This is a genomic window from Streptomyces sp. NPDC050145 (assembly GCF_044460245.1).
In the GTDB taxonomy this organism is placed as follows: Bacteria; Actinomycetota; Actinomycetes; order Streptomycetales; family Streptomycetaceae; genus Streptomyces.
This window is the reverse complement of record NZ_JBITJS010000013.1, coordinates 1-56,839: the sequence shown is the minus strand read 5'-3', so window position 1 is coordinate 56,839 and position 56,839 is coordinate 1. Positions and strand designations below refer to the sequence as shown.

The window sequence follows — 56,839 nt, the reverse complement described above, 5'->3', positions numbered from 1 at the left end:
AGCCGTGCCACGCCAGATTGACCAGGTGAGCGGCAACTTCCGCCTTCTTCGGCTTGCGGGCGTCCAGCCACCACTGCCCCGTCAGCGCGACCATCCCGACCAGCGCCTGCGCGTACAGCGGCGCGAGCTTCGGATCGAAGCCGCGGGTCTTGAACTCGCGGCCCAGAATGTCCTCGACCTGCGTGGCGATGTCGGAGATCAGCGACGCGAACGAGCCCGTGGACTGCGGGATGGGGGAGTCGCGGACCAGGATGCGGAAACCGTCCGTGTACTCCTCGATGTAGTCGAGGAGGGCGAAGGCGGCCTGCTCGCACAGCTCACGCGGGTGCCCGGCCGTCAGCGAGCTCGTCACCATGTCGAGGAGCTGCCGCATCTCGCGGTCCACGACCACCGCGTACAGCCCCTCCTTGCCGCCGAAGTGCTCGTACACCACCGGCTTGGAGACCCCGGCCTTCGCCGCGATCTCCTCGACCGACGTGCCCTCGAACCCCTTGGCCGCGAAGACCGTCCGCCCGATCTCGAGCAGCTGCTGACGCCGCTCGGCCCCCGTCATCCGCGTCCGGCGCGCCCGCCGCGGCTTCTCGGGCCGGTCGCTGCTCGCATTGCTCGGGGTGCTGGAGTCGGTCGCCACCACCCCATCATGCCTGTCTCCGGTCACGCCGCGTCGGCCGCCTGCGGCTTGCGACGGGCGGCGATCCGCTCCTTCGACGGCCAGCGCACGTCGCTCGCCCAGCCCAGCTGCTCGAACCAGCGGATCAGCCGCGCGGACGAGTCGATCTGCCCGCGCATCACCCCGTGCCGGGCCGAGGTCGGGTCCGCGTGGTGCAGGTTGTGCCAGGACTCGCCGCAGGACAGCACGGCCAGCCACCACACGTTGCCCGAGCGGTCACGGGACTTGAAGGGACGCTTGCCGACCGCGTGGCAGATCGAGTTGATCGACCAGGTCACGTGGTGCAGCAGCGCCACCCGGACCAGCGAACCCCAGAAGAACCCGGTGAAAGCGCCCCACCACGACATCGTCACCAGACCGCCGATCAGCGCCGGCAGGCTCAGCGACAGCAGCGTCCACGCCACGAACTGCCGGGAGATCGCCCGGATGGCCGGATCCTTGATCAGATCGGGCGCGTACTTCTCCTGCGAGGTCTGCTCCTCGTCGAACATCCAGCCGATGTGCGCCCACCACAGGCCCTTCATCAGGGCCGGGACCGTGTCCCCGTAGCGCCACGGCGAATGCGGGTCGCCGTCCGCGTCGGAGAACTTGTGGTGCTTGCGGTGATCGGCCACCCAGCGGACCAGCGGGCCCTCCACGGCCATCGAACCCGCGACGGCCAGCGCGATGCGCAGCGGGCGCTTCGCCTTGAAGGAGCCGTGCGTGAAGTAGCGGTGGAAGCCGATCGTGATGCCGTGGCAGCCCAGGTAGTAGAAGAAGACGAGCAGGCTCAGATCGAGCCAGCTCACGCCCCAGCCCCAGGCCAGCGGCACGGCCGCGAGGACGGCGAGGAAGGGCACGATGATGAAGAGGAGCAAAGTGATCTGTTCGAGCGAGCGTTTCTGCTCGCCGCCCAGCGTCGCCGAGGGTGTCGTGGCGGACGACGCGCCGGACGGTCCCCGCGGTGCGTCTTCCATCACATCGGAGCGTGTGGCCATGGGAGTCCCCTGTGGGTCGAGGGTAGGGAGGGTTGAACGGGCCTGAGACGGGTCAGGAGATCCACGGAGATCCGCGGACATGCTTGCCTACGGTTCCGTAACCTACGGCGTCGTAAGTATGGCAGCGCGGTGTCCGGCGGCAAGGCCGTGTCGCGAGGCGCGACCCGCAGGCCCCGGGCCGTGCCGCCCAGGCAGGCACATATCCTTGGAAACGGTCGGACAGCGCGGTCCGCTCTGAATCTCCACCCGGGACTCATACCCGGTTCCGGGACTCTCCCCTCCAGATGAGCTTCACCACTGCAAGGAGCCGCACCTGTGAGCAGTGCCGATCAGACCGCTTCGACGAGCACCAGCCCCGAACTGCGTGCCGACATCCGCCGCCTGGGTGACCTGCTGGGCGAGACGCTCGTCCGCCAGGAAGGGCCCGAGCTCCTCGAGCTGGTCGAGAAGGTCCGCCGCCTGACGCGCGAGGACGGCGAGGCCGCTGCCGAGCTGCTGCGCGGCACCGAGCTGGAGACCGCCGCCAAGCTCGTCCGCGCCTTCTCCACCTACTTCCACCTGGCCAACGTGACCGAGCAGGTCCACCGCGGCCGCGAGCTGCGCGCCAAGCGCGCCGCCGAGGGCGGACTCCTCGCCCGCACCGCCGACCGGCTCAAGGACGCCGACCCGGACCACCTGCGTGACACCGTCCGCAACCTGAACGTCCGGCCCGTCTTCACGGCCCACCCCACCGAGGCCGCCCGCCGCTCCGTCCTCGGCAAGCTCCGCCGCATCGCCGAGCTCCTCGAGACGCCGGTCCTGGAGACCGACCGCCGCCGCTACGACACCCGCCTCGCCGAGAACATCGACCTGGTGTGGCAGACCGACGAGCTGCGCGTCGTACGCCCCGAGGTGACCGACGAGTCGCGCAACGCGATCTACTACCTCGACGAACTCCACGCCGGAGCCGTCGGCGACGTCCTCGAGGACCTCACCGCCGAGCTCGAGCGCGTCGGCCTCACCCTCCCCGAGGACACCCGGCCGCTCACCTTCGGCACCTGGATCGGCGGCGACCGCGACGGCAACCCGAACGTGACCCCGCAGGTCACCTGGGACGTCCTGATCCTCCAGCACGAGCACGGCATCAACGACGCCCTCGACATGATCGACGAGCTGCGCGGCTTCCTGTCGAACTCCATCCGCTACACGGGCGCCACCGAGGAACTGCTCACCTCGCTCCACACCGACCTCGAACTGCTGCCCGAGATCAGCCCCCGCTACAAGCGGCTCAACGCCGAGGAGCCCTACCGGCTCAAGGCCACCGCGATCCGCCAGAAGCTCGAGAACACCAAGACGCGCCTCGCCAGGAACACCCCGCACGAGGAAGGCCGCGACTACCTCGGCACCACCGAGCTCCTCGCCGACCTCACCCTCATCCAGACCTCCCTGCGCGAGCACCGCGGCGGCCTCTTCGCCGAAGGCCGCATGAACCGCACGATCCGCACCCTCGCCGCCTTCGGTCTGCAGCTCGCCACCATGGACGTCCGCGAGCACGCCGACGCCCACCACCACGCCCTCGGTCAGCTCTTCGACCGCCTCGGCGAGGAGTCCTGGCGCTACGCCGACATGCCCCGTGACTACCGCGGCAAGCTGCTCGCCAAGGAACTCAGGTCGCGCAGGCCGCTGGCCCCCACCCCGGCGCCCCTCGACGCCGCCGGCGAGAAGACCCTCGGCGTCTTCCACACCGTGAAGAAGGCCCTGGAGGTCTTCGGACCCGAGGTCATCGAGTCCTACATCATCTCGATGTGCCAGGGCGCCGACGACGTGTTCGCCGCCGCCGTCCTCGCCCGCGAGGCCGGACTCATCGACCTCCACGCCGGCTGGGCCAAGATCGGCATCGTGCCCCTCCTCGAGACGACGGACGAGCTCAAGGCCGCCGACACGATCCTCGAGGACATGCTCGCCGACCCGTCCTACCGCCGCCTCGTCGCGCTCAACGGCGACGTCCAGGAGGTCATGCTCGGGTACTCCGACTCCTCCAAGTTCGGCGGCATCACCACCTCGCAGTGGGAGATCCACCGAGCCCAGCGCCGCCTGCGCGACGTAGCCCACCGCTACGGGGTGCGCCTGCGCCTCTTCCACGGCCGCGGCGGCACCGTCGGCCGCGGCGGCGGCCCCTCGCACGACGCGATCCTCGCCCAGCCCTGGGGCACCCTCGAGGGCGAGATCAAGGTCACCGAACAGGGCGAGGTCATCTCCGACAAGTACCTCGTGCCGTCCCTGGCCCGAGAGAACCTCGAACTGACCGTCGCCGCCACCCTCCAGGCCTCCGCCCTGCACACCGCCCCGCGCCAGTCCGACGAGGCCCTCGCCCGCTGGGACGCCGCGATGGACCTCGTCTCCGACGCCGCCCACGCCGCGTACCGCAAGCTCGTCGAGGACCCGGACCTGCCGACGTACTTCGTCGCCTCCACCCCCGTCGACCAGCTCGCCGACCTGCACCTCGGCTCGCGGCCCTCCCGCCGCCCCGGCTCCGGCGTCTCCCTCGACGGCCTGCGCGCCATCCCGTGGGTCTTCGGCTGGACCCAGTCCCGGCAGATCGTCCCCGGCTGGTACGGCGTCGGCTCCGGCCTCAAGGCCCTGCGCGAGGCCGGACTGGACACGGTCCTCGAAGAGATGCACCAGAAGTGGCACTTCTTCCGCAACTTCGTCTCCAACGTCGAGATGACGCTCGCCAAGACCGACCTGCGGATCGCCCGCCACTACGTCGAGACGCTCGTCCCCGAGAACCTGCGGCACGTCTTCACCGAGATCGAGGCCGAGCACGCCCTCACCGTCCAGGAGATCCTCCGCGTCACCGGCGAGAAGGAACTCCTCGACGCCGAGCCCGTCCTCAAGCAGACCTTCGACATCCGCGACGCCTACCTGGACCCGATCTCCTACCTCCAGGTCGCCCTGCTCAAGCGCCAGCGCGACGACGCCGCCGCCGGCCAGGAACCGGACCCGACACTGGCCCGCGCCCTCCTGCTCACCGTCAACGGAGTCGCCGCCGGCCTGCGCAACACCGGCTGACCCCGAAGGACCTCACACAACCGCACAGCACCTCACAGGCCGACCGCGACGAAAGCCGCCGTCAGCAGTGCGAACCCGGCGCCTCCCGTGACCCACGCGAGGCGCCGGCGCCGCATTCCACCCGCCACCACCACCGACGCCAGCACCAACGCCCCGCCCAACGGCACCCACGCACGCAGAAAACCGGGCCCGCCCGCCCGCACCGCGGACGTCGAACCCGGCTTGAGCACCACCGGAATGCGGGCCCCCTTCACCACGCCCACCGACCGGTCGAGCGTCACCCGCGCATGCCGCACCGCGACCGGCGACGCCGGCGCGAACGGACCGGAACACACCCCGCCCGCACACCGCGCCACGGTCATCTCGCCCCGCTCACGGCCCGACGGGAACACGACGTGCTGGGCCGAACCCCAGGACGCCCACACACCGGTGATCAGCAACAACGCGGCGAGCACGCCCGCCGCGACCTGCCGGGTGACAGCCAACATGGCGGGGATCCTCGGCCACCCACCCCGGCCCGGTCAACTCCTGCCGGGGAAAGTCCGCACAGGTCGCCAGTTGTCCGCCGTAACCCGTGAACTCACGAGTTGTACGTCGACTGCGCGCGCTCCAGACCCTCGATGACCAGGGCCTCCACGGCATCCGCCGCACGGTCCACGAAGTAGTCGAGCTCCTTGCGCTCCGCCGACGAGAAGTCCTTCAGCACGAAGTCCGCCACCTGCATCCGGCCCGGCGGACGGCCGATCCCGAAACGCACCCGGTGATAGTCACTGCCCAGCGCCTTCGTGATCGACTTCAGACCGTTGTGCCCGTTGTCGCCACCGCCCAGCTTCAGCCGCAGCACCCCGTAGTCGATGTCCAGCTCGTCGTGCACCGCGACGATGTGCGCCGTCGGCACCTTGTAGAAATCGCACAGCGCCGTCACCGGGCCACCCGACACGTTCATGAACGACATCGGCTTCGCGAGAATCACCCGCCGGTTCGCCGGCCCGGGCGGACCGATCCGCCCCTCGACGACCTGGGCCTGACCCTTGGTCGCCCGCTTGAACTTCGCCCCCATCCGCTGCGCCAGCAGATCCGCCACCATGAAACCGACGTTGTGCCGGTTCATCGCGTACTCGGGACCGGGGTTGCCCAGGCCGGCGATCAGCCAGGGAGCGTTCTCGTCGGACATGCACGTTCCTCGCGTAGAGACGGGTGGGAGACGGGTGAGAACAGCGGTACGGGGTGGCAGGCCGCGCCCACCACCCCGTACCCAGGTCAGACGACCTCGAAGGCTCAGGCCTCCGCGGCGGCCTCGTCGCCCGCGGCCTCGGCCGGGGCCTCCTCCGCCTGCGCGGACACGACCTGCAGCACGACGGCGTCACCGTCGACGGCCAGCGTGGTGCCCGACGGCAGCGCGATGTCCTTGGCGTGGACGGAGGCACCGGACTCCAGGCCCGCCACGGAGACCGTGACCGACTCGGGGATGTGCGTGGCCTCGGTCTCCACCGCCAGCGTGTTCAGCACGTGCTCGAGCAGGTTGCCACCCGGGGCCAGCTCGCCCTCGGTGACGATGGGGAGCTCGACGGTGACCTTCTCGCCGCGCTTCACGAGCAGCAGGTCGACGTGCTCGAGCGAGCCCTTGATCGCGTCACGCTGGACGGACTTCGGGATCGCCAGCTCGTTGGCCTTGCCGTCGATGTCCAGGGAGATCAGGACGTTCGGCGTACGCAGGGCGAGCTGCAGCTCGTGACCCGGCAGCGTGATGTGGACCGGCTCGGAACCGTGCCCGTACAGAACCGCGGGAACCTTGGCCTCGCGGCGGATACGGCGGGCCGCACCCTTGCCGAACTCGGAACGGGTCTCGGCGGCGAGCTTGACCTCGGACATGCTCTTCAACTCCTCGTAGATCTGGGGAAAGAGTCACCCGGCCACGAACGGCCTGCTACGAAGAGCGCGTCGATAACGGACCGCCGACACCTCCGAGAACAGAAGTGCGGCCTCCCTCGCCGAGCAACTTTGACAGGTTACCCGGCGCGGAAGGCCGCACCAAATGGATCTACGAGCTAAGCCGCTCAGGCCTCGCCCTCGAACAGGCTCGTCACCGAACCGTCCTCGAAGACCTCACGCACCGCCGAGGCGATCGTCGGCGCGATCGACAGCACCGTGATCTTGTCGAGCTCCAGCTCACCCGGCGTCGGCAGCGTGTCAGTGAACACGAACTCGCTCACCTTCGAGTTCTTCAGCCGGTCCGCGGCCGGACCCGACAGCACACCGTGCGTCGCCGTCACGATGACGTCCTCCGCACCGTGCGCGAACAGCGCGTCCGCGGCCGCACAGATCGTGCCGCCCGTGTCGATCATGTCGTCGACGAGCACGCACACGCGGCCCTTCACGTCACCCACGACCTCGTGGACCGTGACCTGGTTGGCCACGTCCTTGTCACGCCGCTTGTGGACGATCGCCAGCGGCGCGCCCAGACGGTCGCACCAGCGGTCCGCCACCCGCACGCGGCCCGCGTCCGGCGACACCACGGTGAGCTTGTTCCGGTCGACCTTCGCGCCCACGTAGTCCGCCAGGATCGGCAGCGCGAACAGATGGTCCACCGGGCCGTCGAAGAAGCCCTGGATCTGGTCCGTGTGCAGGTCGACCGTGAGAATCCGGTCGGCACCCGCGGTCTTCATCAGATCCGCGATCAGACGCGCCGAGATCGGTTCACGTCCACGGTGCTTCTTGTCCTGCCGCGCGTAACCGTAGAACGGCACGATCACCGTGATGGAGCGAGCCGACGCGCGCTTCAGCGCGTCGATCATGATCAGCTGCTCCATGATCCACTTGTTGATCGGAGCCGTGTGGCTCTGGATCAGGAAGCAGTCGGCGCCGCGAGCGGACTCCTGGTAACGGACGTAGATCTCACCGTTGGCGAAATCGAAAGCCTTGGTCGGGACGATCCCGACACCGAGCTGGTGCGCGACCTCCTCGGCAAGCTCGGGGTGGGCGCGGCCAGAGAAGAGCATCAACTTCTTCTCGCCCTGCGTCTTGATCCCGGTCACAGCACTAGTCTCCTCAGACGAGTTCGTCCGCCTCAGCTGCCCGCGCGTCCTATAGCAGCGAGCCAGGCGAATCGTGTGCACCTATCACGGTACGCCGTGTCGGACGCACCTGATTCCGGTCAGCCTTCACTTCCCGGATTCCGGGAGGCCGCTTCCGCCGCCTTCGCGGCCGCGCTCCCCGGACGCTTACGGGCCACCCAACCCTCGATATTCCTTTGCTGGCCCCGGGCGACGGCCAGCGAACCGGCCGGCACATCCTTCGTGATCACGGAGCCCGCAGCGGTGTAGGCACCGTCCCCGACGGTGACAGGCGCCACAAACATGTTGTCCGAACCGGTCTTGCAGTGCGACCCCACCACCGAGTGGTGCTTCGCCTCACCGTCGTAGTTCACGAACACGCTCGCGGCACCGATGTTCGTGAAGTCACCGATCGTCGCGTCCCCCACGTACGACAGATGCGGCACCTTCGTCGCCTCACCGATCGACGAGTTCTTCGTCTCCACGAACGTACCGATCTTCGACTTCACACCCAGCCGCGACCCCGGACGCAGATACGCGAACGGACCCACCGACGCCTGCGGACCGATCTCCGCACTGTCAGCGACCGTGTTGTCCACCCGGGCCCCCGCACCCACGCGCGTGTCCGTCAGCCGCGTGTTCGGACCCACGACCGCGCCCTCGGCGATGTGCGTCTTCCCGTGCAGCTGCGTCGACGGCAGCACCGTCGCGTCCTGCCCGAAGGTGACCGTCACATCGACCCACGTGCTCGCCGGATCCACGACCGTCACCCCGGCGAGCATCGCCCGCTCCAGCAGCCGGTCGTTGAGAATCCGCCGCGCCTCGGACAGCTGCACCCGGTTGTTGATCCCCGCGATCTCCCGGTGGTCCCGCGCCACGGACGCGCCCACCCGGTGACCCGCCTCACGCAGGATCCCCAGCACGTCCGTCAGGTACTCCTCGCCCTGACTGTTGTCCGTACGCACCTGCCCCAGCGCCTCCACCAGCAGCCGGCCGTCGAACGCGAACACACCCGAGTTGATCTCACGGATCGCGCGCTGCGCCTCGGTGGCGTCCTTGTGCTCGACGATCGCCGTGACGGCGCCCGTGGCCTCCTCGCGCACGATGCGGCCGTAGCCCGTGGCGTCCGGGACCTCGGCGGTCAGCACCGTCACCGCGTTCCCGTCGGCCTCGTGCGTGCCGGCCAGGTCCTTCAGCGTCTCGCCGGTCAGCAGCGGCGTGTCGCCGCACACCACCACGACCGTGCCCTCGACGGCGCCCTCGAGCCCCTCCAGGCCCATCCGCACGGCGTGCCCCGTCCCGTTCTGCTCCGCCTGCACGGCCGTACGGGCGTCGGCGTCGATCTCGCTCACGTGCGCGGCGACCTTCTCGCGCTCGTGCCCGACGACCACGACGAGCTGCTCGGGCGTCAACTCCCGCGCGGCGGCCAGCACATGGCCGACCAGCGACCGGCCACACAGCTCGTGCAGGACTTTCGGGGTGGCCGACTTCATGCGGGTGCCCTCACCCGCGGCGAGAACGACGACGGCGGCCGGGCTTGTGGCGCTCACGGGTGTGCCCCTCAGGATGTCTGTTCGGGTGGACATCCGCAGGATACCGGGGCGTTTTGGGCCTCAAACGGGGACGGGGCCCGACCGGTGACGGTCGAGCCCCGAACTGAAGCTCCCGAGGAAGGAATCGAACCCTCATTCAATGGACCAAAACCATTTGTCCTGCCATTAGACGACTCGGGATAGTTCGCGCGCTATGCCCGATTTGATCGGTCATTCGCGATGGCAGCCCCCACTATGCCGTACCAGGAGCCCTCGATGCGACGGTACAAGTCGGAGCCGCGCAGGACTCGGACCGCGAGGCAGCCCCGGTAGGTGTCACCGACGTTCTTGCGGACCGTCTTGGGTGTGTGCCTCTTCAGCGTCGTCTTGTAGAAGGAACTGCTGTCGGCGCCGACCAGGTCGGCCCAGTAGCTCTCGGCGCCTGCCACATCGGCGGTTTCGTGGATCATCACGCAGAAGCGCAACCGGTCGCGGTCCACCTCGAGCAGATCCAGCCATGCCAGGAACACCTGGATCATCGTCGGGTCACTGTTGACGAAAGTGACGCTCTCCCTGCGGTCGTAAGGCTTGTCCTTGGTGCCCTCGGACCAGTAGAGCGCGACGCCGACAAGGAAAAGCTCCCGGTCGGTGAGGGGGGCGATGGCTTCGCGGGCGGCGCTCTTCGTGCGCTGCCGCTCGGCGTCCCGCATCGCCGACTCATGCTCCCAATGCTTACGGGCGGCCAACTTCGCCTGCGCCGAAGGGTCGCGAGGCCGGGGCTTCGGCAGGTCGCGCACCCATAGGGAGATGGAGCTCTTCGAGCAGTCGAGCTCGGCCTGGATCCGGTCGTAGGTCCAGCCCTGGAGGCGTAAGGCGCGGGCGCGGTCGCGGAGGTCGTCCTTGGCGTTGGGGCGTTTCGTCCACTCTGGGGCGGGTTTGCCGTCAAGGAGGCGGTTAAGGAGGTCGTTGTTGTGGACGCGCAGGGTGTTGCGGATCTGGCGGCGGCTCAAGCCCTCGCGGCGCAAGGTGATCGCCTGTTCGCGGAGGTTCTCGAAATCGACGTACTTGCCGTTGGCATGTGTCATGGGTACATGCTTTGGGCGGAATTCTAGGTTCCGGGATGTAAATCGTTCTGGTTCGCTGGTTTGGGTGCTACCGGGCGGTTTCGGTGCAGGCCCGGTGTGATCATGCTGCGGGGAAACTCGCCGGAAATCGGGCAGGGGGCGCCCGTAGGGTGGGGGTATGACCACGACGGGGGAAGTTCACCGAGACGCGGCCGGGGGGCCGTGGTGGTGGGAGCGGCGGCGGTCTGCCGTGCTCGATGTGGGGCTCGCGGTGGTGTCCGCCGCGGAGTGCGCCGTGGAAGGGGTGCCGTTCGCGCACAAGGCCGGGCTGCCGGCGTGGGTGGGGATCGTCTTCGGGGTGCTGACCGGTTCGGCGCTCGTGCTGCGGCGGCGCTGGCCGATCGCGGTGGTGCTCGTGTCGGTCGCGGTGACGCCCGCGCAGATGGGCATCATGCTCACGGTCGTCGGCCTGTACTCGCTGGCCGCGTCCGAGATGCCGCGGCGGATCATCGCGGCGCTGGCGGGCATGTCGTTCGCCGGGACGTTGATCGTGTCCGTGGTGCGGGCGCAGCAGGACATGGTGCACAGCGAGAAGCTGCTGGAGGTGGGCGGCTGGTTCGTGCCGTTCGTCGCGATCACCACGTCGCTCGGGGTGACGGCGCCGCCGCTGTTGTTCGGCATGTACGTCGGGGCGCGGCGGCGGTTGATGGAGTCGCTGACGGAGCGGAACGAATCATTGGAGCGGGAGTTGCTGCTGCTCGCGGAGCGGGCGGAGGAGCGGGCCGAGTGGGCGCGGGGTGAGGAGCGGACGCGGATCGCTCGGGAGATGCACGACGTGGTGGCGCACCGGGTGTCGTTGATGGTGGTGCACGCGGCGGCGTTGCAGGCGGTGGCGCGGAAGGATCCGGAGAAGGCGGTGAAGAACGCGGCGCTGGTGGGGGACATGGGGCGGCAGGCGCTGACGGAGCTGCGGGAGATGCTCGGGGTGTTGCGGGCGGGGGACGCGGTGCCGGAGCGGGGTGGGGTGCCGTTGCAGGCGGTGGGGGCCGCGGCTGCGGCTGCCGCGGCGGCGTCGCGGGTGGAGGTGGAGGACGCGGAGGGTGGTCCGTGTCTGGCGGAGCTGGAGGAGCTGGTCGATCAGTCGCGGGCCGCGGGGATGGTGGTGGAGCTGACGGTGCTGGGGGAGGTGCGGGCCTATGCGGCGGCGGTCGAGCAGACGGCGTACCGGGTGGTGCAGGAGGCGCTGACGAACGTGCACAAGCATGCGGCCGGGGCGAAGACGTATGTGCGGCTCGCGCATCGGGAGGCGGAGGTGGCGATGCAGGTGGAGAACGAGCCGCCGCCGGTGCCTGCGGCTGCGTCGGCGGGCCTTCCCTCCGGGGGGAACGGGTTGGTGGGGATGAAGGAGAGGGTGGCCGGGCTCGGTGGGGTGTTTGTCTCCGGGCATACGGATGCGGGGGGTTTTCGGGTGTCGGCGGTGCTTCCGGCGGGCTGAGCGTCTTGGGTGGGCCCCTGTGTCGGGCTCGGCGGGGTTGCCTCGGCTCTTCGCCGTAGGGCCTGACGATTGTTGCCGGGTGCCGCCCGGTGGGGCTTCTCGCGCAGTTCCCCGCGCCCCTGAAGGCACACTTCGTGCGCCCCAGGGGCAGATTGTTCGCGCCCCCGCGACGGAGTCGCTGATCGGGTACAGCCCCGCGCCCCTGAAGGCACACTTCGTGCGCCCCAGGGGCCCGGTTGGTCGCGCCCCGCGGCGGAGTCGCTGATCGGGTACAGCCCCGCGCCCCTGAAGGCACACTTCGTGCGCCCCAGGGGCCGCTGGTCGGAGCCGCCCGAGCCCCGCGACCCGCGCCCCGCGATGAAGGCCCCGGGTGTCAGATCGACTGGAGGCGGGGTGGGTGGGTGCCGGTGATGAGGGTTTCGAGGGCCTGGTCGATGTCGGGGCCCAGGTACCAGTCGCCGCTGTGGTCGAGGGCGTAGACGCGGCCCTCGCAGTCGATGGCGAGGAGGGCTTCCGTGCCGGATTCGGCGCCGAGGGGGCAGACCTCGGTGTCGAGGGCGCGGCCGAGGTCGCCGAGGGTGCGGGCCATGTGGAGGCCGTGGAGGGGGTCGAGGTGGGGCTGGGCGGGGGCCACGTGCCGGCCGGGGCCCGTGGGCGTGAGGTGGAGGCCGCCGAACTCGGCCCATGCCTCGACGGCCGCGGGGAAGACGCTGTGCCGGTGGCCGGCGGGGGAGACGTGGGTGCGCAGCGCGTCGGCCCAGAACTCGGCCTGCTTGATGTCCCAGCGTCCGGGCCGCCAGCCGGCGGCCCGCAGCACGGTGTCGGCGCCGGAGGTGAAGCGGGCGGTGGAGGCGCCGTCGGTGGTGGGTGCGGGGTGGGACATCAGGGGGCGGCCTCGGGGTGCGGGGGTGCGGGGTCGGTGGCGTCGCCCGGTGCGGCGGCGGCGTCCTCGGGCACGACGACGTGGACGCCGAAGTGGGCGGTCAGCGCGGTGCAGGCGCGGCAGGGGCGGGCGAAGCCGCCGTGCAGCGGGTCGCCGTCCTCGCGGATGCGCCGGGTGGTGAGCTTGGCGTGCTTGAGCGCTTTGCGGGCCTCGCTCATCGACATGGGCTTGCGGCGGGCGCGCTTGGACTTCTCGGTGCGCTCCGCGTCGGAGGCGGCGAGGTGCCGGGAGATGAGGATGGCCTCGGCGCAGCGCCCGGTGAAGCGGTCGCGCTGGGCGCTGGTGAGGGTGTCGAGGAAGTCCTGGACGAGCGGGTGCAGGGCGGGTGCCTGCTCGCCGCGGGCCGCGGTGGAGGTGAGCGTGGTGCCGCGTACCGACAGTGCGGCGGCGACGGTGGGCAAGATGCCGTCGCGGCGGCCCCGCAGCACGGGTGCGGCGGTGGTGTCGGTGGCGCTCCAGCCGACGCGCGGGTCGGCGTCGGACCGGGTGTCCGTGGCGGTGGCTGGCTCTGCTGTACCGCTGTGCATGTGGTCTGGTTCCCCTCCTGCAATCCCCCAGGTTGCCTGCACAGATTGCCAAATGGGGCGGCTGGTGCGGAAGTCGGTCCCCTGCGACACGCCAGTTCGTCACAGGGTGGTGACAGCGGGGTGACTGCAGGTCATGGAACCGGAGGCCCGGTGACCCGTGTCGTACAACCGCATAGGCTGTCACGACCAGGAACCGTCAACAGTGCCGCAGGGGGCAACCGCCATGACGACAGGTCGGCTGGGGCAGCAGACCGCGCCGCCGAACGCGGCCTACGCCGGGCAGGTAGTGCACTTCCCGGACCCGGTCCGCGCCGCCCGCCACCCCAGAGGTGTGCGGATGGACGGCGAGGGTTATCCCGACTTCTCGGCGTACGCGCGTGCGGCGGCCGAGATCGCCGAGCCCCCGGAGGGCTTCGGCGTCGACGAGCTGCGTCTCACGGACTACGTGTCGGCGAACGCGGCGCTGGCCGCGTCCGGTCATCCGTTGTGGGACACGATCCCGCCGGTGGCGACGCCGCACGGCTGGACCTGGCACCACGTGCGCGGTTCGCGCCGTCTGGAGCTGGTGCCGGTCGAGGTGAAGGCGCTGTTGCGGCATCACGGCGGGCTCGCGACGACGGCCGTGGACCAGGGCAAGCGGGGCACGCGTCCGTTGCAGGACACGCGTCCGGCGCACTTCGGGCTGCCGAAGTCGGGTGTCGCGGTGACCGAGGCGCAGGTGCTCGGTGTGGAGGAGGACCTGGGGTACCGGCTGCCGGGTGCGTACCGGTCGTTCCTGAAGGCGGGCGCCGGCAGCGCGCCCGTGGGGGCGGCGCTCGACGCGGAGCTGGGGCTCCTGGTCGACCAGCCGTTCTTCACGGTCCGCGACGAGGCCGCGGTCAACGACCTGGTGTACGTCAACAAGTGTCTGCGCGATCACCTGACGAAGGACTATCTGGGTGTCGCGTTCGTGCAGGGCGGCATTCTCGCTGTGAAGGTGCGGGGGTCGGCGATCGGCTCGGTGTGGCTGTGCACGTACGACGACGCGCGCGACGGCGGTGACACGGCCGGCTGGTCGGTGGCGGAGCGGGTCGAGCGGCTGCTGCTGCCGTGCGGGGACGACTTCGACGCGTTCCTGTCGCGGCTGGCGGGCAATCCGCCGGAGCTGGAGACGGTGGCGAACCTGATGGTGGACGGCGGCTTCGCGCGCGCGGTCCCGGTCACGGGTGGGGAGTGAGGCTCCGATGGTGACGTTCGCGCAGGCGCAGGAGCGCGCCGAGGAATGGATCAACGGTGATGTGCCCGGTTACCAGCACCGTGAGGTGCGGGTGCGGGAGTTCGAGCTGGGGTTCGTGGTGTGGGCGGAGGACCGGGAGACCGGTCCGGTGTCCGACGGCGGGCGTCAGCGGCTGGTGATCGCCCGGGACAGCGGGGAGGCCACACTGTGGCCGGCGCTGCCGGTGGGTGAGGTGATCCGGCGGTACGAGGAGGAGTACGGGCTGCCGGAGGCGCCCGCGGAGCCGGCGGCCGCGCGGCCGCCCGAGCGGGTGGATCTGAACCAGACGTCGTTCCTGTTGAGCCCGCCCGAGTGGCTCCAGGAGGCGGCGGACAAGCTGGGCATCCCGGACCGCCGTGAGAACCGCGACAGCGGTTCGGGGGCTGCGGCTCCGTCGGCGCCCGCGCCTTCTACCCCGGCCGCTCCTTCTTCTTCTCCGTACGAGCCTCCGGCCCCGGCCGCCCCGGCTGTCGCCGAGACGCAGGGTTTCCCGAGTGCGCCTGCCTCGCCCTCGCCGGTGGAGCCGCAGGGCTTCCCGGGGGCCGGTTCCGATGCCACGCCGTGGGCCGGGACGGACACCAACGGGGTGGGGGACGAGGAGGACCGGTCCGTTCCGCTGCCGGAGACCGTGTTCTCGCCGCCGCTGTCCGAGGACACCCCGCCGCCCGGGGTGACTCCGGAGGCGAAGACCGCGCTGATGTCGGGCGGCAGCCAGTTGCCGCCGACCGCCGTGAGCCCGGCGCTGCGCGAGGAGCGGCCCGCGCCGATGGCGCCGCCCGCTCCGGGCACGGCCGTGCCGGGTACGCCGCCGCCGGGCACCCCCGTGCCGCCGGCCGCGCCGATGCCGCCCGCGCCGCACGCCCCGGGTGCTCCCGAGGCGCCTTCGTACGGTTATCCGCAGGGACCCGGCGCGCGGGACGCGTCCGGGCGGCCGCTGGCGCCCGGCGCCGGTGACATCGCGGACGCCGCGACGAGCAAGGCCCAGCCGCCGGCGCGCGGTGGCGCCGGGAACCCTCCGCCGCCGCCCGGCGCCCCTGGCGTTCCGGGTGCTCCCGGTGGTCAGACGCCGCCGCCTCCGGGTGCCCCGGGCACTCCGGGCGCGCCCGCGGGCGGTTACGTGCCGACGCAGCTCGTGTCCTCGCTCGGCCCCGACGGGCAGCCGCAGATGCCGGGCGCTCCGCAGCCGCCCGCCGCGCCGCAGCCGCCCGGTGCCACGCCTCCGCCGCCCGGTGGCGGTGTGCACCACGCGGCGACGATGCTGGCGGGCCCGCCGGTGAAGGGTCCGGGCGGTCAGACGCCGCCGCCTCCGGGTCCGCCCGGCGCCCCCGGTGTTCCCGGTGGCCAGACCCCGCCGCCGCCCGGCCCGCCCGGTGCTCCCGGCGCGCCGAAGCCGCCCGGTGCCACGCCTCCGCCGCCCGGTGGCGGTGTGCACCACGCGGCGACGATGCTCGCGAGCCCGGGCCCGCAGGGTCCGATGCCGCCCGGCCCGGTTCCGCCGGCTCCGGCCGCCCCGGGTCCGGTGCCGCCTCCGCCGCCCGGCGCGATGCCGCCGCCGATGGCCGGGCAGCAGATCCCGGGTGCCCCGCCGGCCGCGTACGGGTATCCGCAGCCGCCGGCCGGTCAGCCCACCGTGGGCCCCGGCTACCAGGCGGTGCTGCGCTACCGCGCGCCCGACGGTTCCGAGCAGCAGCTGATCCGGCGCTCGGCGCCCGGCATGCCGCACCCGGAGTGGCAGATCTTCCACGAGCTGCGCGGGATGAACATTCCGCCGGACCAGGTGCTCGAGCTCCATACGGAGCTGGAGTCCTGCGCGCTGCCCGGCGCGTACTGCTCCCGCATGATCAAGGAGCAGTGGCCGCAGGCGCGGATCACGTCGATCGCGCCGTACGGCGCCGATCACGCGTCGCGTCAGCAGGGCATGCAGCAGCTGATCGCGCACCAGGGCGAGCTGCACCAGGTGGCCGACGGTCCGGCGCGGCCCGCCCCGGTGCGGGCGCCGCTGCCGCCGGCCCAGCCGATGCCGCCGGTGCCCCCGGAGGGCATCGCGCAGGAGCTGGGCGCGGCGTTCGGTCCGGGTGTGTTCCGGTTCGACCAGCGGGCCGTGTCGCGGCAGGGCGTCCCGGACGTGGTCGCGCACGTCCTGGTCGTGGCGGGTCTTCCGGCGGACTTCGGGCCGTTCTTCTGGGCGCAGGCCCAGCCGGGCCGCCCGGTGCCGACGCTGGCGGAGCTCGCCGCGGAGCGCGGGGTGCAGCCGGCCTCGGACGCGGGCTCGTACCTGGTGATGGGCAGCGACTTCGGCAAGGCGGTCTGTGTCCAGTACGGGACGGCGCACATCGTGGCCGTGCCGGTGGAGGCGGGTCCGGGCGGTGGCCCGGTGCCGCCGCAGTTCGTGAACTCGGGGCTGCCCGAGTTCGCCCGTTCGCTGGCGCTGCTGGGCCGTATGTGGCGGCTGCGCTTCGGGCTGAACCCGGAGCAGGCGGGCCGCTGGACGGTCGACTTCCAGGCGCAGCTGAACGCGATCGACCCGGCGGCGCTCGGTTCGCCCGAGACCTGGTGGTCGGTGCTCCTGGAGCAGATGTGGGACGGCCTGCTGTAGGCGCGTAGGGCACGCATCACGAAGGACATGACGAGGGCGCTCGACCTGCGGGACCGGTCGGGCGCCCTCATCATGCGTGCATGGCGGGGAATCCGGCGCGGGCGCGTCCCGTGCGACGGCGGCGCTGGCCGAGGCGGGTCCTGTGGACCCTGCTCCTGGTGATCGTCGTGGTGGTCGGCTACGGGGCCGGCCTGTACTTCTGGGCCGACGGCCGGTTGCAGACGACGGACGCGCTCGGCGACTACCCGGGGCGCCCCGCGGCGGGGCACGGCAGCGACTGGCTGCTCGTCGGGTCGGACTCGCGCTCCGATCTGACGCCCGAACAGCGCAAGCAGCTGCACGTCGGCAACGACCAGGGCCTGAACACCGACACGATCATGATCCTGCACTACGGGGACAACGGCCCGTATCTGGTGTCGATCCCGCGCGACTCGTACGTGTCGATCCCGGGGCACGGCAAGAACAAGATCAACGCGGCGTACGCGCTGGGCGGGCCGCGGCTGCTGACGCGGACGGTCGAGCAGGCGACGGGGCTGCGGATCGGGCACTACGCGGAGATCGGCTTCCTGGGTCTGGTGGACGTCGTGGACTCGCTCGGCGGGGTGACCCTGTGCGTGCCCGCCGGGGGGCTGCACGATCCGAAGTCGGGCGCGGACTTCGACGCGGGCTGCCAGAAGATGGACGGGGTGCAGGCCCTCCAGTACGCGCGGGCCCGCTACTCCGACCCGCGCGGCGACCTCGGGCGGGTCGAGCGGCAGCGGGAACTGGTGCACGCGATCGCGGACGAGGCGCTCAGCGCGTCGGTACTGGCCCTGCCCTGGAAGGTGATCCCGTTTCTGAGCGCCGTCCTCGACGCGCTCACGGTGGACCGGCGGACCGGGCTGACCGAGCTGACGGAGATGGGCCGCGAGCTGTCCGATCCGAAGGCCACGACGACCGTGCCGGTGGCCTCCGAGCCGGATCTGCCGGGGGTCGGTGACGTCGTCGTGTGGGACGAGGCGAGGGCCGAGCGGCTCTTCGACGCCCTCCGTGATGATCGCGCGATTCCGACTTTCGGCGGCAATTGACGCATCCTTGACCGAGCGGGTCGACCGGTGTGTCACCTGTGGTGCGTTTGTGTCGCGTTTGTGTCGCCTATCTGGGAGAGGGGTCGAGATGGCATCGGGTACGCCGTCCTCGCCGTTCGGGTTCGCCGTCGTACGGGGGTGGCGCGGTTACCGTCCCGAGCAGGTCGAGGAGTACGCGGCCGGTCTGTTCCGGGCGGCCGAGGAGGCGCGGGCGCGGATCGACGGGCTGACCGGGCGGGAGGCCGAGCTGGTCGCGGAGGTGGAGCGGCTGCGCGAGGCCGTCGCCGGGCTCGCCCCGCAGACCTACGAGTCCCTGGGCGAGCGGGCCCGCGGCCTGCTGGACCTCGTCGAGGAGGAGGCCGCGGCGGTACGGCACGCCGCCCGCGCCGAGTCCGAGGCCGCCGCGCGGGCCGCCACCGGCGCGGCCGAGGCGCTGCGCGACGCCGCCCGCGCGCACGCCGACGGGGTGGGCGAGCGGGCCGCCGAGTGGTCCGACGCCCGGGAGACCGCGGCGCGGGCCGAGGCCGACGGGATCCGCACGCTGGCCCGGCACGACGCGAAGCGGGCCCGCGACGAGGCGCTCGCGGACTTCGACGCGACCCGGCGCCGCGCCGAGACCCTCCTCGCCGACCAGGCCGAGGACCAGGCGGGACGTCTCGACACCGCCGAGCGCGAACTGGCCGCCGCCGACCGCGCCGCGACCGAGCGCGAGCTCGCCGCGGAGGCGGCCGCCGAGGCCCGCCTCGCGGAGGCGAAGCAGGCCTTCGCCGAGGCGCAGGAGTCGGCCCGGCGCGGTCAGGAGGAGGCCGACGCGCAGGCCGCCGAACTGCTGGAGCAGGCCCGCGCCCGCGCCGGGCGCATCGCGGAGGAGACCGAGCGCATCCTGGGCGAGCACGACGAGGCCCGCGAGGAGGTCCGCGACCACATGGAGCACGTCCGCAGCTCGCTCGCGGCCCTGACCGGCCGGGCGATGGACCCGGACCCCTCCTCGTAGGGACAGCGCCCGCGCCGGATCAGGGGGCGGGCCGGAAGGACGCGTCCAGGGTCCAGCGGGCCGCGCCCTCCGGGTGCGCGGTGCGGTGGGCGTACGGGGCGGTCAGGGCCCGTACCCGCTCGGCGAGCTCGTCGGCCTCGTCCGGCGTCAGGAACAGCTCGGCGCTCACCGTGCGCGCGGTGGCCCGGGCGGGGCTGCGCGGGTCGTCCCAGCGCAGCCGCCACGGGCGGACCCGGCCGCCGCCGTGCGGGGCCTCCTCGATCAGCCCGTGCCGGGCCAGCTGGCGCAGATGGAACGAGCACAGGCCCGAGCTGTGCCCGAGCCGGGCCGCCGCCTGGGTGGAGGTGACGGTGCCCAGCTCGGCGAGCAGGTCCAGCAGTGCGATGCGCACGGGGTGGTCGGGCAGCGTCTTATGGCCCGTCGCCGCGTCGGTCTTCTCGTTCTCCTCGGTCACTTTGCAAATACTGCTACCTTGCAAAGCGTCAGGTCAAGTGCGGAAGCGGATCGGGGAGTTGAGGGGCATGGGTACGGAAGGGCTGCTGCCGGAGGTCGAGCGGGGTGCGGTGCGGCGCATCACGGTCATCGGGGAGGACGTCCTGCACCGGAGCCTGCGCCCGGCCACCGACGCCGAGTTCGGCACCCCGGAGCTCGACCAGCTGATCGACGACATGTTCGCCACGAACCACGTGGCGCACGGCGCGGGGCTCGCGGCGAACCAGGTGGACGTCGATCTCCGGCTGTTCGTCTGGGACATGGAGGACGACTGGGGCGTCCGGCACACCGGGCACGTCCTCAACCCCGTGCTCGACGAGGAGCCCGTCGCCACGCGCCGTCTGGTCGACGAGATGGAGGGCTGCCTCTCCGTGCCGGGCCCCTACAAGCCGGTCCCGCGCGCCGACCACGCCGTCGTCCGGGGACAGGACAAGGACGGGAACGCGATCGTCGTCGAGGGCCACGGCTACTTCGCCCGCTGTCTCCAGCACGAGACCGACCACCTCCACGGCCGCCTCTACGTGGACCGGCTCACCCGCCGCGACCGGCGCGACGCGCTGCGGGAGATGGCCGAACTGCGGGACGGAGTGCTCGCACGGCGGGCGAAGACGGCCGAGGCGCTGGGGAAATAGGGCGCTGTTACCCTCTGCCGCATGATCGCGCGGGGGGAGACCGGGGCTCAGCGGGCCCTGATAGCGGCCAGTTTCGTCAGCCGGATCGGGAACGGCCTGTTCAACGCGGCCTCCGTCCTCTACTTCACGCTCGTCGTGCATCTGCCCGCGACGCAGGTCGGCGCGGGCCTGACGATCGCCGGGCTCGTCGGGATGGCGGCGGGGGTGCCGGCCGGGAACCTGGCCGACCGGTACGGGCCGCGCACGGTCTGGCTGTGTGCCGTCGCCGTGCAGGCCGTCACGATGGCGGCGTTCGTCCTCATCGACTCCTGGCTCGTGTTCACGCTCCTCGCCACGCTGGACCGGCTGGGCGCCTCGGCGGGCGGTGCGGCGGGCGGCGCGCTGGTCGCGCGCTCCGGCGGGGAGCGCCCGGCCGCCTTCCGGGCCCGGCTGCGCACGTTCGTCAATCTGGGCGTCGTCGTCGGCACCCTGGGCGCGGGCGTCGCCCTCCAGATCGACACCCGCGCCGCCTACACGACGCTGATCCTCGCCAACGCGGCCAGCTTCGCCGGCGCCGGCCTGATCGGACTCCTCGGTGTCCCGAACTACCGGCCGCTGCCCCGGCCCGCGGAACACCGCCGCTGGTCCGTCCTGGCCGACCGCCCGTTCGTGGCGTTCGTGGCGCTCTACAGCGCCATGGGCCTCCAGTACCAGGTGGTGTCGCTGCTGCTGCCGATCTGGCTCAGCGCCCACACCGACGCGCCGCGCTGGACCGTCGCCGCCGTCTACGCGATCAACAGCGGGGTCTGCGTGCTGCTGCAGAGCCGGCTCGGGTCCAAGGTGGAGACGCCGCGGCAGGGCGGGCGCGCGTTCCGTCTCGCCGGGCTGCTGTTCCTCGTCAGCTGCCCGCTGATGGCGCTCACCGCCGACGTCCCGGCCTGGGTGGCGGCGGTCCTCGCGGTCCTCGCCGTCGTCGCCCACAGCCTGGGGGAGGTGTGGGAGTCCTCGGCCGGGTTCGCCCTCGGCTTCGGCCTGGCGCCCGAGCACGCGCAGGGCCAGTACCAGGGCCTGTTCGGCATCGGCTTCGAGGCGGGCCAGGCGCTCGCCCCGTTGGTCCTGACCGGCGCGGTCCTGGCCCTCGGGCACACCGGGTGGCTGCTGCTCGGCGTCTTCTTCGCGGCCCTCGGCCTGGCGGGCCCGCTGGTGGCGTCCTGGGCCGAGCGCACCCGGGCCACGGCCCGGGAAGCGGCGCCGGCGACCGACCAGGCCGCGACCTAGAGCCGGCCGCGACCGCGGGTCGGGGGCGGGCCGGGCTGCTGGGGCACCGGCGCGCCCGCCAGGATCCAGCCCTCCACCGCCTCGTACCGCGCCTGCTGCTCGCGCTGCGCGCGCGGAGGGGTCAGGACGGTGCCCAGCCAGCCGAGGAGGAAGCCCAGCGGGATGGAGACCAGGCCGGTCGTGGTGAACGGGAACCAGTTGAAGTCCCGGTCCGGGAACATCGAAGCCGGGCTGCCCGAGACCAGGTTCGTGCCCGTCATCAGGATCAGGCAGGCCGCCGAGCCGCCCAGCAGCGTCCACAGCAGGCCCGCCCGGGTGTAGCGGCGCCAGAAGAGGCTGTAGACGAGGGCGGGGGCCAGGGCCGAGCCGCCCAGACAGAAGGACAGGGTGACCAGCGGCTGCAGGTTGCGGTGCTGGACGACCGTGGCGAGCAGGATCGCGGGGACGCCGACCGCGAGGGCCGACAGACGGGCCAGTTTCAGTTCCCGGCGCGGGGAGGGTTCCGCGCCGCGGTGGGCGAAGACGTCGTGGGCGAGGGTGTTCGCGCAGGCCAGGATCATGCCCGCGACCGACGCGAGCAGCGTGAGGAACAGGGCCGTGGTGACGGCGGTGAAGAGCAGCGACTCGGTCGTCGTCATCGCCGGGCCGAACGCCGCCCGCGCGCCCAGCAGGTACGCCGTGTTGCCCTGCGGGTCGGCGGCGGCGATGGCGTCCCGGCCGACCAGGGCCGCGGCGCCGACCCCGACGACCGAGACGATCAGTACGAAGGCGGCGACCGAGGACACCGCCCAGGACATCGAGCGGCGCACCTCGCGTGCGTGCCGCGCCGTGTACATGCGCATGGTGACGTGGGGGAGGCAGGCGCCGCCGAGGACCACGGTCAGCTCCGAACTGATCATGTCCAGGCGGGGGTTGGGGCCGCCGGAGAACTGCAGGCCCGAGGTGAGGTAGGCGCGGCCGGCCTCGCTGCGCCCGGCCGCCGCGGCGAGCAGCGCGCCCGGGTCCCAGTCGAAGCGGCGCAGGATGAGGGCGGCGACCACGGCGCCGGAGCCGAGCAGCATCACGATCTTGAGGATCTGGATGAGGGCGGTGCCCTTCATGCCGCCGATCGCCGCGTAGCCGATCATCAGGGCGCCGAGGGTGAGGACGCAGCCGGTGCGGAAGTTCTGGCTGGTGAAGCCGAGCAGGAAGGCCATGAGGTCGCCGGCGCCCGCGAGCTGGACGAGCATGATGGGCAGCAGGGCGACGAGGGTGGCGGCGCAGGCGGTGACGCGGACGGCGCGGCCCGGGGTGCGCCGGGCGAACACGTCGCCCATCGTGAACCGGCCCGCGTTGCGCAGGGGTTCGGCCAGCAGGAACATCAGCAGCATCAGGGAGAGCGCGGTGCTGAGCGCCAGCACGATGCCGTCGTGGCCCATCAGGGCGATGACGCCGCCGGTGCCGAGGACACTGGCCGCGGAGATGTAGTCACCGGCGATCGCGAGCCCGTTGCGCATCGGGCTCAGGGACCCGAAGCCGGTGTAGAACTCCTCCAGGTCGTCGCGGTCGGGTCCGGTCATGACGCAGAGCAGTAGCGTGATGGTGGCGACCGCGGTGAAGGCCACCAGGGCCATGGACTCCGAGGACACGTCCCTCATCGCGGGGTGCCTCCCGTCGCGTCGCGGCCGCGGCGGCGCAGCCGGTGGGCGAGCGGGTCGACGCGCCGCCGGGCCGTGAGCTCGTAGAGGAGCAACGCGAGCCCCGTTACCGGCAGTTGGCACAGGCCGATGAGCAGGCCCGTGGACAGGCCGCCGTGCGCGGAGCGGTTCATGAACGTGGGCGCGAACGCGGACAGGAGCAGGAACGAGGTGAAGTAGCCGAGCGCGGTGAGCGTGGCCACGCGGCGCTGCCGGCGGTACGCGGTGCGCAGCAGCCGCAGTTCGGGCGCGGGGCCGCCGGGCGGCGGCAGGTCGGGGTGGCGGGGGAGCCGGTAGGCGTGCGACCGGTGGGCGTGGGCAGGGTGCGGCATCCCGGTTCTCCTTGCGCGGCGCGGGTCCGCCGGGGACGGTGACGGACCGCAGGGAGGGGGTGGGAGCCGGAACGTTACTCGCAGGTAGTCGCCTTGGGGAGTCTTTCGGCAGACTGTCCGGTCGGTCGGTTCTCTTCGATTCCGCCGGTTGATTCACTTCGGTTCAGTCGGTTGGTTCCGGTGTGCGGTTCTGGTGGTTCGGTACCGGTGTCGGGCGGTCGAGGACCGGGAAGCGGCGCGGGGCCAGGGTCAGCAGGACCAGCAGGGCCACCGCCGCGGCGCCCGCCGCGCCGAGGTACACGCTGTCCACGGCCGCGTCGATCGCCGGCCGCACCCCGGCCGCGTCCGGGTCCCGGGCCACCGAGTCGAGGTCGGTGTCCGCCCCGAGCCGCCCGGCGATCACGCCGTTGGCGACGGCGCCGAAGAGGGCGGCGCCTACGGTCTGGCCGATCTGCCGGTAGAAGAGGACGGAGGCGGTGGCCGTGCCGCGCTCCGACCAGTCGACCGTGGACTGCACGCCCACGATGAGCGGCAGTTGGAAGAGTCCGAGGGCGGCGCCGAGCAGCAGACTGAGCAGCGCGGGCTGCCAGGCCGAGCCCGGGTAGGGCAGGAACGGGAAGGCGAGGAGGACCGCGAGGGCGCCGGTGATGCCGAGCGCCGCGGTGTTCCGGAAGCCGATCCTGCGGTACACGTGCTGGCTGAACGCGGCCGACACCGGCCAGCTCAGCGTCATCACGGACAGCACGAACCCGGCCGCGACGGGCGAAAGGCCGAGCACCGACTGCGCGTACGTGGGCAGGAACGCCGTCGGGGCGACCATCAGCAGGCCCAGCGAGCCGAGCGCCAGATTGACCGCGGCGATGGTGCGGCGGCGCCACACCCAGCCCGGCAGGATCGGTTCGGCGGCCCGCCGTTCGATGAGGAACACGGCTCCGACCAGGGCGAGTCCGGCGGCGAGCAGGCCCAGCGAGGGGAGGGAGACCCAGGCCCAGGCGACGCCGCCCTGCACCAGCCAGGTCAGCAGGACGCCGCCCGCCGCGAACACGGCCAGGGCGCCCGCCCAGTCGACCGTGGGACGCGCCCCTCGCTCCCGGCGCGGCTCGTGCAGATGACGTACGACGAAGAACAGCGCGACCGCGCCGATCGGCACGTTGATCAGGAAGATCCAGCGCCAGCCGGCCGTGGAGGCGAGCATGCCGCCGAGCGCCGGGCCGAGCACCGACGAGGTGGCCCAGACCGTCGACAGCTTCGCCTGTATCTTCGGGCGCTCCTCCAGCGGGTACAGATCGGCGGCGAGCGTCTGCACGGTGCCCTGGATGGCGCCGCCGCCCAGCCCCTGCACGACGCGGAACGCGATCAGCGAGCCCATGTCCCAGGCCGACGCGCACAGCACCGAGCCGATCAGGAACAGGACGCTGCCCGCGATCAGCACCGGCTTGCGGCCGAGGGTGTCGGACAGCTTCCCGTAGACGGGCAGCGTGACCGTCACCGCGAGGAGATAGCCGGAGAACAGCCACGAGAAGACGGTGAAGCCGCCGAGGTCCCCGACGATCTGCGGAACGGCGGTGGAGACGATGGTGGAGTCGAGCGCGGCCAGCGCCATCGACAGCATCAGCGCGGCCACGACCGCGCCGCGCCGCCGGTCAGAGGCCCCTTCGGCCACGGACGAGTTCACCTGCGGAAATCCTTTCCCCCTGCACCTACTTGCACGGCGGAGCTTAAGCGGGTGGAGACGACCCTGAGTAGAGCTCCACCGAAGGGTGGACCTCCCCTAGGGGGAGCTCCGTACAACGGACCGGGGACGGTTCGTCCCCCTGGAGGACGAGCGGGCCGGGGGTTCTTCCTACCGTCGAGGGGTGGGGTTTTCCCCCGGGAAAGAGGGTGACTTCCACCAGCGCGCCCGGACCCCCCGCCCGACCAGACTGAACGCACACCGCAGGGCCGGACACGGCCTGGCACTTCCCGTAGATCCGCGACCGCGCACCGGCCCACGACATCGTCGCTGCGTGACCGACTTAGGAGACATACCGTGACATCGGCTGTGACCATTCCCAGGCACGGGGGCACCGGAGGGCTGACGGCCGTCGCCGCGCGGGCGCGGCAGGTCGTCAAGGCGTACGGGACGGGGGAGACCCGCGTCGTCGCGCTCGACCACGTCGACGTCGACATCGCCCGGGGCCAGTTCACCGCGATCATGGGCCCGTCCGGCTCCGGCAAGTCCACGCTCATGCACTGCCTGGCCGGGCTCGACAACGTCACCGGGGGCCAGATCTACCTCGACGACACCGAGATCACCGGCCTGAAGGACAAGAAGCTGACCCAACTGCGGCGCGACCGCATCGGCTTCATCTTCCAGGCCTTCAACCTGCTGCCGACGCTGAACGCGCTGGAGAACATCACGCTGCCCATGGACATCGCGGGCCGCAAGCCCGACCGGCAGTGGCTCGACCGCGTCGTGCAGACCGTCGGCCTCGCCGAGCGCCTCAAGCACCGGCCCACCGAGCTGTCCGGCGGCCAGCAGCAGCGCGTCGCCGTGGCCCGCGCCCTCGCCGCCCGCCCCGAGATCATCTTCGGCGACGAGCCCACCGGAAACCTCGACTCGCGGGCCGGCGCCGAGGTCCTCGGCTTCCTGCGCCGCTCCGTCGACGAGCTCGGCCAGACCATCGTCATGGTCACCCACGACCCGGTCGCCGCCTCCTACGCCGACCGCGTCCTCTACCTGGCCGACGGCCGCATCGTCGACGAGATGCTCCGGCCCACCGCCGACGCCGTCCTTGACCGCATGAAGGACTTCGACGCCCGGGGCCGTACGTCATGAGTGCCGCGAACACCGTCCTGAAGACCTCGCTGCGCAACTTCTTCGCGCACAAGGGCCGCATGGCCCTCTCCGCGGTCGCCGTCCTCCTGTCCGTCGCCTTCGTGACCGGCACCCTCGTGTTCACCGACACGATGGACAAGACCTTCGACAAGCTGTTCACGGCCACCGCCTCCGACGTCACCGTCAGCCCCAAGGACTCCGAGGTCGAGGGCAACGACACCGGGCGGCCCGACGCCCTCCCGGCGTCCCTCCTCGCCACCGTGAAGCAGGCCGACGGCGTCAAGTCGGCCGAGGGCGCGGTCAGTTCCATGAACGTGACCGTCGTGAACGCCGACAACAAGAACATGGGCTCCGAGAACGGCGCCCCGACCATCGCCGGCAACTGGACCCACAACGACCTCCGCTCCATGGAGATCACCTCCGGGCACGCCCCGCGCGGACCCACCGAGGTCATGGTCGACGCCGACACCGCGAAGAAGCACCACCTGAAGCTCGGCGACGAGCTGCGCACGATCTCCGTCTCCGGCGACATCAAGGCGAAGATCAGCGGCATCGCCTCCTTCACCGTCACCAACCCGGGCGCGGCCGTCGTCTACTTCGACACCGCCACCGCCCAGCGCGAACTCATCGGGAAGACCGGCCAGTTCACGCAGATCAACGTCGCCGCCGCCGACGGCGTCAGCGACACCCGGCTCAAGAAGAACGTCACCGCGGAACTCTCCGGCGGCACCTACAAGATCCAGACCCAGCAGCAGACCGCGGACGACAACGCCTCCGACGTCGGCTCCTTCATGGACGTCATCAAGTACGCCCTCCTCGGCTTCGCCGGCATCGCCTTCCTCGTCGGCATCTTCCTCATCATCAACACCTTCTCGATGCTGGTCGCCCAGCGCACCCGCGAGATCGGCCTGATGCGCGCCATCGGCTCCTCCCGCAAGCAGGTCAACCGCTCCGTCCTCGTCGAGGCGCTGCTCCTCGGCGTCGTCGGCTCCGTGGTCGGCGTCGGCGCCGGTGTGGGCCTCGCCGTCGGCCTCATGAAGCTCATGTCCGCCGCGGGCATGGACCTGTCCACCGACGACCTCACCGTGAAGTGGACGACCCCCGCGGTCGGCCTCCTCCTCGGCATCGTCGTCACCGTCCTCGCCGCCTACCTGCCCGCCCGCCGGGCCGGCAAGGTCTCCCCGATGGCCGCCCTGCGCGACGCCGGCACCCCGGCCGACGCCAAGGCCGGACTCGTCCGCGCCGTCATCGGCCTGCTCCTCACGGGCGGCGGCGGCTTCGCCCTCTACCTCGCCACCCAGGCCGACAAGGCGAGCCAGGGCTCGCTGTGGCTCGGCGCCGGCATCGTGGCCTCGCTCATCGGCTTCGTGGTCGTCGGCCCGCTGCTCGCCGGCGTCGTGGTCCGCGTCATCAGCGCCGTACTGCTCCGCTTCTTCGGCCCCGTCGGCCGCATGGCCGAGCGCAACGCGCTGCGCAACCCGCGCCGCACCGGCGCCACCGGCGCGGCCCTGATGATCGGCCTCGCGCTCGTCGCCTGCCTCTCCGTCGTCGGCTCCTCGATGGTCGCCTCGGCCACCGACCAGCTCGACAAGTCGGTCGGCGCGGACTTCATCGTCGAGGGCCAGGGCGGCATCAAGCCGCAGGCCTCCGACGCCCTGAAGAAGGTCCGCGACGGCGGGCTCGTCTCCCACGTCACCGAGGTCAAGTGGGTCAAGGCCACCCTCACCACCCCCGGCGGCGTCAAGGAGGAGGAAGAGCTCTCCGCGGCCAGCCCCAGCTACACCCAGGACCTGCGGCGCGAGGCCACCTCGGGTGAGCTCTCGGCGGCGTACGGGAAGAACGCGATGTCGGTCGGCTCCGAGTTCGCCGAGCGCAACCACCTCAAGGTCGGCGACACGATGACCGTCGCCTTCCATCACGGCTCCACGGCCAAGCTGAAGATCGCGGCGATCACCTCGGACGACACCGCGTTCGACAAGGGCGCGATGTACACCAACGTCGCCACCGCCGAGCAGTACCTGCCGGGGGACCGGGTGCCGCTCAACGGGATGATGTTCGCCAAGGCCGCCGACGGCAAGGAGGACGCCGCCTACAAGGCGCTGAAGTCGTCCGTCGCCGCCGACCCGACCGTCAAGGTCAAGGACCAGACCGACTACAAGGAGACCCTGAAGGACCAGGTCGGCCAGCTCCTCAACATGATCTACGGGCTCCTCGCCCTCGCGATCATCGTGGCGATCCTCGGCGTCGTGAACACCCTGGCCCTGTCGGTCGTCGAGCGGACCCGCGAGATCGGCCTCATGCGCGCCATCGGCCTCTCCCGCCGGCAGCTGCGCCGCATGATCCGCCTGGAGTCGGTCGTCATCGCCCTCTTCGGAGCCCTGCTCGGCCTCGGCCTCGGCATGGGCTGGGGCGCGACGGCCCAGAAGCTCCTGGCCCTGGAGGGCCTCGGCGTCCTGGAGATCCCCTGGCCGACCATCATCGCGGTCTTCATCGGCTCGGCCTTCGTGGGCCTCTTCGCCGCCCTGATCCCGGCCTTCCGCGCGGGCCGCATGAACGTCCTGAACGCGATCGCTACGGAGTAGGTCGCGGAGTGAACGAAACGAGAGGCCCGGCAGACGCCGGGCCTCTCGTCGTGCTCAGGGAATGCGCCCGATGTTCAGAACGACGACCGTGATGGTGCCGTTGTCGATCTCGTAGAGGAGGCGGTAGCGCCCGACGTGCATGCGACGGAGCTCGGGAGAGCCATAGGCCGTGGTCCCTCTCGGGCGGGGATCCTCGGCGAGCAGATCCGCTGCCGCGTAGACCTGACGTAACCCGTCAGGGTCTTCCTTGAGGAAGCGCACCGCGGCGCTGGTCGCCCGCTCGTGCCAGAGGATGCGGTAGCTCACTCGCCCTCCAGTCCAAGGAGCTTTCCGACTTCGTCGTGCGGTACGCCGACGAACGTGCCGGCCTCCTTCTCGGACCGGTACCGGGAGACGGCCAGCTGCTCCTCCAGCTCCAGCACCCGTTCCTCCAGCTCCGCCAGCTCGTTGGGGTTTATGAACACCGTCGCGGGCTGACCGTGATCCGTGATCGTGATGCGCTCGCGCGCGTGCGCCGTACGGCGGACCAGGGAGCCGAACTTGGCACGGGCCTCGGTGATGGGCAGCGTCTCACTCATGTACGAAACTGTACTCTTCCCGCATCTTCGGTGCAGTCCCTCGTTCGGGCGACAGTCTCCCCGGCGACGTACGCTGGAGACCCCCCGGCCCGTCCCACGTGTCGGGTCCTTCGCGTTGCGCCCGCGCGCCCACGGAACCGGAAAGGCCAAGCGCCCCCATGAGCCTGCACGGACTGCTCGACGCCGTCGTCAAGGACGCGGCCCTCGCCGAAGCGGTGAAGGCCGCCGGTGACGGCAACCGCATGCACGTCGACCTCGTGGGCCCGCCCGCGTCCCGCCCCTTCGCGGTGGCCGCGCTGGCCCGCGAGGCGGGGCGCCCCGTCCTCGCCGTGACCGCCACCGGCCGCGAGGCCGAGGACCTCGCGGCCGCCCTGCGCTCGCTGCTGCCGCCCGACACGGTCGCCGAGTACCCGTCCTGGGAGACGCTGCCGCACGAGCGGCTCAGCCCGCGCAGCGACACCGTCGGCCGGCGCCTGGCCGTGCTGCGCCGCCTCACCCACCCGAGCACCGACGACCCCGAGACCGGCCCGGTCTCCGTCGTCGTCGCCCCCATCCGCTCCGTGCTCCAGCCGCAGGTCAAGGGCCTCGGCGACCTGGAGCCCGTCGCCCTGCGCAGCGGGCGGAGCGCCGACCTGGGCGAGACGGTCGAAGCGCTCGCCGCCGCCGCGTACGCGCGCGTCGAACTCGTCGAGAAGCGCGGCGAGTTCGCGGTCCGCGGCGGCATCCTCGACGTGTTCCCGCCGACCGAGGAGCACCCGCTCCGCGTCGAGTTCTGGGGCGACGACGTCGAGGAGATCCGCTACTTCAAGGTCGCCGACCAGCGCTCCCTGGAGATCGCCGAGCACGGCCTGTGGGCCCCGCCCTGCCGCGAACTGCTGCTCACCGCCGACGTCCGGGCCCGGGCCGCCGAGCTCGCCGAACAGCACCCGGAGCTCGGCGAACTCCTCGGGAAGATCGCCGAGGGCATCGCCGTCGAGGGCATGGAGTCCCTCGCCCCCGTCCTCGTCGACGACATGGAACTGCTGATCGACGTCCTGCCCAAGGACGCGATGGCGGTCGTCTGCGACCCCGAGCGGGTCCGCACCCGCGCCGCCGACCTGGTGGCGACCTCGCAGGAGTTCCTGCAGGCGTCCTGGGCCGCGTCCGCGACCGGCGGAGACGCCCCGATCGACGTGGGCGCGGCCTCGCTGCGCTCCATCGCCGACGTCCGGGACCGGGCCCGTGAGCTGGGCATGATGTGGTGGTCGGTGTCCCCGTTCGCCGCCGACGCCACGGCCGCCGGCGCGGACACGCTGCACCTCGGCCTGCACGCCCCGGAGACGTACCGCGGCGACACCGCGAAGGCGCTGGCCGACACCAAGGGCTGGCTCGCCGACGGCTGGCGCACCGTGTTCGTCACCGAGGCGCACGGCCCCGCGACCCGCACCGTCGAGGTGCTCGGCGGCGAGGGCGTCCCGGCCCGCCTCGACAAGGACCTCACCACGCTCGCCCCGTCCGTCGTCCAGGTGGCGTGCGGCAGCCTCGAGTACGGCTTCGTGCATCCGGAGCTGAAGGTCGCCGTCCTCACCGAGACCGACCTGACCGGGCAGCGCGCCGCGGGCAAGGACGGGCAGCGGATGCCCGCCCGGCGCCGCAAGACGATCGACCCGCTCACCCTCGAGTCCGGCGACTACATCGTCCACGAGCAGCACGGCGTCGGCCGCTACATCGAGATGGTCCAGCGCACCGTGCAGGGCGCCACCCGCGAGTACCTCGTCGTCGAGTACGCCCCGGCCAAGCGCGGCCAGCCCGGCGACCGCCTCTACATCCCGACCGACCAGCTGGAGCAGATCACCAAGTACGTCGGCGGCGAGGCCCCGACGCTGCACCGGCTCGGCGGCGCCGACTGGACGAAGACGAAGGCGCGCGCCAAGAAGGCCGTCAAGGAGATCGCGGCCGACCTCATCAAGCTGTACTCGGCCCGCATGGCGGCCCCCGGGCACGCCTTCGGCACGGACACTCCGTGGCAGCGGGAGCTGGAGGACGCGTTCCCGTACGCGGAGACGCCCGACCAGCTGACCACGATCGCCGAGGTCAAGGACGACATGGAGAAGACGGTCCCGATGGACCGTCTGATCTGCGGCGACGTCGGCTACGGCAAGACGGAGATCGCGGTCCGCGCCGCGTTCAAGGCCGTCCAGGACGGCAAGCAGGTCGCCGTCCTCGTGCCCACGACCCTGCTGGTCCAGCAGCACTTCGGCACGTTCTCCGAGCGCTACGCCCAGTTCCCGGTGAACGTGAAGGCGCTCAGCCGCTTCCAGACCGAGACCGAGTCGAAGGCGACGATGGAGGGCCTGCGCGAGGGCTCCGTCGACGTCGTCATCGGCACCCACCGCCTCTTCTCCTCCGAGACCAAGTTCAAGGACCTGGGCCTGGTCATCGTCGACGAGGAGCAGCGCTTCGGCGTCGAGCACAAGGAGCAGCTGAAGAAGCTCCGCGCGAACGTCGACGTCCTGACGATGTCCGCGACCCCCATCCCCCGCACCCTGGAGATGGCGGTCACCGGCATCCGCGAGATGTCCACGATCACCACCCCGCCCGAGGAGCGCCACCCGGTCCTCACCTTCGTCGGCCCCTACGAGGAGAAGCAGATCGGCGCGGCCGTACGCCGCGAACTGCTGCGCGAGGGCCAGGTCTTCTACATCCACAACCGCGTCGAGTCGATCGACCGCGCCGCCGCCCGGCTGCGCGAGATCGTGCCCGAGGCGCGCGTCGCGACGGCCCACGGCCAGATGTCCGAACAGGCCCTGGAACAGGTCGTCGTGGACTTCTGGGAGAAGAAGTTCGACGTCCTCGTCTCGACGACGATCGTCGAGTCCGGCATCGACATCTCCAACGCCAACACGCTCATCGTCGAGCGCGGCGACAACTTCGGACTCTCCCAGCTCCACCAGCTGCGCGGCCGCGTCGGGCGGGGCAGGGAGCGCGGTTACGCCTACTTCCTCTACCCGCCGGAGAAGCCGCTGACGGAGACGGCTCACGAGCGGCTCGCCACGATCGCCCAGCACACCGAGATGGGCGCGGGCATGTACGTGGCGATGAAGGACCTGGAGATCCGCGGCGCGGGCAACCTCCTGGGCGGCGAACAGTCCGGCCACATCGCGGGCGTCGGCTTCGACCTCTACGTCCGCATGGTCGGCGAGGCCGTCGCCGACTACCGTGCCTCCCTCGAGGGCGGCGTCGAGGAGGAGCCGCCGCTCGAGGTCAAGATCGAGCTCCCGGTCGACGCCCATGTCCCGCACGACTACGCCCCCGGCGAGCGCCTGCGCCTCCAGGCCTACCGTGCCATCGCCTCGGCGAACACGGAGGACGACGTCCGCCAGGTCCGCGAGGAACTGACCGACCGCTACGGCAAGCTCCCCGAGCCGGTCGAGAACCTCCTGCTCGTCGCCGGCCTGCGCATGCTCTCCCGCGCGTGCGGCGTCGGCGAGATCGTCCTCCAGGGCACCAACATCCGCTTCGCCCCGGTCGAACTCCGCGAGTCCCAGGAACTCCGCCTCAAGCGCCTCTACCCCGGCACGGTCATCAAGCCGGCCACCCACCAGATCCTGGTCCCGCGCCCGAAGACGGCGAAGGTGGGCGGCAAGCCGCTGGTCGGACGTGAACTGCTGGCGTGGGTGGGGGAGTTCCTGACGACGATCCTGGGGTCGTGACGGCGAAAAGCGTTCGCTGCCCGGCAGGGGCCGCGGCTACCTTCGGGCGGTCATCCGGCCGTCGGGTGGCGCCGTCTTCGAAGGGCGTACGACCATGACCGCGCAGGACGATCTCACGATCACCACGCTCGCCGAGCGGCCGGAGCTGCTGGAGGCGATGTGGGGGATGGCGGACACCTGGCCGGTGTACGTGCAGCACGACGCCGTCGCCTGGTCGTTCATGGGGCGGATCGCCGCCGAGCTGCCCGAGTACGTGCTGGTGGCGACGGATCCGGCGGGGGCCGTCGTGGCCAAGGGGTTCAGCGTGCCGTTCGCGCTGCGCGGCGCGGGGCGCGACGGTGAGCTGCCCGACCGGGGCTGGGACCGGGTGCTGCAGTGGGCGTTCGCCGACCGGCGGCACGGGGTCGTGCCCGACACCGTCAGCGCCATCGAGATCAGCGTGGTGCCCGAGGCGCAGGGGCGCGGACTGTCCGGGCGGATGCTCGGCGCGATGCGGGAGAACGCGCGGGCGAAAGGGTTCGGCGAGGTCGTCGCTCCGGTGCGGCCGAGTGCCAAGCACCGGGAGCCGGCGGCGCCGATGAGCGAGTACGCGTACCGGGTGCGGGAGTCGGACGGGCTGCCGCACGATCCGTGGCTGCGGGTCCATGTGCGCGCGGGCGGGACCGTCGTGAAGGTGGCGGCCGCCTCGATGACGGTGTCGGCGTCGACCGCCGAGTGGCGGGGGTGGACCGGGCTGCCGTTCGACGAGGCGGGGCCGGTCGAGGTGCCGGGGGCCCTGGTGCCCGTGCACTGTGAACCTGAGCGGGGCTACGCCGTGTACGTCGAGCCCAACGTGTGGGTGCGGCACGTGCTCTGAGCGTCCGGCACACCACATGGGTGCGGCGCGTGCTCCGAGCGAGCACGCGCCGCACCCTCCCCCCCCCGGGTGACCGGGACGGTTACAGCTTCAGGTCCCAGTGCGTCGCGTCGTACTCGAAGCTGGGGGACACCTCGACCGTCAGGTTCTTCGCGTCGGCCGGGGCGTCGAAGCCGTAGACGACCGTGGCCTTCTTGCCGGGCAGGATCGAGCCGCTGAAGCCCGTGCCGACCTTCTCGTCGAAGATCTGCTCCGCGTCGACGCCGTCCTTGCCCGCGCGGGCCTCGGCGGTCAGCAGGGTCGAGTCGAACTTCGCCTTCGTCTTGTTCTCGACGGTGACGGTCACCTTGTAGGCGTGGTTGCCCTTGGTGTGGCCCGCCGCGTACTCGCTCGGGTTCCACGTCACCGCGTTCGACACCGTGATGGTCAGGTCGTCGTCGTAGATGACGGAGTCACCGGCGTCGAGCGCCTTGCCCTTGGCGGGCGCGTCGTCCTTCGCGCCGGAACCCTTGTCGTCCTTGCCGGCCTTGTCCGTGCCCTTGGCCCCGGTGTCCGACACCGACTTGTTGATCTCGTCGACCGCGTCGTCGACCGCCTTGAACGTCGTGTACGCGCCGAAGACGGACAGGCCCAGGGAGACCAGGCCGAGGAGTGCGCCGGCCAGCGCCACGCCCTTGTTGGTCGCCTCGCCGCGCTTGGCCCGGCCGCGGCCCGTCAGGCCCAGGATCAGGGCGATCACGCCGAGGATGCCGGCCAGCCAGAACATGATCGGGATCAGCCCGGACAGGGCGCCGATGACGCCGAGGATGAGCGCCGCCGTCCCCAGTCCGTTGCGCGCGGTCCGCTGCGGCTGCTGCTGGAACGGCGGGTACTGGGGCTGCTGCTGGGTCTGGGACATGGGTTCCTCCGTGATGAGAGACGCCAACCTCCCCCCGGCTTTCCGATCGTCCGGCGGTTGGCTGGGTCAAGAACACCATCGTTTGTGAACCGAGTCAACCGCGTTCACGGTTTTCTTCGTGAACACAGCTGTGAATGCGCTTCTTACGTGGAAGTAGGTAGGGTCTGCTCCACACGTACGCGGCATCCGGACCCGCGCGCGCGAACGAGGGGAGCGAGCCCGGTGCAGGAGAACGCGACAGAGGTGACGGCCGCCGGGATCGCCCGGCTGGCCGGGGTCGGCCGCGCCGCGGTCAGCAACTGGCGGCGCCGCCACGCCGACTTCCCCAAGCCCGTCGGCGGCACCGAGACCAGCCCCTCCTTCGCGCTCACCGAGATCGAGGACTGGCTCCGCGCCCAGGGCAAGCTCGCCGAGGTCCCGCTCCGCGAGCGCGTCTGGCAGCAGCTCGCCGGACACCCGTCGGGCCCCGTCACCGCACTCCTGCACGCCGGCGCCACCCTCCTCCTCGTGCACGACCGGCCCACCGAATGGCTCGCCCTGAGCGCGACGGCCGACGACCAGGTCCTCGCCGAGGGTCTCTCCGTCTCCCTCGAAGGCGTCCTCACCCCGCGCTTCGGCCACGCCACCGAGCGCGCCGTCGCCACCCCGCGCCCCATCGACCTGCGCCCCTCGATCCCCCTCCTGCGTGCCGCCGCCGAACTCGCCACCGAGCTAGGCGCCCGCCGCACCTTCGCCTTCCTGCTCGGCCGCCACCTCGACGCCAACCCCCGGCAGTACACGCTGACCCCGCCGGGCCCCGCCGAGCTGATGGCCGCCCTCGCCGGACCCGCGAGCCCCGACGGCGGCACCGTCCTCGACCCGGCCTGCGGCACCGGCGCCCTCCTGCACGCCGCCCGCGGCCACGGCACCGGCCCCGCCCACCGCCTCTACGGCCAGGACGCGTCCCCCGAGCTCGCCGCCCTCACCGCGCTGCGCCTCGCCCTCGACGGCCGCGAGGCTCCCGACGCCGCCCCCACCGTCCGCACCGCCGCCGCCGACACCCTGCGCGCCGACGCCCTCGGCGACGTCCGCGCCGACATCGTCCTCGCCCACCCGCCGTTCAACGAGCGCGGCTGGGGTCACGAGGAGCTGGCCTACGACCCGCGCTGGGAGTACGGCCTGCCCGCCCGCACCGAGTCCGAACTGGCGTGGGTGCAGCACGCGTTGGCCCGCCTCAAGGACGGCGGCTCCGCCGTCCTGCTCATGCCGCCCGCCGTCGCCTCCCGCCGCTCGGGCCGCCGCATCCGCGCCGACCTCCTGCGCCGCGGCGCCCTGCGCGCCGTCATCGCCCTGCCCGCCGGAGCCGTCCCGCCCAACAACGTGCCGCTCCACCTGTGGGTGCTGCGCCGCCCCGCGGCGGCCGCCCCCGCCGCCCCCGAGCTCCTCCTCGTCGACACCACCGGCACCGCCGAGGGCGACATGCGCGAGAAGCAGGCCTGGGCCGCCGTCCAGGACGTCGTCCTCGACGCCTGGCGCGCCTTCGACCGCGACGGCGCACTGCCCGAGCGCCCCGGCCTCGCCCGCTCCGTCCCCGTCATCGAACTGCTCGACGACGAGGTCGACCTCACCCCCGCCCGCCGCCTCCCGCCACCCGCCGCGGGCACCGGCGGCGCCGCCGAACTGCACACCGTGCGCGCCGACCTCGCCGACACCCTCCGCCTCACCACGAAACTCACCCCGCGGCCCGGCGCCCCCGCTCCCGCCCCCGTCCGCTGGCCGCAGACCACGATCGGCGAACTCGCCCGCGCGGGCGCCCTGTCGCTGCGCACCGCCGCCACCGGAGGAGCCCCGGGCGCCCCCGCGCGCGTACCCGTGCTCACCGACCACGACGTCCTCACCGGCACCGCCCCCTCCGGCACCCAGACCGGCGACGACGACCCCGTCCTCCTGGAGGCCGGCGACGTCGTCGTGCCCGTCGTCGGCGGCGGCGCCACCGTCCGCGTCGTCGACGAGGCCACCGCGGGCGCCGCCCTCGGCCGCGGCCTCGCCCTGCTGCGCCCCGACCCGGCCGCCCTCGACCCCTGGTTCCTCGCCGGCTTCCTGCGCTCCACCGCCAACAACCGCCAGGCCAGCAGCTACGCCTCCACCGCGACCCGGCTCGACGTGCGCCGCCTCCAGCTGCCCCGCCTGCCCCGGTCCGAACAGGCCGGGTACGGCGCCCGGTTCAAGGCCCTCGCCGCCTTCGAGGACGCCCTGCGCCAGGCCGCCCGCCTGGGCGAACAGCTCGTCCAGGGCCTCCACGACGGCCTCACCGACGGCACCCTCGACCCGGCCGCCGACCCGGCCGCTCACCCGTCCCGCGAGCGCGTCGCCGATCCGGAATGACCGTCACCGCAAGCGCGGCCCCGACAACGGTTCGGTAGACCGGGGTTACGTTGTCCGAAGGGGCCGATACGCTCGTCGTACGAAGCAGCACGAGCGATCCAGGAGCAGTTATGTACGGGCACGGCGCCGCACCGCCCCCGCGCACCGATGGCGGGGTCGTCGCCCTGCGCGTCCTGTTCGCCGCACTGTCCGTGCTCAGTTGCGGCCTGCTCGCCTCGGTCCCGCTGTTCCGGATCGCCTTCCTGCGCAAGCGGACCCTCGACTGGGTCCTCGCGAGCGTCGCGCTGCCGGTCACCTTCGCCCTGTTCGCGGTCGTCGGCTCGCTGCCCGAGGCGGACACGCGCTCGGACGTCGCGCTCGCCCTGATCCTGATCATCGGCGCCGCGTCCGCCGTGTACTTCGTCGTGTTCGACGTGCGCCGCGTGCAGGCGACGCCGCTCCCGGCCCCGTACCCGCCGACCGCCCAGACCGTCGGATACGGCTACCCGCCCGTGGCGCAGCAGCCGGCGCCGCAGCCCCCGTACACCCACCCGACCGTGTCCCAGACCGGCTTCGCCACGCACCAGACCCTCGGCGCGACCCCGCAGCACCCCACGCCACAGCACTCCCACCCGACGCCGCCGCCGGCCCAGCCCCAGCAGCAGCCCCAGGCGCAGGCGCAGCCCGAGCAGGGCCAGACCCCGCACCGCATCGACCAGGTCCGCGCCGAGCTGGACGAGCTGAGCGACTACCTGCGCCAGCAGGACGGCGGCCGGTGACCGCACTGCCCACGACCGGCGGCCGCGTCGTCGCCGGCCGGTACGAACTGTCCACGCTCATCGGCCAGGGCGGCATGGGCCAGGTCTGGACCGCCTACGACCAGCGCCTCGACCGCCGCGTCGCCGTCAAGCTCGTCCGCCCCGACCGCGTCGCCGGCGCCGAGGCCGAGGAACTGCGCCGCCGCTTCCTGCGCGAGTCCCGCGTCACCGCCCAGGTCGACCACCCCGGACTCGTCACCGTGCACGACGCGGGCAGCGAGGACGGCGACCTCTACCTCGTCATGCAGTACATCGACGGCTCCGACCTCGCCGACCACCTCGCCGAGCACGCGCCGTACCCGTGGCCCTGGGCCGTGTCCGTCGCCGCCCAGCTGTGCGCCGTGCTCTCCGCCGTCCACGCCGTGCCGATCGTCCACCGCGACCTCAAGCCGCGCAACGTGATGGTGAAGAAGGACGGCACCCTCACCGTCCTCGACCTCGGCGTCGCCTCCGTCCTCGACACCGACACCACCCGCCTCACCCACACCGGCTCACCCATCGGCACCCCCGCCTACATGGCCCCCGAGCAGGCCATGGGCGGCGCCGTCGGCCCGTACACCGACCTGTACGCGCTCGGCGTCCTGCTCCACGAACTGCTCAGCGGCGACGTCCCGTTCGCCGGCACCACCGCCCTCGGCATCCTCCACCGCCACCTCTACGAAGCCCCGGTCCCCCTGCGCCAGCTGCGCCCTGAGGTACCCGAAGCGCTGGAGAGCCTCGTCCTGCGCCTGCTCGCCAAGGACCCGCAGCACCGCCCCGCCTCCGCCCAGCAGACCTACGAGGAACTGCTCCCGCTGCTGCCGCCCCGCGGCGTCCCCACCGGCCGGCCCCTCGACCCCACCCGCCCCTTCCTGCGCCCGCACGCCCCCTGGCCCGACCGCGCCCTCACCCCCGCGCCCCGGCCGGCCGGCGCCGACGTCCAGGGCGAGCGCCCCGACGTCGCCCGCGCCGTCGACGAGGTCAAGCGCCTGCTCGGCGAGGGCCGCATCACCCAGGCCGTCGACATCCTCGGCGCGATCCTGCCCGCCGCGGCCGCCCAGCACGGCGAGCAGTCACCCGTCGTCCGCACCCTGCGCAAGCAGTACGCGGCCACGCTCATGGACGACGGCCAGTACCGCCGCGCCCTGCCCGAGCTGCGCCGCCTCGCCGACGAGCGCGCCGCCGAGGCCGGCCACGCCGACCCCCAGTCCCTCCAGTTCCGCTACGAGGTCGCCCAGTGCCTCGAAGCCCTCGGCGAACCGGCCGCCGCCCTCGCCGAGTACCGCTCCCTCCTCCCGTACTACGAGAACCAGTACGCGACCACCGACATGCGGCTCGCCCTCGAAGTGCGCCGCCGCATCGGACAGTTGCTCCTCGCCGTCGGCGACCGGGGCGCCGCGCAGGAGACCCTCGTGCGTCTCCTGCACGACGCCGAGCGCCTCCACGGGCCCGCGCACCCGTTCCCCGGCGAGGTCCGCCGCACCCTGCAATGGCTCGGACAAGTGCGCGGCTGACCCGCCCGGGCGGAGTTCAGTGCCCCAACTCCCGGCGAATCGTTGTCGAATAGGTGGCCGAGCAAGCGGTCACTGCCTAACATCGATCAACGCCGGACTTTGTGCACCGAAGCACAAACTGCTCGCAGGGAGGCCCACCTTGCACCGCCGCAACAGCCGCCGCACCGCGCTCGTCCTGTCCGCCGCCGCACTCGCCGCGACCCCCTTCCTCACCGCCTGCGGGAACGAGGCGCACCCCGGTGCCGCGGCCGTCGTCGGCGGCCAGCGCATCACCGTCTCCCAGCTGGACGCCCGCGTCACCGAGGTCCGCGACGCCCAGCAGGCCGCCACCCGCGGCGACACCCAGTACGGACAGGCGGTGGCCCAGAGCGGCCCCCTCACCCGCAGCACGCTCAACGCGATGGTGCGCACCCGCGTCCTGCACCGCGCCGCCACCGACGCGGGCGTCACCGTCACCCGCGCCGAGACCCAGGCCAAGCGCGCCGAGTACGAGAAGCAGGTCGGCGGTGCCGAGCAGCTGGAGGCCGCGTTCCTCCAGCAGTTCAACATCCCGCCGCAGCGGCTCACCGAGGCCATGCGCAGCGAGGTCGAGGCCGGCAAGCTCATCGAGGCGATCGGCGCCGATCCGCAGACCCCGCAGGGCCAGGCCGCCTTCGCCAAGGCCCTCGCCGACGCCTCCAAGGAACTCGGCGTCTCGCTCAACCCCCGCTACGGCACCTGGGACGCGAAGGGCAACAAGTCGACCGACGCCCGCGTGCCCTGGTTGAACCAGGTGACCAAGCAGCCGGCGACACAGCCGGCGTAAACGCGGCGCGCTCCGCGGGTCGTCCGGGTGCGGGCCGGTGGGGCTTCTCGCGCAGTTCCCCGCGCCCCTGGAGATGCGCACTTCGTGCGCGATCTCCATAGGGGCAGCACCCCGTCGGGGAAATGCGACCCGAAGGGTCTGCATTTCAGGGGCGCGGGGAACTGCGCGAGAAGCCCCACCGGAGCCGCAGACGCCGAACCCGCGCCCCCCCCGGCAGACGCGCAGCGCGCCCCCGCACCGACTCCGCACCCCTTCTGACAGGCTTCCCGCATGAATCTGCACAGCGTGGCGCTCTACGGGTGCGCGGCCGTCGTCGTCGTGGTCGGCGTACGGGTCCTGGCGGCGATCGCGGTCCTCGGCGACCGGGACGCCCGGGAGGTCGCGCCGCCGCAGGCGCTGCTGAGGGCATGGCGGCGGCCCCTCCCGTGGGCCGCCGCACTCCTGGTCACCGTGATGGTGGCCTTCGGCATCGCCCAGCTCGCCGCGCCCGGCCTGATCGACGCGCTGGAGCGACAGCCGCACGGCGACTGGTGGCGCGCCGGCACCGCGCTGCTCGTCCAGTCCTCCGGCTGGTTCCAGCTCCTGTTCAACCTGGCCGCCCTCGCGGCCGTCGCCCCCGTCGCCGAACGCCACTTCGGCCCCGTCCGCACGCTGATGGTCTTCCTCCTGAGCGGAGTCACCGCCCAGGCCGTCAGCATGTCCGGCTGGAGCCCCACCGGCGGCGGCGACTCCGTCGCGATCTGCGGCCTCGTCGGCGCCCTCGCCACCTGGTACGCGCTGCGCGGCACCGACCCCCTCCTGCGCCGGACCGCACCCCTCGTCCCCCTCGCCGGCCTCGTCCTGTGCCTGCTGACGAACAACCACGGCGTCGGCCTCCTCATGGGCTCCCTCCTGGGCGCCGGACTCGCCCTCCCCGCCCGCCGACCCCTGGCGGCCTGACCGGACCCCGGCGCCCTGCGTTACGTTCGAACCGTGAACGACACCACCAGCACCGCCGGCCGCATCGTCCTGCTCACCACCAGCCACCGCGTCGCCCCCGGACTCCTGTCCTGGCAGGCCTGGCAGGTGCTGCGCGCCGCCGACGAGGTGCTGTGCGCCGACCCCGGCCACCCGCAGCTGCCCTACCTCAAGGAAGCCGGCGTCGAGCCCCGGCTCACCACCGTCACCGCCCGCGAGCTCGTCGACCGGTGCGCCGACGGCGGCCGCACCGTCGTCGTCCTCGCCACCGCCGACGGCGACCGCCGCCTCACCGACGGCCTCGCCACCCTCGCCGGCTCCGGCCGCGAACAGATGCCGTCCCTCGAACTGCTCCCCGGCTCCTACGACCTCCCCGGCGCCCGCCTCCTCGACCTCGTCCAGGTCATGGACCGCATCCGCCGCGAATGCCCCTGGTCGAAGCTGCGTACCCACGAGGACCTCGCCAAGTACGCCATCGAGGAGGCCTACGAACTCGTCGACGCCATCGAGACCGACGACCGCGACGAACTCCGCGAGGAACTCGGCGACGTCCTCCTCCAGGTCGTCTTCCACGCCCGCATCGCCGAGGAGGCCACCGGCGACGACGAGCCCTTCTCCATCGACGACGTCGCCGGGGGCATCGTCACCAAGCTCATCCACCGCCACCCGCACGTCTTCGGCGACGAGAGCGCGGCCACGCCGGAGGAGGTCCGGGAGATCTGGCTGCGCCGCAAGGGCGAGGCCAAGCAGCGCGCCTCCGTCACCGACGGCGTCCCCGTCGGCCAGCCCGGCCTCGCCCTCGCCGCGAAGCTCGGCTCCCGCGTCCGCACCGCCGGACTCGACGTGCCCCTGCCCACCGGCACCGGCGTCGGCTACGAACTCCTCGCCCTCGCCCTGCGCGCCGAGGCCGACGGCGTCGACCCCGAAGCCGCCCTGCGCGCCGCCGCCCGCGCCTACCGCGACGCGGTCCGCGCCGCCGAAGGACTCCCGGATACGGTCGAAGGGTGACCCAGAGCCCCACCCCCGCCGAGATGCCCGAACTCTTCACCTGGGAGTTCGCGAGCGACCCGTACCCCGCCTACGCCTGGCTGCGCGAGCACGCCCCCGTGCACCGCACGACCCTGCCCAGCGGGGTCGAGGCCTGGCTGGTCACCCGGTACGGGGACGCCCGCCAGGCCCTCGCCGACCAGCGGCTCAGCAAGAACCCGGAGCACCACGACGAGCCCTCCCACGCCAAGGGCAAGACGGGCATCCCCGGCGAGCGCAAGGCCGAGCTGATGACCCATCTCCTCAACATCGACCCCCCGGACCACACCCGCCTGCGCCGCCTCGTCTCCAAGGCCTTCACCCCGCGCCGCGTGGCCGAGTTCGCCCCCCGCGTCCAGGAACTGACGGACGACCTCATCGACCGCTTCGCGGCCAAGGGCGAGGCGGACCTGATCCACGACTTCGCCTTCCCCCTCCCCATCTACGCGATCTGCGACCTCCTCGGCGTGCCCCGCGAGGACCAGGACGACTTCCGCGACTGGGCGGGCATGATGATCCGGCACGGCGGGGGTCCGCGGGGCGGGGTCGCCCGCTCGGTGAAGAAGATGCGCGGCTACCTGGCCGAACTCATCCACCGCAAGCGCAACGATCCCGGCGACGACCTGATCTCCGGTCTGATCCGCGCCTCCGACCACGGCGAGCACCTCACCGAGAACGAGGCCGCGGCGATGGCGTTCATCCTGCTGTTCGCCGGCTTCGAGACCACGGTCAACCTGATCGGCAACGGAACGTACGCGCTCCTGACCCACCCCGAGCAGCGCGCCCGCCTCCAGGAGTCGATCGCGGCGGGGGAGCGCGGCCTGCTGGAGACCGGCGTCGAGGAACTGCTGCGCTTCGACGGCCCGGTGGAGCTGGCCACCTGGCGTTTCGCCACCGAGCCCCTCAGCATCGGGGGCCAGGACATCGCGGCCGGCGACCCGGTGCTCGTCGTGCTGGCCGCCGCCGACCGCGACCCGGAGCGGTTCACGGAACCCGACACCCTCGACCTCTCCCGCACCGACAACCAGCACCTCGGTTACGGGCACGGCATCCACTACTGCCTGGGCGCACCGCTGGCCCGTCTGGAGGGCCAGACCGCGCTGGCCACCCTGCTGACCCGGCTGCCCGACCTCCGCCTGGCCGCCGACCCGGCCGAACTGCGCTGGCGCGGCGGGCTCATCATGCGGGGCCTGCGCACGCTGCCGGTCGCCTTCGAGCCCCGGGACCTCTAGACGGAAGGCCCGGTGAGAATCCGGGTGACCCGGCGGGAGCCGGACCGGTAGCGTGCGGGGCATGTCGAGTCCCGAGTCGGACAGGTCGGGGGCTGTCGGTCACGCCGTCAGCCCCGAGAACCGGTGATCGCGTAAGTACACGCCCCCTCGGGTGCTGACCGCGGTGACGAGAAGACGTCCACGTCCCTCTCCTCACCCGGAGCCTCTCGATGCCCTTTCCTCTTTATCTGCTGGCCCTGGCGGTCTTCGCCATGGGGACCTCGGAGTTCATGCTCGCCGGACTCCTGCCGGACATCGCCGCCGGTCTCGGCGTCCCGGTCGGTGCCGCCGGGCTGCTGACCACCGCGTTCGCGGCCGGTCTGGCGGTCGGCGCGCCGGTCATGGCGGTGCTGACCCGCCGGAGGCCGCCCCGTACCGTCCTGCTCGGTTCGCTGCTCGTGTTCGCGGCGGCGCACGCCGTCGGCGCGCTCACCGCGGACTTCGGGGTGCTGCTCGTGACCCGTGCGGTCGCGGCGCTCGCCGACGCCGGGTTCCTCGCCGTCGCCCTGACGACGGCGGCGGCGCTCGTGGAGCCCGACCGCAAGGGGCGCGCGCTCGCCGTCCTGCTCTCCGGTACGACCCTGGCCACCGTGGTCGGGGTACCCGGCGGGGCGGTGCTCGGTGCGCTGCTCGGCTGGCGGGCCACGTTCTGGGCCGTCGCCCTGCTCTGTGTGCCGGCGGCGCTCGGCGTCCTGCGCGGCCTCCCGCCCCTGGCCCCGGCCCCCGCGGCACCGCTCGGCTCCGAACTGGCCCAACTGCGCGGGCCCCGGCTGCTGTTCGTGATGCTGCTCGCGGCGCTGGTGAACGCGGCGACCTTCGCGAGCTTCACCTTCCTCGCCCCCGTCGTGACCGGCCCGGCCGGACTCGGCGCCCTCTGGGTCCCCGTCACGCTGGTGCTGTTCGGCCTCGGTTCGCTGGTGGGCGTCACGGTGGCGGGGCGGTTCGCCGATCGCCGGCCCGGTCGCGTACTCGCCGTCGGTGGTCCCCTTCTTCTGGTGGGCTGGCCGGCCTTGGCGCTGCTCTCCTCCCGTCCGTCCGTCGTGCTCGCTCTGACCTTCGTCCTGGGCGCCCTCTCCTTCGGCGTCGGCAGCACCCTCATCACCCGTGTCCTCTACGCGGCCGAGGCGGCGCCCACGCTCGCGGGGGCCTACGCGACGGCGTCCCTCAACGTGGGCGCCGCCACGGGTCCGTTCCTCGCGGCGGCGGCCCTCGGCACGGGGGCGGGGGAGCTGGGCCCGTTCTGGGTGAGCGGGGCGCTGGTGGCGGCGGCGCTGGCGCTCGCGCCGGCGTGGCGTACGGGATTCAGGGCAGCGGGACCGTCACCCGCGGCAGGAACCAGCCGACGAGCGGTCCCAGACCCAGGGCGATGACGACGGTGCCGGCGCCGAGCGTTCCGCCCAGGAGCCAGCCGGTGCCGGCGACCGTGACCTCGATGCCGGTGCGTACGACGGCGACGGGCTGCCGGGTCAGCCGGACGAGGCCGGTCATGATGCCGTCGCGCGGTCCCGGTCCGAGCCGGGCGCCGAGGTAGAGCGCGTCGAAGAACGCCAGCGCGACGAGCCCGCACAGCAGGTAGGCGATCCGGGCGGCCGTGCCGTGCGGGTCGGGCAGCAGCGCGGCGGTGGCGTCGGCGGCGAATCCGACGAGCGCGATGTTGAGGAGCGTGCCGGGGCCCGGCCGCTCCCGCAGGGGGATCCACGCGAGCAGCACGAGAAGGGAGATGAGGTTCGTGGTCCAGCCGAAGCTGAGGCCGAGGGTGAGCGAGAGGCCCTCCGTGAGCACGTTCCAGCCGGCCGCGCCGAGTCCGGAGCGGACGAGCAGCATGACGGCGGCGCCGTAGCCGACGAGGCCGAGGAGGAGTTGGGGGACGCGGCGGCCGGGGCGGGCGCGGAGGGAAAGAGGGGAGGGTGCGGGCATGAGGCTCAGCTTCCGGAGCATCTGGTCCCTGGATCCATAGCCAGATTGCCTACGCTGGCCCGATGAAGGTCGGTTCGTACGCGGTGGCGCAGATGGTCGGGGACTGGCAGGAGGGGCCGGGGCCCGGGCACCGGCGGCTGTCCGACCGGTTGCGGCTGCTGATCCTGGACGGCCGGATCGCGCTGGGCGCGGCGCTGCCGAGCGAGCGGGACCTGGCCGGGGCGCTGGCGGTGAGCCGGACGACGGTCGGTGCCGCGTACCGGACGCTGGCCGAGCACGGGTATCTGGCGACGCGTTCGCGGGCCAGGGCGACGGTGCGGCTGCCCGACGAGGCGTCGGGCCGGGTGCCGGAGCGGACGGACCCGGAGGCGGTGGACCTGTCGGTCGCGGCGCCCGCGGCGCCGGTCGAGATCCTGCACGCCGCGTTCGCGAGCGCCCTGCGGCGGCTGCCGCACCATTTCGGCCGCCACGGCTACGACCCGTACGGCGTGGGGGAGCTGCGGGCGGCGGTCGCGGACTGGTACGGGCGGCGCGGGCTGCCGACGACGCCGGGGCAGATCATGGTCACGAACGGGGCGCAGCACGCGCTGGCGCTGCTGACCCGGACGCTGGTGGCGCCGCGCGACAAGGTGCTGATCGACCATCCGACGTATCCGCACGCCATCCGGCTGTTCACGGAGGCTCGGGCGCGGCTGGTGCCGGTGGCGCTGACGCCTTCCGGGTGGGACGTGCCGCAGTGGCGCGCGGCGGCGCGGGACGCGGCGTTGGCGTATCTGGTGCCGGACTTCCACAATCCGACGGGGCTGTGCATGCCGTCCGGGGTGCGGCGGGAGCTGCGGCCGGGGTGTCTCACGGTGGTCGACGAGACGATGGCCGATCTGGCGCTGGACGGTGCGCCGGACGCGGTGGGTCCGGAGCCGCTGGCGGCGCGGGTGCCGGACGCGGTCAGTGTGGGGTCCGTGTCGAAGAGCGTGTGGGGCGGGCTGCGGATCGGCTGGATCCGTGCACGGCCCGCGCTGCTCGAACGGGTGGTCAGGAACCGGCCGGTGACGGATCTCGGCACGCCGGTGCTGGAGCAGCTCGCGACGGCGGTGCTGCTCGACGAGCGGCGGACCCGGCGGCCGGAGGCGCTGGGGGAGTTGCGGTCGCGGCGGGCGGTGCTCGTGCGGGAGCTGGGCGAGAGGCTTCCGGAGGTCGAAGTTCCGTGTCCCGCGGGCGGTCTGACGCTGTGGGCGAGGTTTCCCGGGCCGGTCGCGTCGCGGCTCGCGGCGGTGGCACCGGACCATGGTGTGACGGTGGCGGCGGGGCCGCGTTTCGGGGTCGGCGGGGCCTTCGAGCGGCATGTCCGACTGCCTTTCACGCTGCCTCCTGAGCTGCTGGTTCAGGGGGTGGAGCGGCTCGCGGCGGCCCGGGACGCGGTGGCCCGCGGGGCGTTCGGGCACCATGTTCCGGCGCCCACCGCGTGAGGTGCGGCCGGGTCAGAACTGACGGACCGTCAAAGCTGTGACTTTCACGTGATCTCCGCTGCATCGACTTGTGACAAGCGTTCGAGTCCCGCTACGTTCACAACCCATCGCGTCGGCACCGTCCGTCGCACCCGCGACACCCGTCGCGGGCGCAGCATCAGTCTCGCGAAAGGCATCCGCATGCTCTCCGGGAACGGTCGTCACCGTCGCCCTCGTCAGGCTCCTGCTCTCGTCGTCGCCGCCGGTGTCGCCGGCAGCGCCATCGCGATTCCGCTGCTCGCCGCGTCCAACGCGAGCGCCGCCACGACCCAGGCCTGGGACAGACTCGCCGAGTGCGAGAGCGGTGGCCAGTGGAGTCTCGACGCCGGTAACGGGTACTACGGCGGGCTGCAGTTCTCGCAGGAGCTGTGGGAGCAGTACGGCGGGCTCGACTTCGCGCCGAGCGCCGACCAGGCGAGCCGCTCGCAGCAGATATCCGTCGCCGAGAAGGTGCTCGACGACCAGGGGCCCGGCGCCTGGCCGAGCTGCTCCATCACGGCGGGCCTCTCCAAGAGCGACAGCTCGGCCGATGTCGACCCCGGGGCGAGCACGCCGCCGCCGGTCCTCGGCGGCTCGTCGGGCGGTCTCCTCGGCATCGGTGGGGACTCGAACGCCGACGACGGAGAGAAGAATCACGACGACGGGGGCAATTCGGACACCCCGTCAGGTGACGCCTCCGGGGATACCTCCGGTAACGCCAAGGGTGACGAACCCGACGGCAAGGCGAGCGACGAGCCGAGCGACGGCACCGGCGCCTCGCCCTCGGACGGCGCGACGTCGGACGAAGGCGACACGAAGGGCGAAACGGACAAGTCCGGCTCCGGCGCCTCCACTTCCCCGGACGAGTCGAAGGGCTCCGGCGAGCCGGACGCCTCCCCGTCCGCCTCCGACCCCGCCTCCGAGGACTCCGGCGCGGGCCGCCACCGCGGCGGGCAGGCCTCCGACGACACCGCCGACTCCCGTACCGGAGAGGGCCGTCACGCCTCCCGTGACGACCGGCGCGACGGCGACGCGTACACGGTGCGCGCCGGCGACAACCTGTGGGACATCGCCGACTCGCAGAACGTGGACGGCGGATGGGCCGAGCTGTACCAGCTCAACAAGAAGGAGGTCGGCTCCGACCCTGACCTCATCCTTCCTGGTCAGAGTCTGGATCTTGGGCTCGAATCGGGCGAAAAGTAGCGGGAGTTCAGGGCGGGTTGCTGTCTGAATGTCCGATTTGGCGAAAGTGAGAGATGGGTCTCAAAGGGCCTGATCCGCTTTGAAAACCGCCGGATCGGCTGCGTACGGTCTGACCGCTCGCCACAGCGGGCCCCGACGGATGTCACGCCGAATCCTGCCAACCTCCGTACGGGAACAGTCGACGCGTCAGCGCCGTGGGCAGGAGCGGGGGACCCAAGGTAGGCGCCGTCCGGAAAGCGATACTCCGGTACGGCTTGGGGTTAAGCCGCGCACTAGGTTGCGCGGCCGGGCACTCACTGGCCCGAACCCGACAGCTCACCTCGTAGGCGTCGGTGAGGGGATCTCTCCATGCTGTTCTCCAGCAAGGGCAAGCACCGCCGCCCGTCCAAGGCCGTCCGTGTCGCCACGCTCGCCGGTGTCACCGGTGCCGCCGTCGCCGTTCCGCTGATGGGTGCCACCGGCGCCTCCGCCGCCACCGCCTCCGAGTGGGACGCCGTCGCCCAGTGCGAGTCCGGCGGCAACTGGTCGATCAACACCGGCAACGGCTACTACGGCGGCCTGCAGTTCTCGTCCTCCACGTGGGCCGCGTACGGCGGCACCGCCTACGCCTCCACCGCCGACCAGGCCTCCAAGGCGCAGCAGATCTCCGTCGCCGAGAAGGTCCTCGCCTCCCAGGGCAAGGGCGCCTGGCCGTCCTGCGGTGTCGGCCTGTCCGGCGCCTCGACGTCGAACCCGGCCCCGGCCCCCGCCGAGCAGCAGCAGACCCAGCCGCAGCCCGAGCGCAAGGCCGAGCAGCCGGCCAACCGCTCGCAGGAGCGTCAGGCCCCGAAGGCCGCTCCGAAGAAGACCGTCACCACGCCGACCGGCAAGAAGGTCGCCAAGGGCGACGGCGAGTACAAGGTCAAGAAGGGTGACTCCCTCAGCAAGATCGCCGAGGCGCACCACACGACCTGGCAGAAGCTCTTCAAGCTGAACGACGACATCGTTCAGGACGCGGACCTGATCTACCCGGGTCAGCAGCTCCACCTGAAGTAAGCCGCACCCCTTATATAGGGGAGCGCGCTCCCGCACTCGGCATCGGCGGACGCCGAGTCGCTGGCCGCTCGCTGGCATGGACCTCCCGCCCCCGGATCAGGGGGTGGGAGGTCCTGCGCGTTCCCGTGCGCGCCACCGTCGTGGCTGGTCGCGCAGTTCCCCGCGCCCCTGAAATGCAGACCCTTCGGGTCGCATTTCCCCGATGAGCAAGCGCCCGATGAGATCGCGCACGAAGTGCGCATCTCAGGGGCGCGGGGAACTGCGCGAGAAGCCCCACCGGCCCGCAGCCCGCGACGAATCCGACCCACCCCCGAAGGAACCGTTCACCGGCCAACCACCGGCGGTATTTGTTCCCGTCGGAAACATTTCGCTCACGGCAGAGTCCAAGAGACGGGCGGTCGGCTGGCCGATGGCCCGCGTGCGGTTAGGCTCAAGCCATGCGGAACCGCGCACCGCGGCCCCGCACACTCCGCGTCACATCCCAGAAGGAGATGCTCGTGCCGTCCATCGACGTCGTCGTAGCCCGGGAAATCCTGGACTCCCGAGGCAACCCCACGGTCGAGGTCGAGGTCGGCCTCGACGACGGCAGCACGGGTCGTGCTGCTGTTCCGTCCGGCGCCTCCACCGGCGCTTTCGAGGCCATCGAACTCCGCGACGGTGACCCGAACCGCTACCAGGGCAAGGGTGTCGAGAAGGCCGTCCTCGCCGTCATCGAGCAGATCGGCCCGGAGCTGGTCGGCTACGACGCCACCGAGCAGCGCCTGATCGACCAGGCCATGTTCGACCTGGACGCCACCGACAACAAGGGCTCCCTCGGCGCCAACGCCATCCTCGGCGTCTCGCTCGCCGTCGCGCACGCCGCCTCCGAGGCCAGCGACCTTCCGCTGTTCCGCTACCTCGGCGGTCCGAACGCGCACCTGCTGCCCGTCCCGATGATGAACATCCTGAACGGTGGGTCGCACGCCGACTCCAACGTCGACATCCAGGAGTTCATGATCGCCCCGATCGGCGCGGAGTCCTTCTCCGAGGCGCTGCGCTGGGGCACCGAGGTCTACCACACCCTCAAGAAGGTCCTGAAGAGCAAGGGTCTGGCCACCGGCCTCGGCGACGAGGGCGGCTTCGCGCCGAACCTCGGCTCGAACCGCGAGGCCCTCGACCTCATCCTCGAGGCCATCAAGGAGGCCGGCTACATCCCCGGCCAGCAGGTCGCCCTCGCGCTCGACGTCGCCGCCTCCGAGTTCTACAAGGACGGCAAGTACCTCTTCGAGGGCAAGGAGCGCTCCGCCGCCGAGATGACGGAGTACTACGAGGAGCTCGTCGCGGCGTACCCGCTCGTCTCCATCGAGGACCCGCTGTTCGAGGACGACTGGGCCGGCTGGAACGTCATCACCGCGAAGCTCGGCGACAAGGTCCAGCTCGTCGGTGACGACCTGTTCGTCACCAACCCGGAGCGCCTCGCCCGCGGCATCGAGGAGAACTCGGCCAACGCCCTGCTCGTGAAGGTGAACCAGATCGGTTCGCTCACCGAGACCCTGGACGCCGTCGAGCTCGCCCAGCGCAGCGGCTTCAAGTGCATGATGTCCCACCGCTCCGGCGAGACCGAGGACGTCACCATCGCCGACCTCGCCGTCGCCACCAACTGCGGCCAGATCAAGACCGGCGCCCCGGCCCGCTCCGAGCGCGTCGCCAAGTACAACCAGCTGCTGCGCATCGAGGAGATCCTCGACGACGCCGCGGTGTACGCCGGCCGCAGCGCCTTCCCCCGCTTCAAGGGCTGATCACCGGCCGACGCGGTAGTTACGTACGTCCCCGCACTCGGTCCCGTACCGTGTGCGGGGACGTACGCACGTGAAGGCAAGGGGAGGCGGGAGATCCGATGCCGGGAAAGCTCCGCAGCAGGGGCCAGTTCGACTCGGCCCGCTTCTCCACGGCCACCCGCCTGCGGGCCCTCGGCGAGCAGACCGCCGAGCGCGTGTACCGCTCGCAGAACAAGCGGCAGGCCCGCCGTTCCCGGCTCACCGGCCGCGCGGCGCTGCTCGCCCTCGTCCTGTGCACCCTCGTCGTCGCGCTCGCGTACCCGATAAGGCAGTACGTGTCCCAGCGCGGCGAGATCGCCGACCAGCAGCGCAAGCAGCAGGAGGCGAAGCAGCGGGTGGACCGGCTGCGCGACGAGAAGGCGCGCTGGCAGGACGACGCGTACGCGGAGCAGCGGATCCGCGAGCGCCTGCACCTGGTGCTGCCCGGCGAGACCGGCTACATCGTGCCCGACCCGCGCTCCACCACCACCGGCCGCGCCGAACAGGGCGAGGCCGACCGCCCCTGGTACTCGAACGTCTGGGACGGCGTCGACAAGGCCGACCGCGCGGACCGCTGACGCCCCCCGTACCCGTAGAACCGCACCTCCGCACACCCGTAAGCCCGTAGACGAAAGACGACGCGAACTCAGTCATGGAAACGCCTCCGCCGCAGACCGAGCCCACCACGCCCACGGACGCCGACATCCACGCGTTCCAGGAGCAGCTGGGCCGCCCGCCGCGCGGTCTGCGGGCCATCGCGCACCGCTGCCCGTGCGGCAACCCGGACGTGGTCGAGACGGCCCCGCGCCTGGAGGACGGCACGCCGTTCCCGACGACGTACTACCTGACGTGCCCGCGCGCCGCCTCCGCCATCGGCACCCTCGAGGCCAACGGCGTGATGAAGGAGATGACGGAGCGTCTCGCGACGGACCCGGAGCTCGCGGCGAAGTACCGTGCCGCGCACGAGGACTACATCGCGCGCCGTGACGCCATCGAGGTCCTGGAGGGCTTCCCCAGCGCCGGCGGCATGCCCGACCGCGTGAAGTGCCTGCACGTGCTCGTGGGGCACTCCCTGGTCGCCGGGCCCGGCGTGAACCCGCTGGGCGACGAGGCCATCGCGATGCTGCCCGAGTGGTGGCGCAAGGGCCCGTGCGTGACGCCGTGCGGGGAGAAGGAGGACGACCAGTGACGCGCGTCGCCGCCATCGACTGCGGTACGAACTCGATCCGGTTGCTCGTCGCGGACGCGAACCCGGAGACGGGCGAGATCGTCGACCTGGACCGCCGGATGACGATCGTGCGGCTCGGCCAGGGCGTCGACCGCACCGGCCGGCTCGCCCCCGAGGCGCTGGAGCGGACCTTCGCGGCCTGCCGCGAGTACGCCGGGATCATCAAGAAGCACGGGGCCGAGAAGCTCCGCTTCGTGGCGACCTCCGCCTCGCGCGACGCCGAGAACCGGGACGACTTCGTGCGGGGCGTCGTCGAGATCCTGGGCGTCGAGCCCGAGGTCATCACCGGTGACGAGGAGGCGCAGCTCTCCTTCACGGGTGCGACCAAGGAGCTCACCGGCCGCGCCGACCTGGACCGGCCGTACCTGGTCGTGGACATCGGCGGCGGCTCCACCGAGTTCGTCGTGGGCGACGACGCGGTGCGCGGCGCGCGCTCCGTGGACATCGGCTGCGTGCGGATGACCGAGCGTCATCTCGTGGGCGTGGACGGCACGGTGACGGACCCGCCCTCGCCGGCCCAGATCGAGGCGATCCGCGAGGACATCGCGGCGGCCCTGGACCTGGTGGCGGGCTCGGTCCCGATCGACGAGGCGGGCACGCTGGTCGGCCTCGCCGGTTCGGTGACGACGGTGGCCGCGCTCGCGCTCGGCCTGAGCGAGTACGACTGGACGGCGATCCACCACGCGCGGATCTCCTACGAGCGGGTCGCCGAGCTGACCGACTGGCTGCTGACGTCGACGCACGACCAGCGCGCCCTGAAGCCGGTCATCCACCCGGGACGGGTCGATGTCATCGCCTCTGGCGCGCTCGTCCTGCGGCTGATCATGGAGCACGTCGGGGCCCGCGAGGTCGTCGTCTCGGAGCACGACATTCTGGACGGCATCGCCTGGAGCGTGGCCTGAGACGAGGCCGCACCCGGCCCGTTCCACGAGGGGCTCAACCGAGCGTTCAGGGCGTCTCCCGAGCGCTCGGACGAGCGCCCCGACACGCCCCGACGACCCCTCTTCGAGAAAGTTCGTGAACTTCTTCACAAGGATTTCGGTCCCGTTGGGCGCGGTTTCGGGCCCATAGGCCCGTTCGGGGAGGCCAAACGCCTCTGGGAGCGAGTGAATGCCTTGCTTTCCGAGGCGGGCGGTGGGGCGGGACCGGTAAGTGGTCCATCGCCCTGGGGGGCTCACCGTGGCTGCTCAAAGGGGGTGAGCAACGACCGGCGGCACCCCGTGGTTCCCCTCGGGGACCATGACATGGGTCACGTGGGCGGCGCAGTGTAGCAGAGCCCCCGCCCAACCTTGTGAAGGGGCGCACGAGCGACCCCCTCCAGTCGGGTGGATACTCGATGGCATGAGCACCACGGAGCGTCCCAGGATCCTCATTGTCGGGGGTGGGTACGTAGGCCTGTACGCAGCGCGTCGCATCCTCAAGAAGATGCGATACGCGGAAGCGACCGTCACGGTCGTCGACCCGCGCTCGTACATGACGTACCAGCCCTTCCTCCCCGAGACCGCCGCCGGCAGCATCTCGCCGCGCAACGTCGTCGTCCCGCTGCGACGCGCTGTGCCGGGCGCCGAGATTCTCACCGGCCGCGTGACCAACATCGACCAGGACCGCAAGGTCGCCACGGTCTCGCCGCTCGTCGGTGAGGCGTACGAGGTGCCCTTCGACTACCTGGTGATCGCGCTCGGCGCCGTCTCCCGCACCTTCCCGACCCCCGGCCTCGCCGAGCAGGGCATCGGCATGAAGGGCGTCGAGGAGGCCATCGGCCTGCGCAACCACGTGCTCGAGCAGCTCGACAAGGCCGAGTCCACGACGGACGAGGAGATCCGCCGCAAGGCGCTCACCTTCGTCTTCGTCGGTGGCGGCTTCGCGGGCGCCGAGACGATCGGTGAGGTCGAGGACCTGGCGCGTGACGCGGCCAAGTTCTACAAGAACGTGAAGCGCGAGGACATGCGCTTCGTGCTCGTCGACGCCGCCGACAAGGTGCTCCCCGAGGTCGGTCCCGACCTGGGCGCCTACGGCCGCAAGCACCTGGAGTCCCGCGGCATCGAGGTCTACCTGAAGACCACCATGCCCTCCTGCGTCGACGGTCACGTCGTGCTGAGCAACGGCCTCGAGGTCGACGCCAACACGATCGTGTGGACCGCCGGTGTGAAGCCGAACCCGGCGCTGGCCCGCTTCGGCCTGCCGCTCGGCCCCCGCGGCCACGTCGACACCCAGGCGACCCTCCAGGTCCAGGGCAGCGACTACATCTGGGCCGCGGGCGACAACGCCCAGGTGCCGGACCTCGTCGGCCGCAAGGCGGGCAACGAGAACGCCTGGTGCCCGCCGAACGCGCAGCACGCCATGCGCCAGGCCAAGGTCCTCGGCGACAACGTGGTCTCCGGCATGCGGGGCTTCCCGCAGAAGGAGTACAGCCACAGCAACAAGGGCGCGGTCGCGGGTCTCGGCCTGCACAAGGGCGTCGCGATGATCGTCATGGGCAAGATGAAGATCAAGCTCAAGGGCCGTCTCGCCTGGTACATGCACCGTGGCTACCACGGTCTGGCCATGCCGACCTGGAACCGCAAGACCCGTGTGATCGCCGAGTGGACGATCAACATGTTCCAGAAGCGCGACATCACCGCGCTGGGTGCCCTCGAGACCCCGCGCGAGGAGTTCTACGAGGCCGCCAAGCCGGCCCCGGCTCCCGCCAAGGCCGAGGAGAAGAAGGTCGAGGAGAAGGCCAAGGCCTCCTGACCCGCCGGTAGTTCACGCCCGAAGGGGTCGTCCGCCATCCGTGGTGCGGGCGGCCCCTTCGGGCGTTTTCGTACCGGTTTACGTGGCGGCTACATGCATTTTGCCCATCCGTGACGCGGAGACGGGACTGCCGTACCGGGTACGTGGTGTTTACGTAAGTGCCGGACCGTCCATCGCGGTCCGTTCCGGGAACCCCCGCTTCACGGAGGTGTGCGCCATGCAGGACGCCGCACAGCGGCTGAAGAACCTCGCCGAAAAGCTCGTCGGCGCTGAACTCCCGGTGCGGCTGCGCGCCTGGGACGGCTCGGAGGCCGGGCCCCCGGACGCCCCCGTCCTCGTCGTACGCCATCGCCGCGCCCTGCGCCGCCTGCTGTGGAAGCCGGGCGAGCTGGGCCTCGCCCGCGCCTGGGTGGCCGGCGACCTCGACGTCGAGGGCGACCTGTACGAGCTGCTCGACGCCCTGTCCGACCTCATCTGGGAGCGCCCCGAGGACGAGCGCCGCAGCCTCGCCGAGGCCCTCAAGGACCCCGCCGTGCGCTCCGCCGTCGCCGAGCTCGTCAAGCTCGCCGGCCCCTTCCCGCCGCCCGCGCCGCCCGCCGAGGAGATGCGCCGCACCGGCCGCCTCCACCGGCACACCAAGGGCAGCGACAAGAAGGCCATCAGCCACCACTACGACGTCGGCAACGACTTCTACTCCCTCGTCCTCGGCCCCTCCATGGTCTACTCCTGCGCCTACTGGGAGAGCCCGGACGCCACCCTCGAGGACGCCCAGCGCGACAAGCTCGAACTCGTCTCCCGCAAGCTCGGCCTGAAGCCCGGCACCCGCCTCCTCGACGTCGGCTGCGGCTGGGGCTCCATGGCGGTCCACGCCGCCCGCGAGCACGGCGCCACCGTCGTCGGCGTCACCCTCTCCCAGGAGCAGGCCGCCTACGCGAGGAAGCGCGTCGCCGACGAGGGCCTCACCGACCGCGTCGAGATCCGCGTCCAGGACTACCGCGACGTGCGCGACGGCCCGTACGACGCCATCTCCTCCGTCGGCATGGCCGAGCACGTCGGCGCCGAGCGCTATCTCGAGTACGCCCAGGACCTGTACGCGCTCCTGAAGCCCGGCGGGCGGCTGCTCAACCACCAGATCGCGCGCAGACCCCAGCTCGACGAATCGGAGTACCACGTCGACGAGTTCATCGACGCCTACGTCTTCCCCGACGGGGAACTCGCCCCGGTCGGCTCCACCACCGGCCTCCTGGAACGCGCCGGGTTCGAGGTGCGCGACGTCGAGGCCATCCGCGAGCACTACGCCCTCACGCTGCGCCGGTGGGTGCGCAACCTGGAGGCCCGCCGGCCCGAGGCCCAGAGGCTGGTCAGCCCCGGCCGCGCCCGCATCTGGCGCCTCTACATGGCCGCGTGCGCCCTGAGCTTCGAGCGCAACCGCATCGGCGTCAACCAGATCCTCGCCGTGAAGACCCCCGACAACGGGACGTCGGGGATGCCGCTGCGGGCCCGCACCTGGAACTAGCGCCCGGACACAGAAGAGGGGGGGGGGGGGGGGGGGGGGGGGGGGGGGGGGGGGGGGGGGGGGCCCCCCCCCGCCCCCCCCCCCACGACGTGGTCCGCGGCGACCGGGTCCTCGGGCCGCACGGTGCGGGTGGGGGCGGCGCCGGGCCGGGGCCAGAGCGTGCGGGCGAACGGATAG

47 protein-coding genes, 1 tRNA gene and 1 riboswitch (1 of these 49 cut by a window edge) are annotated in these 56,839 nt (G+C 72.1%); of the genes, 29 read left to right on the top strand and 19 right to left on the bottom strand.

Annotated features, from left to right (window positions below):
- A protein-coding gene (locus ACIBTU_RS25415) for a TetR family transcriptional regulator (RefSeq protein ID WP_399128722.1) crosses the window boundary here: on the bottom strand, positions 1–631 show its 5' portion. 50 nt of this gene lie to the left of the window's left edge; the window shows 631 of its 681 coding nt (coding positions 1–631); it begins with the start codon at positions 629–631; its stop codon lies off the left edge, out of view.
- 23 nt (positions 632–654) lie between these two features.
- A complete protein-coding gene (locus tag ACIBTU_RS25410; protein WP_399128721.1) occupies positions 655–1,647 on the bottom strand; it encodes an acyl-CoA desaturase in 993 nt (330 codons plus the stop codon).
- A gap of 315 nt (positions 1,648–1,962) precedes the next feature.
- Here ACIBTU_RS25410 and ppc point away from each other — a divergent pair, with 315 nt between their 5' ends.
- Positions 1,963–4,698: a phosphoenolpyruvate carboxylase gene (gene ppc, locus ACIBTU_RS25405; protein ID WP_399128720.1), complete on the top strand. Its 2,736-nt coding sequence runs from the start codon at positions 1,963–1,965 to the stop codon at positions 4,696–4,698.
- Positions 4,699–4,730: 32 nt separating this feature from the next.
- Here the strand turns inward: ppc and ACIBTU_RS25400 are convergent, their stop codons facing one another.
- From ACIBTU_RS25400 to ACIBTU_RS25370, 7 genes are all read right to left on the bottom strand, one after another.
- Positions 4,731–5,186, bottom strand: coding sequence for a hypothetical protein (locus ACIBTU_RS25400; RefSeq protein WP_399128719.1), 456 nt, complete (start codon positions 5,184–5,186; stop codon positions 4,731–4,733).
- 92 nt (positions 5,187–5,278) lie between these two features.
- Complete coding sequence (pth, locus tag ACIBTU_RS25395) at positions 5,279–5,872, bottom strand: aminoacyl-tRNA hydrolase (RefSeq protein ID WP_399128718.1); 594 nt, start codon at positions 5,870–5,872, stop codon at positions 5,279–5,281.
- 104 nt (positions 5,873–5,976) lie between these two features.
- On the bottom strand, positions 5,977–6,570 hold the full coding sequence (locus ACIBTU_RS25390) for a 50S ribosomal protein L25/general stress protein Ctc (protein WP_399128717.1): 594 nt from the start codon (positions 6,568–6,570) through the stop codon (positions 5,977–5,979).
- Between the two features lie 185 nt (positions 6,571–6,755).
- On the bottom strand, positions 6,756–7,733 hold the full coding sequence (locus ACIBTU_RS25385; protein ID WP_399128716.1) for a ribose-phosphate diphosphokinase: 978 nt from the start codon (positions 7,731–7,733) through the stop codon (positions 6,756–6,758).
- 119 nt (positions 7,734–7,852) lie between these two features.
- Positions 7,853–9,301 carry a bifunctional UDP-N-acetylglucosamine diphosphorylase/glucosamine-1-phosphate N-acetyltransferase GlmU gene (gene glmU / locus ACIBTU_RS25380; RefSeq protein WP_399128715.1) on the bottom strand — a complete coding sequence of 483 codons (1,449 nt, stop codon included), beginning with the start codon at positions 9,299–9,301 and terminating at the stop codon, positions 7,853–7,855.
- Positions 9,302–9,413: 112 nt separating this feature from the next.
- Positions 9,414–9,484: transfer RNA gene (locus tag ACIBTU_RS25375), tRNA-Gln, on the bottom strand.
- Positions 9,485–9,495: 11 nt separating this feature from the next.
- Positions 9,496–10,368: a hypothetical protein gene (locus ACIBTU_RS25370; protein WP_399128714.1), complete on the bottom strand. Its 873-nt coding sequence runs from the start codon at positions 10,366–10,368 to the stop codon at positions 9,496–9,498.
- A 157-nt stretch (positions 10,369–10,525) separates the two neighbouring features.
- Between ACIBTU_RS25370 and ACIBTU_RS25365 the strand changes: the two genes are divergently transcribed.
- The gene (locus ACIBTU_RS25365) at positions 10,526–11,842 is read left to right on the top strand and encodes a sensor histidine kinase (protein WP_399128712.1); all 1,317 of its coding nucleotides are present in this window, start codon (positions 10,526–10,528) and stop codon (positions 11,840–11,842) included.
- A gap of 373 nt (positions 11,843–12,215) precedes the next feature.
- Here ACIBTU_RS25365 and ACIBTU_RS25360 read toward each other — a convergent pair whose 3' ends face one another.
- On the bottom strand, positions 12,216–12,725 hold the full coding sequence (locus tag ACIBTU_RS25360) for an SUKH-3 domain-containing protein (protein ID WP_399128710.1): 510 nt from the start codon (positions 12,723–12,725) through the stop codon (positions 12,216–12,218).
- Complete coding sequence (locus ACIBTU_RS25355; protein ID WP_399128709.1) at positions 12,725–13,312, bottom strand: YwqJ-related putative deaminase; 588 nt, start codon at positions 13,310–13,312, stop codon at positions 12,725–12,727. Before ACIBTU_RS25355 ends, ACIBTU_RS25360 begins: the two co-directional genes overlap by 1 nt.
- Before the next feature lie 223 nt (positions 13,313–13,535).
- Here ACIBTU_RS25355 and ACIBTU_RS25350 point away from each other — a divergent pair, with 223 nt between their 5' ends.
- The 4 genes from ACIBTU_RS25350 to ACIBTU_RS25335 all read left to right on the top strand — a co-directional run bounded on the left by ACIBTU_RS25350 (position 13,536) and on the right by ACIBTU_RS25335 (position 19,224).
- On the top strand, positions 13,536–14,528 hold the full coding sequence (locus tag ACIBTU_RS25350) for an SMI1/KNR4 family protein (protein WP_399128708.1): 993 nt from the start codon (positions 13,536–13,538) through the stop codon (positions 14,526–14,528).
- Positions 14,529–14,535: 7 nt separating this feature from the next.
- On the top strand, positions 14,536–17,163 hold the full coding sequence (locus tag ACIBTU_RS25345; protein ID WP_399128707.1) for an SUKH-4 family immunity protein: 2,628 nt from the start codon (positions 14,536–14,538) through the stop codon (positions 17,161–17,163).
- A gap of 80 nt (positions 17,164–17,243) precedes the next feature.
- Positions 17,244–18,230 (top strand): LCP family protein, encoded by a 987-nt coding sequence (locus ACIBTU_RS25340; RefSeq protein ID WP_399128705.1) that lies wholly within the window; start codon positions 17,244–17,246, stop codon positions 18,228–18,230.
- Positions 18,231–18,318: 88 nt separating this feature from the next.
- Positions 18,319–19,224, top strand: a complete 906-nt coding sequence (locus tag ACIBTU_RS25335; RefSeq protein WP_399128704.1) for a cellulose-binding protein — start codon at positions 18,319–18,321, stop codon at positions 19,222–19,224.
- 19 nt (positions 19,225–19,243) lie between these two features.
- Here ACIBTU_RS25335 and ACIBTU_RS25330 read toward each other — a convergent pair whose 3' ends face one another.
- The gene (locus ACIBTU_RS25330; RefSeq protein ID WP_399128703.1) at positions 19,244–19,678 is read right to left on the bottom strand and encodes an ArsR/SmtB family transcription factor; all 435 of its coding nucleotides are present in this window, start codon (positions 19,676–19,678) and stop codon (positions 19,244–19,246) included.
- Positions 19,679–19,745: 67 nt separating this feature from the next.
- Here ACIBTU_RS25330 and def point away from each other — a divergent pair, with 67 nt between their 5' ends.
- Both def and ACIBTU_RS25320 read left to right on the top strand, forming a co-directional pair.
- Entirely contained in the window at positions 19,746–20,348 is a 603-nt protein-coding gene (def, locus tag ACIBTU_RS25325; protein ID WP_399128702.1) for a peptide deformylase, read from the top strand.
- A gap of 21 nt (positions 20,349–20,369) precedes the next feature.
- Positions 20,370–21,605: an MFS transporter gene (locus ACIBTU_RS25320; RefSeq protein WP_399128701.1), complete on the top strand. Its 1,236-nt coding sequence runs from the start codon at positions 20,370–20,372 to the stop codon at positions 21,603–21,605.
- On the opposite strand, the gene ACIBTU_RS25315 is transcribed toward ACIBTU_RS25320, so the two are convergent.
- The 3 genes from ACIBTU_RS25315 to ACIBTU_RS25305 form a co-directional block, all read right to left on the bottom strand.
- Positions 21,602–23,242 (bottom strand): cation acetate symporter, encoded by a 1,641-nt coding sequence (locus tag ACIBTU_RS25315; protein WP_399128700.1) that lies wholly within the window; start codon positions 23,240–23,242, stop codon positions 21,602–21,604. The two genes, ACIBTU_RS25320 and ACIBTU_RS25315, sit on opposite strands and share 4 nt — an antisense overlap.
- Positions 23,239–23,613, bottom strand: coding sequence for a DUF485 domain-containing protein (locus ACIBTU_RS25310; RefSeq protein ID WP_399128698.1), 375 nt, complete (start codon positions 23,611–23,613; stop codon positions 23,239–23,241). Before ACIBTU_RS25310 ends, ACIBTU_RS25315 begins: the two co-directional genes overlap by 4 nt.
- Positions 23,614–23,776: 163 nt before the next feature.
- Positions 23,777–25,288 (bottom strand): MDR family MFS transporter, encoded by a 1,512-nt coding sequence (locus ACIBTU_RS25305; RefSeq protein WP_399128697.1) that lies wholly within the window; start codon positions 25,286–25,288, stop codon positions 23,777–23,779.
- A gap of 354 nt (positions 25,289–25,642) precedes the next feature.
- Here ACIBTU_RS25305 and ACIBTU_RS25300 point away from each other — a divergent pair, with 354 nt between their 5' ends.
- Together ACIBTU_RS25300 and ACIBTU_RS25295 are read left to right on the top strand one after the other, a co-directional pair.
- On the top strand, positions 25,643–26,431 hold the full coding sequence (locus ACIBTU_RS25300) for an ABC transporter ATP-binding protein (protein ID WP_399128696.1): 789 nt from the start codon (positions 25,643–25,645) through the stop codon (positions 26,429–26,431).
- A complete protein-coding gene (locus ACIBTU_RS25295) occupies positions 26,428–29,013 on the top strand; it encodes an ABC transporter permease (protein ID WP_399128695.1) in 2,586 nt (861 codons plus the stop codon). The genes ACIBTU_RS25300 and ACIBTU_RS25295 overlap by 4 nt, the downstream gene beginning before the upstream one ends.
- Positions 29,014–29,067: 54 nt before the next feature.
- Here the strand turns inward: ACIBTU_RS25295 and ACIBTU_RS25290 are convergent, their stop codons facing one another.
- Both ACIBTU_RS25290 and ACIBTU_RS25285 read right to left on the bottom strand, forming a co-directional pair.
- Complete coding sequence (locus ACIBTU_RS25290) at positions 29,068–29,319, bottom strand: type II toxin-antitoxin system RelE/ParE family toxin (RefSeq protein WP_384628614.1); 252 nt, start codon at positions 29,317–29,319, stop codon at positions 29,068–29,070.
- Positions 29,316–29,591, bottom strand: coding sequence for a type II toxin-antitoxin system Phd/YefM family antitoxin (locus ACIBTU_RS25285; RefSeq protein ID WP_384628611.1), 276 nt, complete (start codon positions 29,589–29,591; stop codon positions 29,316–29,318). The genes ACIBTU_RS25290 and ACIBTU_RS25285 overlap by 4 nt, the downstream gene beginning before the upstream one ends.
- A gap of 158 nt (positions 29,592–29,749) precedes the next feature.
- Between ACIBTU_RS25285 and mfd the strand changes: the two genes are divergently transcribed.
- Both mfd and ACIBTU_RS25275 read left to right on the top strand, forming a co-directional pair.
- Positions 29,750–33,283 (top strand): transcription-repair coupling factor, encoded by a 3,534-nt coding sequence (mfd, locus tag ACIBTU_RS25280; protein ID WP_399128693.1) that lies wholly within the window; start codon positions 29,750–29,752, stop codon positions 33,281–33,283.
- 94 nt (positions 33,284–33,377) lie between these two features.
- A complete protein-coding gene (locus tag ACIBTU_RS25275) occupies positions 33,378–34,139 on the top strand; it encodes an N-acetyltransferase (RefSeq protein WP_399128692.1) in 762 nt (253 codons plus the stop codon).
- A gap of 82 nt (positions 34,140–34,221) precedes the next feature.
- Here ACIBTU_RS25275 and ACIBTU_RS25270 read toward each other — a convergent pair whose 3' ends face one another.
- Positions 34,222–35,037 carry a DUF4190 domain-containing protein gene (locus tag ACIBTU_RS25270; protein WP_399128691.1) on the bottom strand — a complete coding sequence of 272 codons (816 nt, stop codon included), beginning with the start codon at positions 35,035–35,037 and terminating at the stop codon, positions 34,222–34,224.
- Positions 35,038–35,259: 222 nt separating this feature from the next.
- On the opposite strand from ACIBTU_RS25270, the gene ACIBTU_RS25265 reads away from it, so the two are divergent.
- The 8 genes from ACIBTU_RS25265 (at position 35,260) to ACIBTU_RS25230 (ending at position 45,120) form a co-directional block, all read left to right on the top strand.
- Positions 35,260–37,401: an N-6 DNA methylase gene (locus ACIBTU_RS25265; protein ID WP_399128690.1), complete on the top strand. Its 2,142-nt coding sequence runs from the start codon at positions 35,260–35,262 to the stop codon at positions 37,399–37,401.
- Between the two features lie 110 nt (positions 37,402–37,511).
- Positions 37,512–38,159 (top strand): hypothetical protein, encoded by a 648-nt coding sequence (locus ACIBTU_RS25260; RefSeq protein WP_399128689.1) that lies wholly within the window; start codon positions 37,512–37,514, stop codon positions 38,157–38,159.
- Positions 38,160–38,164: 5 nt separating this feature from the next.
- A complete protein-coding gene (locus ACIBTU_RS25255; protein ID WP_399128975.1) occupies positions 38,165–39,691 on the top strand; it encodes a protein kinase in 1,527 nt (508 codons plus the stop codon).
- Positions 39,692–39,830: 139 nt separating this feature from the next.
- Positions 39,831–40,496, top strand: coding sequence for a SurA N-terminal domain-containing protein (locus ACIBTU_RS25250; RefSeq protein WP_399128688.1), 666 nt, complete (start codon positions 39,831–39,833; stop codon positions 40,494–40,496).
- Between the two features lie 270 nt (positions 40,497–40,766).
- Positions 40,767–41,435 (top strand): rhomboid family intramembrane serine protease, encoded by a 669-nt coding sequence (locus ACIBTU_RS25245; protein WP_399128687.1) that lies wholly within the window; start codon positions 40,767–40,769, stop codon positions 41,433–41,435.
- Positions 41,436–41,468: 33 nt separating this feature from the next.
- Positions 41,469–42,461 (top strand): nucleoside triphosphate pyrophosphohydrolase, encoded by a 993-nt coding sequence (locus tag ACIBTU_RS25240; RefSeq protein WP_399128686.1) that lies wholly within the window; start codon positions 41,469–41,471, stop codon positions 42,459–42,461.
- 23 nt (positions 42,462–42,484) lie between these two features.
- Positions 42,485–43,711 (top strand): cytochrome P450, encoded by a 1,227-nt coding sequence (locus ACIBTU_RS25235; protein ID WP_399128974.1) that lies wholly within the window; start codon positions 42,485–42,487, stop codon positions 43,709–43,711.
- Positions 43,712–43,920: 209 nt separating this feature from the next.
- Positions 43,921–45,120, top strand: coding sequence for a Cmx/CmrA family chloramphenicol efflux MFS transporter (locus ACIBTU_RS25230; protein ID WP_399128685.1), 1,200 nt, complete (start codon positions 43,921–43,923; stop codon positions 45,118–45,120).
- On the opposite strand, the gene ACIBTU_RS25225 is transcribed toward ACIBTU_RS25230, so the two are convergent.
- Entirely contained in the window at positions 45,053–45,667 is a 615-nt protein-coding gene (locus ACIBTU_RS25225; RefSeq protein ID WP_399128684.1) for a YitT family protein, read from the bottom strand. The two genes, ACIBTU_RS25230 and ACIBTU_RS25225, sit on opposite strands and share 68 nt — an antisense overlap.
- Before the next feature lie 62 nt (positions 45,668–45,729).
- Here ACIBTU_RS25225 and ACIBTU_RS25220 point away from each other — a divergent pair, with 62 nt between their 5' ends.
- The 9 genes from ACIBTU_RS25220 (at position 45,730) to ACIBTU_RS25180 (ending at position 56,662) form a co-directional block, all read left to right on the top strand.
- The gene (locus ACIBTU_RS25220; protein ID WP_399128683.1) at positions 45,730–47,133 is read left to right on the top strand and encodes a PLP-dependent aminotransferase family protein; all 1,404 of its coding nucleotides are present in this window, start codon (positions 45,730–45,732) and stop codon (positions 47,131–47,133) included.
- A gap of 180 nt (positions 47,134–47,313) precedes the next feature.
- Positions 47,314–48,354, top strand: a complete 1,041-nt coding sequence (locus ACIBTU_RS25215) for a transglycosylase family protein (RefSeq protein ID WP_399128682.1) — start codon at positions 47,314–47,316, stop codon at positions 48,352–48,354.
- A gap of 135 nt (positions 48,355–48,489) precedes the next feature.
- A riboswitch (cyclic di-AMP (ydaO/yuaA leader) is annotated at positions 48,490–48,698 on the top strand.
- A 4-nt stretch (positions 48,699–48,702) separates the two neighbouring features.
- Positions 48,703–49,389, top strand: a complete 687-nt coding sequence (locus tag ACIBTU_RS25210; RefSeq protein ID WP_399128681.1) for a transglycosylase family protein — start codon at positions 48,703–48,705, stop codon at positions 49,387–49,389.
- 497 nt (positions 49,390–49,886) lie between these two features.
- The gene (eno, locus tag ACIBTU_RS25205) at positions 49,887–51,167 is read left to right on the top strand and encodes a phosphopyruvate hydratase (RefSeq protein ID WP_399128680.1); all 1,281 of its coding nucleotides are present in this window, start codon (positions 49,887–49,889) and stop codon (positions 51,165–51,167) included.
- 98 nt (positions 51,168–51,265) lie between these two features.
- Positions 51,266–51,763 (top strand): septum formation initiator family protein, encoded by a 498-nt coding sequence (locus tag ACIBTU_RS25200; RefSeq protein ID WP_399128679.1) that lies wholly within the window; start codon positions 51,266–51,268, stop codon positions 51,761–51,763.
- A gap of 74 nt (positions 51,764–51,837) precedes the next feature.
- On the top strand, positions 51,838–52,374 hold the full coding sequence (locus ACIBTU_RS25195) for a DUF501 domain-containing protein (protein WP_399128678.1): 537 nt from the start codon (positions 51,838–51,840) through the stop codon (positions 52,372–52,374).
- Complete coding sequence (locus tag ACIBTU_RS25190) at positions 52,371–53,315, top strand: exopolyphosphatase (RefSeq protein WP_399128677.1); 945 nt, start codon at positions 52,371–52,373, stop codon at positions 53,313–53,315. The genes ACIBTU_RS25195 and ACIBTU_RS25190 overlap by 4 nt, the downstream gene beginning before the upstream one ends.
- 439 nt (positions 53,316–53,754) lie before the next feature.
- Positions 53,755–55,146, top strand: a complete 1,392-nt coding sequence (locus ACIBTU_RS25185; protein ID WP_399128676.1) for an NAD(P)/FAD-dependent oxidoreductase — start codon at positions 53,755–53,757, stop codon at positions 55,144–55,146.
- Positions 55,147–55,363: 217 nt separating this feature from the next.
- Positions 55,364–56,662, top strand: a complete 1,299-nt coding sequence (locus ACIBTU_RS25180; protein ID WP_399128675.1) for a class I SAM-dependent methyltransferase — start codon at positions 55,364–55,366, stop codon at positions 56,660–56,662.
- The last annotated feature ends 177 nt before the right edge of the window (positions 56,663–56,839 follow it).

Excerpts from the sequence above, each read along its gene's own strand:
- ACIBTU_RS25410 (WP_399128721.1), bottom strand. The coding sequence starts at position 1,647 with ATGGCCACACGCTCCGATGTGATGGAAGACGCACCGCGGGGACCGTCC.
- ACIBTU_RS25400 (WP_399128719.1), bottom strand. The coding sequence starts at position 5,186 with ATGTTGGCTGTCACCCGGCAGGTCGCGGCGGGCGTGCTCGCCGCGTTG.
- pth (WP_399128718.1), bottom strand. The coding sequence starts at position 5,872 with ATGTCCGACGAGAACGCTCCCTGGCTGATCGCCGGCCTGGGCAACCCC.
- ACIBTU_RS25390 (WP_399128717.1), bottom strand. The coding sequence starts at position 6,570 with ATGTCCGAGGTCAAGCTCGCCGCCGAGACCCGTTCCGAGTTCGGCAAG.
- ACIBTU_RS25370 (WP_399128714.1), bottom strand. The coding sequence starts at position 10,368 with ATGACACATGCCAACGGCAAGTACGTCGATTTCGAGAACCTCCGCGAA.
- ACIBTU_RS25365 (WP_399128712.1), top strand. The coding sequence starts at position 10,526 with ATGACCACGACGGGGGAAGTTCACCGAGACGCGGCCGGGGGGCCGTGG.
- ACIBTU_RS25360 (WP_399128710.1), bottom strand. The coding sequence starts at position 12,725 with ATGTCCCACCCCGCACCCACCACCGACGGCGCCTCCACCGCCCGCTTC.
- ACIBTU_RS25355 (WP_399128709.1), bottom strand. The coding sequence starts at position 13,312 with ATGCACAGCGGTACAGCAGAGCCAGCCACCGCCACGGACACCCGGTCC.
- ACIBTU_RS25350 (WP_399128708.1), top strand. The coding sequence starts at position 13,536 with ATGACGACAGGTCGGCTGGGGCAGCAGACCGCGCCGCCGAACGCGGCC.
- ACIBTU_RS25345 (WP_399128707.1), top strand. The coding sequence starts at position 14,536 with ATGGTGACGTTCGCGCAGGCGCAGGAGCGCGCCGAGGAATGGATCAAC.
- ACIBTU_RS25340 (WP_399128705.1), top strand. The coding sequence starts at position 17,244 with ATGGCGGGGAATCCGGCGCGGGCGCGTCCCGTGCGACGGCGGCGCTGG.
- ACIBTU_RS25335 (WP_399128704.1), top strand. The coding sequence starts at position 18,319 with ATGGCATCGGGTACGCCGTCCTCGCCGTTCGGGTTCGCCGTCGTACGG.
- def (WP_399128702.1), top strand. The coding sequence starts at position 19,746 with ATGGGTACGGAAGGGCTGCTGCCGGAGGTCGAGCGGGGTGCGGTGCGG.
- ACIBTU_RS25320 (WP_399128701.1), top strand. The coding sequence starts at position 20,370 with ATGATCGCGCGGGGGGAGACCGGGGCTCAGCGGGCCCTGATAGCGGCC.
- ACIBTU_RS25315 (WP_399128700.1), bottom strand. The coding sequence starts at position 23,242 with ATGAGGGACGTGTCCTCGGAGTCCATGGCCCTGGTGGCCTTCACCGCG.
- ACIBTU_RS25310 (WP_399128698.1), bottom strand. The coding sequence starts at position 23,613 with ATGCCGCACCCTGCCCACGCCCACCGGTCGCACGCCTACCGGCTCCCC.
- ACIBTU_RS25295 (WP_399128695.1), top strand. The coding sequence starts at position 26,428 with ATGAGTGCCGCGAACACCGTCCTGAAGACCTCGCTGCGCAACTTCTTC.
- ACIBTU_RS25285 (WP_384628611.1), bottom strand. The coding sequence starts at position 29,591 with ATGAGTGAGACGCTGCCCATCACCGAGGCCCGTGCCAAGTTCGGCTCC.
- mfd (WP_399128693.1), top strand. The coding sequence starts at position 29,750 with ATGAGCCTGCACGGACTGCTCGACGCCGTCGTCAAGGACGCGGCCCTC.
- ACIBTU_RS25275 (WP_399128692.1), top strand. The coding sequence starts at position 33,378 with ATGACCGCGCAGGACGATCTCACGATCACCACGCTCGCCGAGCGGCCG.
- ACIBTU_RS25270 (WP_399128691.1), bottom strand. The coding sequence starts at position 35,037 with ATGTCCCAGACCCAGCAGCAGCCCCAGTACCCGCCGTTCCAGCAGCAG.
- ACIBTU_RS25260 (WP_399128689.1), top strand. The coding sequence starts at position 37,512 with ATGTACGGGCACGGCGCCGCACCGCCCCCGCGCACCGATGGCGGGGTC.
- ACIBTU_RS25245 (WP_399128687.1), top strand. The coding sequence starts at position 40,767 with ATGAATCTGCACAGCGTGGCGCTCTACGGGTGCGCGGCCGTCGTCGTC.
- ACIBTU_RS25235 (WP_399128974.1), top strand. The coding sequence starts at position 42,485 with ATGCCCGAACTCTTCACCTGGGAGTTCGCGAGCGACCCGTACCCCGCC.
- ACIBTU_RS25230 (WP_399128685.1), top strand. The coding sequence starts at position 43,921 with ATGCCCTTTCCTCTTTATCTGCTGGCCCTGGCGGTCTTCGCCATGGGG.
- ACIBTU_RS25225 (WP_399128684.1), bottom strand. The coding sequence starts at position 45,667 with ATGCCCGCACCCTCCCCTCTTTCCCTCCGCGCCCGCCCCGGCCGCCGC.
- ACIBTU_RS25220 (WP_399128683.1), top strand. The coding sequence starts at position 45,730 with ATGAAGGTCGGTTCGTACGCGGTGGCGCAGATGGTCGGGGACTGGCAG.
- ACIBTU_RS25215 (WP_399128682.1), top strand. The coding sequence starts at position 47,314 with ATGCTCTCCGGGAACGGTCGTCACCGTCGCCCTCGTCAGGCTCCTGCT.
- ACIBTU_RS25210 (WP_399128681.1), top strand. The coding sequence starts at position 48,703 with ATGCTGTTCTCCAGCAAGGGCAAGCACCGCCGCCCGTCCAAGGCCGTC.
- ACIBTU_RS25200 (WP_399128679.1), top strand. The coding sequence starts at position 51,266 with ATGCCGGGAAAGCTCCGCAGCAGGGGCCAGTTCGACTCGGCCCGCTTC.
- ACIBTU_RS25195 (WP_399128678.1), top strand. The coding sequence starts at position 51,838 with ATGGAAACGCCTCCGCCGCAGACCGAGCCCACCACGCCCACGGACGCC.
- ACIBTU_RS25185 (WP_399128676.1), top strand. The coding sequence starts at position 53,755 with ATGAGCACCACGGAGCGTCCCAGGATCCTCATTGTCGGGGGTGGGTAC.
- ACIBTU_RS25180 (WP_399128675.1), top strand. The coding sequence starts at position 55,364 with ATGCAGGACGCCGCACAGCGGCTGAAGAACCTCGCCGAAAAGCTCGTC.